Annotated in this window: 54 protein-coding genes and 5 tRNA genes (1 of these 59 running past the window's edge); 23 read left to right on the top strand and 36 right to left on the bottom strand. The window is 37.3% G+C overall.

Going from position 1 to position 57,671, the window contains the following annotated elements:
- The 16 genes from rpoB to rpsU form a co-directional block, all read right to left on the bottom strand.
- Nucleotides 1-3,673 carry the 5' portion of a DNA-directed RNA polymerase subunit beta gene (gene rpoB, locus BLR60_RS18085; protein WP_090502369.1) on the bottom strand. 131 nt of this gene lie to the left of the window's left edge, so the window shows 3,673 of its 3,804 coding nt (coding positions 1-3,673); its start codon is at nucleotides 3,671-3,673; its stop codon lies beyond the left edge, outside the window.
- Nucleotides 3,674-3,830: 157 nt separating this feature from the next.
- Nucleotides 3,831-4,208 (bottom strand): 50S ribosomal protein L7/L12, encoded by a 378-nt coding sequence (rplL, locus tag BLR60_RS18080; protein ID WP_010601097.1) that lies wholly within the window; start codon nucleotides 4,206-4,208, stop codon nucleotides 3,831-3,833.
- A 66-nt stretch (nucleotides 4,209-4,274) separates the two neighbouring features.
- Nucleotides 4,275-4,796, bottom strand: a complete 522-nt coding sequence (gene rplJ, locus BLR60_RS18075; protein ID WP_090502367.1) for a 50S ribosomal protein L10 — start codon at nucleotides 4,794-4,796, stop codon at nucleotides 4,275-4,277.
- A gap of 2 nt (nucleotides 4,797-4,798) precedes the next feature.
- A complete protein-coding gene (gene rplA / locus BLR60_RS18070; protein WP_025143259.1) occupies nucleotides 4,799-5,497 on the bottom strand; it encodes a 50S ribosomal protein L1 in 699 nt (232 codons plus the stop codon).
- 20 nt (nucleotides 5,498-5,517) lie between these two features.
- Nucleotides 5,518-5,961, bottom strand: coding sequence for a 50S ribosomal protein L11 (gene rplK / locus BLR60_RS18065; RefSeq protein WP_010601094.1), 444 nt, complete (start codon nucleotides 5,959-5,961; stop codon nucleotides 5,518-5,520).
- Nucleotides 5,962-6,266: 305 nt separating this feature from the next.
- On the bottom strand, nucleotides 6,267-6,806 hold the full coding sequence (gene nusG, locus BLR60_RS18060; protein WP_025143263.1) for a transcription termination/antitermination protein NusG: 540 nt from the start codon (nucleotides 6,804-6,806) through the stop codon (nucleotides 6,267-6,269).
- Nucleotides 6,807-6,815: 9 nt separating this feature from the next.
- Nucleotides 6,816-7,013, bottom strand: a complete 198-nt coding sequence (gene secE, locus BLR60_RS18055; protein ID WP_090502364.1) for a preprotein translocase subunit SecE — start codon at nucleotides 7,011-7,013, stop codon at nucleotides 6,816-6,818.
- Nucleotides 7,014-7,119: 106 nt separating this feature from the next.
- A tRNA-Trp gene (locus BLR60_RS18050) sits at nucleotides 7,120-7,190 on the bottom strand.
- 57 nt (nucleotides 7,191-7,247) lie between these two features.
- Nucleotides 7,248-8,435, bottom strand: a complete 1,188-nt coding sequence (tuf, locus tag BLR60_RS18045; RefSeq protein ID WP_010601091.1) for an elongation factor Tu — start codon at nucleotides 8,433-8,435, stop codon at nucleotides 7,248-7,250.
- A gap of 122 nt (nucleotides 8,436-8,557) precedes the next feature.
- Nucleotides 8,558-8,629: transfer RNA gene (locus BLR60_RS18040), tRNA-Thr, on the bottom strand.
- Between the two features lie 78 nt (nucleotides 8,630-8,707).
- Nucleotides 8,708-8,783 (bottom strand) — tRNA-Gly (locus BLR60_RS18035).
- 81 nt (nucleotides 8,784-8,864) lie between these two features.
- Nucleotides 8,865-8,947, bottom strand: a tRNA-Tyr gene (locus tag BLR60_RS18030).
- Nucleotides 8,948-8,986: 39 nt separating this feature from the next.
- A tRNA-Thr gene (locus BLR60_RS18025) sits at nucleotides 8,987-9,059 on the bottom strand.
- A gap of 848 nt (nucleotides 9,060-9,907) precedes the next feature.
- Nucleotides 9,908-10,255 (bottom strand): ribosome hibernation-promoting factor, HPF/YfiA family, encoded by a 348-nt coding sequence (gene hpf, locus BLR60_RS18020; protein WP_090502362.1) that lies wholly within the window; start codon nucleotides 10,253-10,255, stop codon nucleotides 9,908-9,910.
- A 14-nt stretch (nucleotides 10,256-10,269) separates the two neighbouring features.
- On the bottom strand, nucleotides 10,270-11,151 hold the full coding sequence (locus BLR60_RS18015; protein ID WP_090502360.1) for a tyrosine-type recombinase/integrase: 882 nt from the start codon (nucleotides 11,149-11,151) through the stop codon (nucleotides 10,270-10,272).
- Between the two features lie 158 nt (nucleotides 11,152-11,309).
- Nucleotides 11,310-11,504: a 30S ribosomal protein S21 gene (gene rpsU, locus BLR60_RS18010; RefSeq protein ID WP_086549247.1), complete on the bottom strand. Its 195-nt coding sequence runs from the start codon at nucleotides 11,502-11,504 to the stop codon at nucleotides 11,310-11,312.
- A gap of 166 nt (nucleotides 11,505-11,670) precedes the next feature.
- Between rpsU and BLR60_RS18005 the strand changes: the two genes are divergently transcribed.
- Nucleotides 11,671-12,057, top strand: coding sequence for a hypothetical protein (locus BLR60_RS18005; RefSeq protein ID WP_090502358.1), 387 nt, complete (start codon nucleotides 11,671-11,673; stop codon nucleotides 12,055-12,057).
- A gap of 126 nt (nucleotides 12,058-12,183) precedes the next feature.
- Here the strand turns inward: BLR60_RS18005 and BLR60_RS18000 are convergent, their stop codons facing one another.
- The 3 genes from BLR60_RS18000 to BLR60_RS17990 all read right to left on the bottom strand — a co-directional run bounded on the left by BLR60_RS18000 (nucleotide 12,184) and on the right by BLR60_RS17990 (nucleotide 15,802).
- The gene (locus BLR60_RS18000) at nucleotides 12,184-12,357 is read right to left on the bottom strand and encodes a DUF6496 domain-containing protein (RefSeq protein WP_208600671.1); all 174 of its coding nucleotides are present in this window, start codon (nucleotides 12,355-12,357) and stop codon (nucleotides 12,184-12,186) included.
- Between the two features lie 255 nt (nucleotides 12,358-12,612).
- Entirely contained in the window at nucleotides 12,613-13,767 is a 1,155-nt protein-coding gene (locus tag BLR60_RS17995) for an acyl-CoA dehydrogenase (protein ID WP_090502354.1), read from the bottom strand.
- A 1,135-nt stretch (nucleotides 13,768-14,902) separates the two neighbouring features.
- Entirely contained in the window at nucleotides 14,903-15,802 is a 900-nt protein-coding gene (locus BLR60_RS17990; RefSeq protein ID WP_090502352.1) for a ComEA family DNA-binding protein, read from the bottom strand.
- A gap of 94 nt (nucleotides 15,803-15,896) precedes the next feature.
- Here BLR60_RS17990 and BLR60_RS17985 point away from each other — a divergent pair, with 94 nt between their 5' ends.
- From BLR60_RS17985 to BLR60_RS17970, 4 genes are all read left to right on the top strand, one after another.
- Nucleotides 15,897-17,648: a lysophospholipid acyltransferase family protein gene (locus BLR60_RS17985; protein WP_090502350.1), complete on the top strand. Its 1,752-nt coding sequence runs from the start codon at nucleotides 15,897-15,899 to the stop codon at nucleotides 17,646-17,648.
- A gap of 327 nt (nucleotides 17,649-17,975) precedes the next feature.
- Complete coding sequence (locus BLR60_RS17980; RefSeq protein ID WP_317039663.1) at nucleotides 17,976-19,184, top strand: hypothetical protein; 1,209 nt, start codon at nucleotides 17,976-17,978, stop codon at nucleotides 19,182-19,184.
- Between the two features lie 117 nt (nucleotides 19,185-19,301).
- Nucleotides 19,302-19,577, top strand: coding sequence for a hypothetical protein (locus BLR60_RS17975; protein WP_090502346.1), 276 nt, complete (start codon nucleotides 19,302-19,304; stop codon nucleotides 19,575-19,577).
- Between the two features lie 269 nt (nucleotides 19,578-19,846).
- The gene (locus BLR60_RS17970) at nucleotides 19,847-20,155 is read left to right on the top strand and encodes a hypothetical protein (RefSeq protein ID WP_090502344.1); all 309 of its coding nucleotides are present in this window, start codon (nucleotides 19,847-19,849) and stop codon (nucleotides 20,153-20,155) included.
- A 59-nt stretch (nucleotides 20,156-20,214) separates the two neighbouring features.
- Here the strand turns inward: BLR60_RS17970 and BLR60_RS25340 are convergent, their stop codons facing one another.
- From BLR60_RS25340 to rpsT, 16 genes are all read right to left on the bottom strand, one after another.
- Nucleotides 20,215-20,337 (bottom strand): hypothetical protein, encoded by a 123-nt coding sequence (locus tag BLR60_RS25340; protein WP_262502323.1) that lies wholly within the window; start codon nucleotides 20,335-20,337, stop codon nucleotides 20,215-20,217.
- 112 nt (nucleotides 20,338-20,449) lie between these two features.
- A complete protein-coding gene (locus BLR60_RS17965; protein ID WP_090502342.1) occupies nucleotides 20,450-21,667 on the bottom strand; it encodes a M57 family metalloprotease in 1,218 nt (405 codons plus the stop codon).
- Between the two features lie 160 nt (nucleotides 21,668-21,827).
- The gene (locus BLR60_RS17960; RefSeq protein WP_090502340.1) at nucleotides 21,828-23,186 is read right to left on the bottom strand and encodes a hypothetical protein; all 1,359 of its coding nucleotides are present in this window, start codon (nucleotides 23,184-23,186) and stop codon (nucleotides 21,828-21,830) included.
- A gap of 68 nt (nucleotides 23,187-23,254) precedes the next feature.
- Complete coding sequence (locus tag BLR60_RS17955; RefSeq protein WP_167354773.1) at nucleotides 23,255-26,062, bottom strand: TonB-dependent receptor; 2,808 nt, start codon at nucleotides 26,060-26,062, stop codon at nucleotides 23,255-23,257.
- A gap of 112 nt (nucleotides 26,063-26,174) precedes the next feature.
- A complete protein-coding gene (locus BLR60_RS17950; RefSeq protein WP_090502336.1) occupies nucleotides 26,175-26,690 on the bottom strand; it encodes an Mpo1 family 2-hydroxy fatty acid dioxygenase in 516 nt (171 codons plus the stop codon).
- Nucleotides 26,691-26,778: 88 nt separating this feature from the next.
- Complete coding sequence (gene rny / locus BLR60_RS17945) at nucleotides 26,779-28,350, bottom strand: ribonuclease Y (protein WP_090502335.1); 1,572 nt, start codon at nucleotides 28,348-28,350, stop codon at nucleotides 26,779-26,781.
- 263 nt (nucleotides 28,351-28,613) lie between these two features.
- Entirely contained in the window at nucleotides 28,614-28,904 is a 291-nt protein-coding gene (locus BLR60_RS17940; protein WP_029277272.1) for a cell division protein ZapA, read from the bottom strand.
- Nucleotides 28,905-28,936: 32 nt separating this feature from the next.
- Nucleotides 28,937-29,227 carry a hypothetical protein gene (locus BLR60_RS17935; protein ID WP_090502333.1) on the bottom strand — a complete coding sequence of 97 codons (291 nt, stop codon included), beginning with the start codon at nucleotides 29,225-29,227 and terminating at the stop codon, nucleotides 28,937-28,939.
- 31 nt (nucleotides 29,228-29,258) lie between these two features.
- On the bottom strand, nucleotides 29,259-31,658 hold the full coding sequence (pheT, locus tag BLR60_RS17930) for a phenylalanine--tRNA ligase subunit beta (RefSeq protein WP_090502331.1): 2,400 nt from the start codon (nucleotides 31,656-31,658) through the stop codon (nucleotides 29,259-29,261).
- Between the two features lie 214 nt (nucleotides 31,659-31,872).
- A complete protein-coding gene (locus BLR60_RS17925; RefSeq protein WP_090502329.1) occupies nucleotides 31,873-32,067 on the bottom strand; it encodes a hypothetical protein in 195 nt (64 codons plus the stop codon).
- A 16-nt stretch (nucleotides 32,068-32,083) separates the two neighbouring features.
- Nucleotides 32,084-32,272, bottom strand: a complete 189-nt coding sequence (locus BLR60_RS17920) for a hypothetical protein (protein WP_090502327.1) — start codon at nucleotides 32,270-32,272, stop codon at nucleotides 32,084-32,086.
- 1 nt (nucleotide 32,273) lies between these two features.
- Nucleotides 32,274-33,668: a radical SAM protein gene (locus BLR60_RS17915; protein ID WP_090502325.1), complete on the bottom strand. Its 1,395-nt coding sequence runs from the start codon at nucleotides 33,666-33,668 to the stop codon at nucleotides 32,274-32,276.
- Between the two features lie 5 nt (nucleotides 33,669-33,673).
- Nucleotides 33,674-34,438 carry a prolipoprotein diacylglyceryl transferase gene (locus BLR60_RS17910; protein WP_090502323.1) on the bottom strand — a complete coding sequence of 255 codons (765 nt, stop codon included), beginning with the start codon at nucleotides 34,436-34,438 and terminating at the stop codon, nucleotides 33,674-33,676.
- A 3-nt stretch (nucleotides 34,439-34,441) separates the two neighbouring features.
- A complete protein-coding gene (locus BLR60_RS17905; protein ID WP_090502321.1) occupies nucleotides 34,442-35,278 on the bottom strand; it encodes an endonuclease/exonuclease/phosphatase family protein in 837 nt (278 codons plus the stop codon).
- 104 nt (nucleotides 35,279-35,382) lie between these two features.
- Complete coding sequence (gene radC, locus BLR60_RS17900; protein WP_090502319.1) at nucleotides 35,383-36,081, bottom strand: RadC family protein; 699 nt, start codon at nucleotides 36,079-36,081, stop codon at nucleotides 35,383-35,385.
- Nucleotides 36,082-36,149: 68 nt separating this feature from the next.
- Nucleotides 36,150-36,404, bottom strand: a complete 255-nt coding sequence (gene rpsT, locus BLR60_RS17895) for a 30S ribosomal protein S20 (protein WP_029277289.1) — start codon at nucleotides 36,402-36,404, stop codon at nucleotides 36,150-36,152.
- Between the two features lie 241 nt (nucleotides 36,405-36,645).
- Here rpsT and purN point away from each other — a divergent pair, with 241 nt between their 5' ends.
- The 14 genes from purN (at nucleotide 36,646) to BLR60_RS17825 (ending at nucleotide 52,645) form a co-directional block, all read left to right on the top strand.
- Nucleotides 36,646-37,224 (top strand): phosphoribosylglycinamide formyltransferase, encoded by a 579-nt coding sequence (purN, locus tag BLR60_RS17890; RefSeq protein WP_090502317.1) that lies wholly within the window; start codon nucleotides 36,646-36,648, stop codon nucleotides 37,222-37,224.
- Between the two features lie 577 nt (nucleotides 37,225-37,801).
- Nucleotides 37,802-38,005, top strand: coding sequence for a hypothetical protein (locus BLR60_RS17885; RefSeq protein ID WP_090502315.1), 204 nt, complete (start codon nucleotides 37,802-37,804; stop codon nucleotides 38,003-38,005).
- 366 nt (nucleotides 38,006-38,371) lie between these two features.
- A complete protein-coding gene (locus tag BLR60_RS17880; protein WP_090502313.1) occupies nucleotides 38,372-38,569 on the top strand; it encodes a hypothetical protein in 198 nt (65 codons plus the stop codon).
- A 148-nt stretch (nucleotides 38,570-38,717) separates the two neighbouring features.
- Nucleotides 38,718-39,650, top strand: coding sequence for a grasp-with-spasm system ATP-grasp peptide maturase (gene gwsG / locus BLR60_RS17875; RefSeq protein WP_090502311.1), 933 nt, complete (start codon nucleotides 38,718-38,720; stop codon nucleotides 39,648-39,650).
- 234 nt (nucleotides 39,651-39,884) lie between these two features.
- Nucleotides 39,885-40,967 (top strand): hypothetical protein, encoded by a 1,083-nt coding sequence (locus tag BLR60_RS17870; RefSeq protein WP_090502309.1) that lies wholly within the window; start codon nucleotides 39,885-39,887, stop codon nucleotides 40,965-40,967.
- Nucleotide 40,968: 1 nt separating this feature from the next.
- Nucleotides 40,969-43,161, top strand: a complete 2,193-nt coding sequence (locus tag BLR60_RS17865) for a peptidase domain-containing ABC transporter (protein WP_090502307.1) — start codon at nucleotides 40,969-40,971, stop codon at nucleotides 43,159-43,161.
- On the top strand, nucleotides 43,151-44,455 hold the full coding sequence (locus BLR60_RS17860) for an HlyD family secretion protein (protein WP_090502305.1): 1,305 nt from the start codon (nucleotides 43,151-43,153) through the stop codon (nucleotides 44,453-44,455). The genes BLR60_RS17865 and BLR60_RS17860 overlap by 11 nt, the downstream gene beginning before the upstream one ends.
- A 198-nt stretch (nucleotides 44,456-44,653) precedes the next feature.
- On the top strand, nucleotides 44,654-46,180 hold the full coding sequence (gene purH, locus BLR60_RS17855) for a bifunctional phosphoribosylaminoimidazolecarboxamide formyltransferase/IMP cyclohydrolase (protein ID WP_090502303.1): 1,527 nt from the start codon (nucleotides 44,654-44,656) through the stop codon (nucleotides 46,178-46,180).
- A 245-nt stretch (nucleotides 46,181-46,425) separates the two neighbouring features.
- A complete protein-coding gene (locus BLR60_RS17850; RefSeq protein ID WP_010601761.1) occupies nucleotides 46,426-47,448 on the top strand; it encodes a rod shape-determining protein in 1,023 nt (340 codons plus the stop codon).
- A gap of 85 nt (nucleotides 47,449-47,533) precedes the next feature.
- A complete protein-coding gene (gene mreC / locus BLR60_RS17845) occupies nucleotides 47,534-48,373 on the top strand; it encodes a rod shape-determining protein MreC (RefSeq protein WP_090502301.1) in 840 nt (279 codons plus the stop codon).
- A complete protein-coding gene (locus tag BLR60_RS17840; RefSeq protein WP_090502299.1) occupies nucleotides 48,366-48,881 on the top strand; it encodes a rod shape-determining protein MreD in 516 nt (171 codons plus the stop codon). Before mreC ends, BLR60_RS17840 begins: the two co-directional genes overlap by 8 nt.
- Nucleotides 48,882-50,891, top strand: coding sequence for a penicillin-binding protein 2 (gene mrdA, locus BLR60_RS17835; RefSeq protein WP_090502297.1), 2,010 nt, complete (start codon nucleotides 48,882-48,884; stop codon nucleotides 50,889-50,891).
- Nucleotides 50,891-52,156: a rod shape-determining protein RodA gene (gene rodA / locus BLR60_RS17830; protein ID WP_090502295.1), complete on the top strand. Its 1,266-nt coding sequence runs from the start codon at nucleotides 50,891-50,893 to the stop codon at nucleotides 52,154-52,156. Before mrdA ends, rodA begins: the two co-directional genes overlap by 1 nt.
- A gap of 309 nt (nucleotides 52,157-52,465) precedes the next feature.
- Nucleotides 52,466-52,645, top strand: coding sequence for a hypothetical protein (locus tag BLR60_RS17825; RefSeq protein ID WP_090502293.1), 180 nt, complete (start codon nucleotides 52,466-52,468; stop codon nucleotides 52,643-52,645).
- A 340-nt stretch (nucleotides 52,646-52,985) separates the two neighbouring features.
- Here the strand turns inward: BLR60_RS17825 and BLR60_RS17820 are convergent, their stop codons facing one another.
- The gene (locus BLR60_RS17820) at nucleotides 52,986-54,215 is read right to left on the bottom strand and encodes a hypothetical protein (RefSeq protein WP_090502291.1); all 1,230 of its coding nucleotides are present in this window, start codon (nucleotides 54,213-54,215) and stop codon (nucleotides 52,986-52,988) included.
- 122 nt (nucleotides 54,216-54,337) lie between these two features.
- On the opposite strand from BLR60_RS17820, the gene BLR60_RS17815 reads away from it, so the two are divergent.
- The 4 genes from BLR60_RS17815 (at nucleotide 54,338) to BLR60_RS17800 (ending at nucleotide 57,491) form a co-directional block, all read left to right on the top strand.
- Nucleotides 54,338-54,919, top strand: a complete 582-nt coding sequence (locus tag BLR60_RS17815) for a thymidine kinase (protein WP_090502289.1) — start codon at nucleotides 54,338-54,340, stop codon at nucleotides 54,917-54,919.
- A gap of 45 nt (nucleotides 54,920-54,964) precedes the next feature.
- Nucleotides 54,965-55,564, top strand: coding sequence for a Crp/Fnr family transcriptional regulator (locus BLR60_RS17810; RefSeq protein ID WP_090502287.1), 600 nt, complete (start codon nucleotides 54,965-54,967; stop codon nucleotides 55,562-55,564).
- Nucleotides 55,565-55,694: 130 nt separating this feature from the next.
- On the top strand, nucleotides 55,695-56,627 hold the full coding sequence (locus tag BLR60_RS17805) for an NAD-dependent epimerase/dehydratase family protein (RefSeq protein ID WP_090502285.1): 933 nt from the start codon (nucleotides 55,695-55,697) through the stop codon (nucleotides 56,625-56,627).
- Between the two features lie 45 nt (nucleotides 56,628-56,672).
- Nucleotides 56,673-57,491 carry an NAD-binding protein gene (locus BLR60_RS17800; protein WP_090502283.1) on the top strand — a complete coding sequence of 273 codons (819 nt, stop codon included), beginning with the start codon at nucleotides 56,673-56,675 and terminating at the stop codon, nucleotides 57,489-57,491.
- Nucleotides 57,492-57,671: the final 180 nt, after the last annotated feature.

Here is a 57,671-nt window from a genome sequence, read left to right as displayed (position 1 = left end):
CATCATCCGATTTAACGGTTAAGATCTCCTGAAGAATATTAGCTGCACCGAATGCCTCCAATGCCCAAACCTCCATCTCACCAAAACGCTGACCACCGAACTGGGCTTTACCACCCAATGGTTGTTGTGTAATTAATGAGTATGGTCCGATTGAACGGGCGTGCATCTTATCATCAACCATGTGACCTAATTTCAACATGTAGATAATACCTACAGTTGTAGTCTGATCGAAACGCTCACCTGTTAAACCATTGTATAAGTAGGTTTTTCCTGAAGCAGGAACTCCTGCTTTAGCGATCCATTCTTCCACCTCATCGTGCGTAGCACCATCAAAAATCGGGGTTGCAAATTTAACGCCCAATTCTTTACCAGCCCATGCCAATACGGTTTCGTAGATCTGACCAAGGTTCATACGTGAAGGTACACCCAGTGGGTTCAACACGATATCAACAGGACTACCATCAGCTAAGAAAGGCATATCTTCATCACGTACAATACGTGCAACAATACCTTTGTTACCATGGCGACCTGCCATTTTATCACCTACTTTTAATTTACGTTTTTTAGCCACATAAACTTTTGCCATCTGTACGATTCCTGAAGGAAGCTCATCACCTACACTGATCGCGAATTTATCACGTTTGTAAGCACCTAGCTCTTCGTTAACACGGATACCGTAGTTGTGAAGCAACATTTTAATCAGCTCGTTTTTATCATCATCAGTAGTCCATTTGTTAGGGCTAATGTGATTATAATCAAGCTCTGCTAAAATTTTCTGCGTAAATTTAGCGCCTTTAGCAACCAATAATTCTTTGTAAATGTTAAATACACCCTGAGATGTTTTTCCATTTACGATAGTGAATAATTTGTCAACTAATTCTGCTTTTAATTTCTCAGTGATATTGTTATATCCTTTGTCTAATTTCTCAATTGCTGATTTTTCCTCCGCTTTTGTAGTTTTCTTAGCACGGCTGAATAATTTAGTATCAATTACCACACCCTGGATTGAAGGAGGAGTTTTTAAAGACGCATCTTTAACATCACCTGCTTTATCACCAAAAATTGCACGTAGTAATTTCTCTTCCGGTGAAGGATCAGATTCTCCTTTAGGAGTGATCTTACCAATTAAAATATCACCTTCTTTTACATCAGCACCGATACGGATAATACCGTTTTCATCAAGGTCTTTAGTAGCCTCTTCAGAAACGTTCGGGATATCTGGTGTTAATTCCTCTTCTCCACGTTTAGTATCACGTACTTCTAATTCAAACTCTTCAATATGCAATGAAGTGAAAACGTCATCACGAACAATACGCTCGTTAATTACAATCGCATCCTCAAAGTTGAAACCTTGCCAAGGCATGAATGCCACTTTCAAGTTTCTACCCAATGCCAATTCACCATTTTCAGTTGCATAACCTTCACAAAGTACTTGTCCTTTAGTAACTTTCTGACCTTTCTTAACGATTGGTTTTAAGTTGATACAAGTATTCTGGTTGGTTTTTTTGAATTTAATTAAACGGTAAGTTTTGCTATCACCTTCAAATGAAACCAAACGATCATCTTCGTTACGCTCATATTTAATGGTGATTTCGTTAGCATCAACATACTCTACAACACCATCACCTTCTGCGTTGATCAAAGTTCTGGAGTCACGTGCAACGCGACCTTCTAAACCTGTACCCACGATTGGTGCTTCAGGACGTAACAATGGTACGGCCTGGCGTTGCATGTTCGATCCCATCAAAGCCCTGTTCGCATCATCATGTTCTAAGAACGGAATTAACGAAGCAGCGATTGAAGTAATCTGGTTAGGCGCAACGTCCATTAAGTCTAATTTCTCAGGCTCAATAATCGGGAAGTCACCCTCGTAACGCGCTTTAACACGTGGTGTAGTAAAGTTACCTTTATCATCATACTCTGCATTGGCCTGAGCAATGGTTTTACCATCTTCATCTTCTGCAGATAAATAAATAACGTCTGAATCTACAACTACTTTACCATCCTCAACACGTTTGTATGGTGTTTCAATGAAACCTAAATTATTGATTTTTGCATGCACGCAAAGTGATGAAATCAAACCAATGTTTGGTCCCTCTGGTGTTTCAATCGTACATAAACGACCATAGTGGGTATAGTGAACGTCACGTACCTCGAAACCGGCACGCTCACGTGATAAACCACCTGGACCTAGGGCCGATAAACGGCGTTTGTGTGTGATCTCTGCCAATGGATTCGTTTGATCCATGAACTGAGATAACTGATTGGTACCAAAAAAAGAGTTGATTACTGACGATAACGTACGGGCGTTAATCAAATCAGTTGGGGTAAACACCTCATTATCGCGAATGTTCATACGCTCACGGATGGTTCTGGCCATACGGGCTAAACCAACGCCAAATTGTGCGTACAATTGCTCACCTACCGTACGTACACGACGGTTAGACAAGTGATCGATATCATCCACCTCTTCTTTTGAGTTGATCAATTTGATCAGGTATTTCACAATTGCAATAATATCTGCTTTTGTCAATACTTTAACCTCATCAGGGGTATTCATTTTTAATTTACGGTTAATGCGGTAACGACCAACATCTCCTAAATCGTAACGTTTATCTGAAAAGAATAAACGGTCAATGATACCACGGGCTGTTTCCTCATCAGGTGGTTCTGCGTTACGCAAAGCACGATAGATGTTTTCTACAGCTTCTTTTTCTGAGTTTGAGGTATCTTTTTGTAATGTATTATATATAATGGTATAATCAGCCTGACTTGCGCCATCTTCTTTTGATAAGATGATGCTTTTTACGCCAGCTTCGATAACCATATCAATGTGTTCGTCTTCTAAAACGGTTTCTCTTTCAAGAATCACTTCATTACGGTCGATAGAAACTACCTCACCAGTATCTTCATCAACAAAATCTTCAACCCATTTTTTCAATACCCTTGCCGCCAGTTTACGACCGATATATTTCTTCAAACCAGATTTACTAACTTTTACTTCGTCAGCAAGATCAAAAAGTTCCAAGATATCTTTATCAGAATCGTAACCGATAGCACGTAATAAAGTGGTAACTGGGAATTTTTTCTTACGATCGATATAAGCATACATCACGTTATTAACGTCTGTAGCAAACTCGATCCATGAACCTTTGAAAGGAATAACACGTGCAGAATACAATTTGGTTCCGTTAGTGTGACGGCTTTGGCCGAAGAACACGCCTGGAGAACGGTGTAACTGCGAAACGATAACACGTTCTGCACCGTTGATAACAAATGTACCTTTTGGTGTCATATACGGGATTGTACCTAAGTACACATCCTGGATAATGGTTTCAAAATCTTCATGTTCTACATCATTACAAGAAAGCTTCAGCTTTGCTTTTAATGGAACATTGTAGGTTAATCCACGCTCAATACACTCATGTATATCATAACGTGGCGGATCAACAAAATAATCAAGAAACTCCAATACGAAGATATTTCTTGAATCTGTTATTGGAAAGTTTTCAGCAAACACTTTAAACAAACCTTCGCTAGAGCGATCGTCTGATGTAGTATCTATCTGGAAAAATTCTCTGAATGATTGCAATTGCACATCCAGAAAATCCGGATAGTCTATAATGTGCTTACTTGTTGCAAAATTTACTCTTTGTTCGACTGTCTTTGCCAATGGACTAAAAGATTTTAGTTTAAGAATAAACTATTTGTTTGGTTCGAATTTCAAACAGGCTCATTAACCAAACAAAATGAGGTGTTTATAAACAGGTAAAGACACCGACATTTTCAGTCGGTGTCTAATACATTTTTAGCTTAGCTAAGTTAAGTGATTACTTAATCTCAACTACTGCTCCAGCTTCTTCTAATTGTTTTTTAAGAGCTTCTGCTTCGTCTTTAGCAACACCAGCTTTTAATTCTTTTGGTGCTCCGTCTACTAAGTCTTTAGCTTCTTTCAAACCTAAACCAGTTAAATCTTTAACAAGTTTTACAACTGCTAATTTCTGACCACCAGCTTCTTTTAAGATTACATCAAAAGATGTTTTTTCTGCAGCAGCAGCAGGTGCATCACCACCAGCAGCAGGACCAGCAACTACAGCAGCAGCTGCAGGCTCAATACCATACTCATCTTTTAAGATTTGAGCTAATTCATTAACTTCTTTTACTGTTAAGTTTACTAATTGCTCAGCAAACGCTTTTAAATCTGCCATTTTATTAAGATTTTAAAAATTTACGTGTGTAATAATTGTGTTTAATTTGCGAACTTAAGGTGTTCGTTAACCTTCTCTTTCCTGAAGAGTTTTAACAATTCCTGCAATTTTGCTACCGCCTGATTGAAGTGCAGATAGAACATTTTTAGCTGGTGACTGTAATAATCCAACGATATCTCCGATAAGCTCTTCTCTTGATTTCAAGCTTACTAAGTTATTCAACTGGTCATCGCCAACATATACTGATGAATCTATGAACGCTGCTTTAAGCACCGGTTTATCAGATGTTTTTCTCAAAGCTTTAATCAACTTAGCCGGAGCATTAGCTGTTTTTGAGAATAATAATGATGATGAACCTTTAAGCGCTTCGTATATCTCAGAAGCATCGCCGTCTAAACCTTCAATCGCTTTGCGGATTAAAGAGTTTTTAGCAACCTTCATTACGATATCACCTTCGAAACATTTGCGACGGATGTTATTGATCTGCTCAACAGAAAGGCTGGAAGTATCAGCAATATAAAAATTGCCAAATTCCTGCATTTGTCCTTGTAGTTCTAAAACTACTTCGTTTTTTTCTTCTCTGTTCATGATTAGATCCCCGCTACTGATTTTGTTTCAATTGCAATCCCAGGACTCATTGTAGAAGACACGTGAATGCTCTTAAAATAAGTTCCTTTTGCAGCAGATGGTTTTAATTTAGAAATTACTTGAATAATCTCAAGTGCATTCTCATAAATTTTGTCTGCTGGGAATGATACTTTTCCTATCGAGGCGTGTATGATACCCGTTTTGTCTACTTTAAAATCAATTTTACCTGCTTTAACCTCTGTTACAGCTTTACCAACTTCGTTAGTTACTGTTCCAGATTTTGGGTTAGGCATTAAGTTCCTTGGACCTAAAACACGGCCCAATTTACCTACCTTAGCCATACAAGCTGGTGTAGTGATAATAATGTCTACATCGGTCCAACCACCTTCAATTTTAGCTACATACTCGTCTAAACCTACGAAGTCTGCGCCAGCTGCTTTTGCTTCTTCTTCCTTATCAGGAGTTACCAAAGCTAAAACACGTACAGTTTTACCTGTTCCGTGCGGTAAAGTAGCAATACCACGCACCATTTGATTGGCTTTACGCGGATCTACACCTAAAGATACATCAATATCAACTGAAGCATCGAATTTAGTAGTAGTGATTTCTTTTACCAAAGCAGCAGCATCCTTCAAAGTATAAGCTTTACCAGCTTCTATTTTAGCATGTGCCTTTTTTTGATTTTTAGTTAATTTCGCCACTGTTGTAAACTGTTTTTTAATTAATTGTTCCAGGGTGCGTCACCAGAAACGGTGATTCCCATACTGCGTGCTGTTCCAGCAACCATACTCATTGCTGATTCGATTGTAAATGCATTTAAATCAGGCATTTTGTCCTCAGCAATAACTTTAATCTGGTCCCAGGTCACCGACCCAACTTTCTTACGGTTAGGCTCAGCAGAACCACTCTGTAATTTAGTAGCATCTTTTAACTGGATAGCTACCGGAGGGGTTTTGATGATGAAATCGAATGACTTATCAGCATAAACAGTAATTACAACTGGCAATACTTTACCTGCTTTATCTTGGGTACGAGCGTTGTACTGTTTGCAAAACTCCATAATGTTCACCCCTTTAGCACCTAATGCAGGTCCTACTGGTGGCGATGGATTTGCCGCTCCGCCTTTGATCTGTAATTTGATCATTGCACTGACTTCTTTTGCCATTTTGTGTTTTTTGTTTATTTAAAACTCAATGTTAAATATTGGAAGCATGTAACATTTATTTCCTTACCGCTCCTATAAAGCTTAAAGGACTGCAAAGATATGGATTAACTTACAGTAAAACAATAGTATTGATAAAATTAATTTTATGTTGCTTCTTATGTAGGATGAAGCCCCGAAATTAAACTGCTATTTATTTAACGAACAGATGTTAAGATTTATTACTTACTACATCATAATCACAACAAATTCACGGTCATAAAAAAAGCCCCGAATATTCGGAGCTTTTTAATATTTTAATAGTGCAGTTACTCTTTTTCTACCTGCATGTAGTTAAGTTCCAATGGGGTTTTACGACCGAAGATTTTAACCATCACTTTCAGTTTTTTCTTCTCTTCGTTTACCTCTTCGATAATACCAGAGAAACCATTGAAAGGTCCGTCCATTACTTTGATGCCTTCGCCAACATAGTAAGGAACATTCATCGTTTCACCTTGCTCGCTCATTTCATCAACCACACCTAAAATACGGTTAACTTCAGCCTGGCGCATTGGGATTGGGTTACCGGCTTTATCACCTAAGAAACCGATTACACTGTTGATTCCTTTAATGATATGCTCTAATTCTCCATCTAATGTAGCTTCGATTAAAACATAACCTGGATAGAAGTTACGTTCTTTGGCAATTTTTTTACCATCTTTCATTTGGTAATATTTTTCCATAGGAATTAATACCTGTGGAACCAAATGAGAGAAACCTAAACGGCTGATCTCTGCATCAATGTACTGTTTTACTTTCTTTTCCTTACCGCTAACAGCCCTTACAACGTACCACTTTAGATCGCTCATTAGTAAATATTAATTAGAAAGTGATTTATAAAAAGTATCTAACACAAATGTTGATCCTTTATCCATTGCAAAAATAACCAATGCAATAATTAAAGAAGCTATCAATACAAGGATTGCAGAACTTTGCAGTTCGCCCCAAGTAGGCCAGGTAACCTTATTGGTCATCTCATCGTACGATTCTTTTATAAACTCAACTACTTTAGCCATATCAAATTATTGAATGAATGAATGAGAATGAGTGAATGATATTGTTTGAAAAACTGGCTTTCAATTCAATCATTCACTCATCCTTGCACGCTATCACTATGTTTAGCACGGGAACAAGGATTCGAACCCTGATCAAAGGTTTTGGAGACCTCTATTCTACCGTTGAACTATTCCCGTGTATTTAAAAAAGAGCTAGCCTAAACCAGCTCTTTTTTATATTGTGTAGCTTAAAAATTAAGCTAAGATTTCAGTTACCTGACCAGCACCTACTGTTCTACCACCTTCACGGATAGCGAAACGTAGACCTTTTTCCATTGCAATCGCGTTAATTAATTTAACAGTGATTGTAACGTTATCACCTGGCATTACCATTTCTGTTCCTTCAGCTAGTGAGATCTCACCAGTTACGTCTGTGGTACGGAAATAGAATTGAGGACGATATTTGTTGAAGAATGGAGTGTGACGACCACCTTCTGCTTTTGATAATACATAGATCTCAGCTTTGAAATCAGTGTGAGGAGTTACTGAACCTGGTTTACAGATTACCATACCACGACGGATATCAGTTTTCTCAATACCACGTAACAATAAACCTACGTTATCACCAGCTTCACCGTAATCTAAGATTTTACGGAACATCTCAACACCAGTTACTGTAGATTTTAAGTTCTCAGCACCCATACCTAAGATCTCAACTGGATCTCCAGAGTTGATTACACCACGCTCAATACGACCAGTAGCAACAGTACCACGACCAGTAATTGAGAATACGTCTTCAACAGGCATTAAGAAAGGAAGATCAGTTAAACGTGGAGGAATTGGAATGTAGCTATCTACAGCATCCATTAATTCCATGATTTTACCAACCCATTTAGCATCACCGTTTAATCCACCTAGTGCAGAACCTTGGATTACAGGAATATCATCACCTGGGAATTCGTAGAATGATAATAATTCACGAACTTCCATTTCTACTAATTCTAATAATTCAGGATCATCAACCATATCCACTTTATTCATGAATACAACTAATGAAGGTACACCAACCTGACGAGCTAATAGGATGTGCTCGCGAGTTTGTGGCATTGGACCATCAGTAGCAGCAACAACGATAATTGCACCGTCCATCTGAGCAGCACCAGTAACCATGTTTTTCACGTAATCCGCGTGACCTGGACAGTCAACGTGTGCATAGTGACGGTTAGCTGTTGAATACTCAACGTGAGCTGTATTGATTGTAATACCTCTTTCTTTTTCCTCTGGAGCAGAGTCAATTGAATCGAATGAACGTGCCTCAGTTAAACCAGCATCAGCCAAAACTTTTGTAATAGCTGCTGTTAAAGTTGTTTTACCGTGATCGACGTGACCGATTGTACCGATGTTTAAGTGCGGTTTACTGCGGTCAAATTTTTCTTTTGCCATTTTATTTATAACTAATTAGTAGGTTAACTTTTTATTATTTTTTTTATTTATTGTTATTTCAACACAAAAAACCTTGCCTACTCTGCTTATTAAACAGATTTAACAAAGCTTTATTATACCTGAGCCAACTATGGGAATTGAACCCACGACCTCTTCCTTACCAAGGAAGTGCTCTACCGCTGAGCTAAGTCGGCTTTTTAGTTTCCAGTTCCAGCTTTTCGTTTTAATTACATTAAAACTGTTACCAACAACTGCCCACTTTCTAATTCTATTGGAGCGGAAGACGAGGTTCGAACTCGCGACCTATAGCTTGGAAGGCTATCGCTCTACCAACTGAGCTACTTCCGCTTTTAAAAACCAGTGATTGATTGAATGAAAGAATGAGAGAATTGTTCTATCATTAAAACATTTGGTCATTCATTTAAAGTGTGGGGAGAGAAGGATTCGAACCTTCGAAATCTTGCGATAACAGAGTTACAGTCTGTCCCATTTGGCCGCTCTGGAATCTCCCCATCTTTTACTTTAAAATGCTAACACTTTAAAATAAAAAGAGCCTCCTATCGGAATCGAACCAATGACCTACTGATTACAAGTCAGTTGCTCTACCAGCTGAGCTAAGGAGGCTTTAAATTTTCTGCAATGATACGAAAAATCTTCATTTTTCATACTATTAACGTGTTTTTTTAAAACTTTTATCTTTTCACAGAACTAACCTTTTCTTCCCGGCCTAACGCCGTTTCCGAAAGGGAATGCAAATATACACACTTATATTTCACTTCAAAATAAATTTGAAAAAAAATAATGAAGTTATTTTGGTTAATGTGCCTCATATCACTCAAGGAGCTTAATAATCAATCTCTTAAAATGGAATATTTTTTTCATTTTTTTGCATCCATTTTCCTTCTAAATGGGATTACGATCTATAATCCCAATAATTAACAGAAAATAAAAAATAGATTAAATTCATTAAAAGTTAAATTTCATGTACGACGGGCAATTTTTTCATGGAATTGCTAAAGAAAAATAAAATTGGTTTATAGAAATTTGTACGAATAGCTCCCGGTTTCTTTAAATTATCATTACTCTAATCTGATAGCTATCAACCTGAATTCGATTAATAATGCTTTAACTGGGTTATTAGGCGCATTGCATGAATGGTCGTCACCCTGAACTTGTTTCAGGGGCTTTATAGCAAGGTGGTTTAACAAGAAAGATGAAGAAATAAATTGGATAGGTATCGGATCAGCATGACGATCTCGTTAATATAAACATTCAAAAATAACCATGTATGTTTAGCGAATAAACGACTTAGGTATCAGATTTATTTCAGAATCTATCTAGCAGGAAAGACGCTGAAGCACCCGTCCGACCGGCCTGACGGAAGTTCAGCATGACGAAAATCATAAAAAACTAAACAAAAAGAGCGGTGCATTAAAATGCACCGCTCCTTTACATTTATGATTGAGTGATTATTAATAGTCAGTGGCTTCGATCTCACTTAAAATTGCCTTATGCTCACTTAATTTTGCTCTTGTTTTATCTTTATGTTTCGTAATCTGTTTCCTTAACGATTCGATGGCCAGATCTGTGGCTTCTTCAAATGATTTACATTGTTCTTTAGCGAAGAGGGTACCTCCTGGTACGATGAGTTTTATCTCACTGATTTTATTCGCCTCATCATCTACGTTCTCTAACTTTAAATACACTTCTCCGCTAATGATCTGGTCAAAAAACTGATCAAGCTTATTTGCTTTTTTTTGTATAAAATCTAACAACTTACTATCTGCATTGAAGTGGATTGATTGAACTCCGATTTTCATTTTTCCTCCTTTTTTTACGCCTTTGGATGGGCTTGTTTATAAATTGTTTTTAATCTTTCGATCGAATTATGCGTATAAACCTGGGTGGTTGCTAAACTGGCATGCCCCAGAAGTTCTTTGATTGCATTTAGATCTGCACCTGCATTTAACAGGCTGGTGGCATAGCTATGCCGCAACACGTGGGGGCTTTTCTTTTCATTGGTTGATACATGGTTTAGGTATGAGGTTACAATACGGTATATTAATTTCGGATATGCCGCTGCACCTGTATTGGTAACGATTAATATTGGCAAATTGTTATTAAAGTTTTGCAACTTTTTTAAATCGATATAGGTATTGATCTGATTGATAAGCTGTTTATTTATCGGTACGATTCTTTCTTTGTTCCTTTTTCCCAATACCCTAATCGTTCCCGAATAAAGATCAATATCGGTATCTTTTAATTGCAATAGTTCAGTTAAACGTATACCTGTCCCAAAAAGCAGTTCGATAACCAAATGATCGCGAACAGAAGGGAAACTTTCATCAAAATAGTGCTGCGAATCCAGTAAATGATCCATTTTCTGCGCATCTACAAATACCGGCAGCCTTTTGGGTATTTTTGGCGCTTTAATTAAAACCGCAGGGTTTTGATCAATTTCTCCTAACCGGTGTAAAAATTTGTAAAAGCTCCGTAAAGCAGAGATTTTTCTATTAATGGTATTTTCTGAATGTCCGTCATCCATCAATTCAATCAGGTAATCGCGAAGTTGTTGATGTTTAACTTCGGCAAAATCCATTTCCAATGCCTGAATAAATACTTCAAATTGATCTAAATCCTTTTGATAAGCGATAATGGTGTGCTGAGAATAGCGCTTCTCGTGAGTTAAATAGGTGATAAAACTTTTTTGCAACATTCAATAACATTTTATGGGCATTGATATGAAGTTACAAATAGTTTTGATATAAAGAAATCATTAACGAATTGTTTATTATAAGTTTTTGATTTCCCTTAAAACAAAAAATCCTCCTGATTTACATCAGAAGGATTTTAACGTATTTATATCTTAAACAACTATGCAGTTGTATCTTGATTCATATTCTGAATGTAAACAGCATGTTTAATTTCAGTACGACGAGCAACGGATTTTTTCTCGTATGCTTGGCGACTACGTAGTTCTCTCAATACACCAGTTTTTTCAAACTTTTTCTTGAAACGTTTAAGGGCTTTATCTAATGATTCGCCGTCTTTAATGTTGATAATGATCATAACGCTGAAATACCTCCTCTCGTGGTTTTTAAATTTCCCGTGTTATCGGGGCTGCAAATGTAAGCAAAATATTGAAAATGAGAAAGATTTTAAAAAAAGAAATATTATTTAAATCATTGATTGAACTAAACTGTTGTTTACCTACATTTATATATACAATATACTTATGACAACAGGCAAAAAAGTAGGCTCCATTATCGCAATTGTAGTCGTCATTATACTGGTAATCATTTGCTACTATCGGTATTTCTTTGTTTTTGGCGAAGGCGTTAAAGCAGGTGAATTAAATTATGTAGTAAAGAAAGGCTATGTATTTAAAACCTATGAAGGCAAATTAATTCAGAGCGGCATAAAATCGCGACAAACGGGTACGCTACAGAACAACGAATTCGAATTTTCTATTGCCAATCAGGAAATTGCTGAAAAAATGATGGCCAATAGCGGCAAATTTTTCGAATTACATTACAAAGAATATAAACACGCCTTGCCATGGCGCGGATTTAGTGTTTACGTAGTAGATAGCATTTTAACTTCGAAAGATTTACCTCAATAGGGTTTAGGGTTTAGGGTTTAGGGTTTAGGGTTTAGGGTTTAGGGTTTAGGGTTTAGGGTTTAGGGTTTAGGTTAAATTATTATTCTGACGTTTAGTTTTAACCTCACGCCATAAACCTTCCACCTCCTAACCTTTTTTAGGCACCTTTGCTCCTGCTTTTTTGGCTTCCGATAATCCGATGGCAATTGCCTGCTTTTTGGAAGTCACTTTTTTACCTGATCCGCTTTTAAGCTTACCTTCTTTCATTTCGTGCATGGTTTTTTCTACTTTCTCACCAGCTTTTTCTGAATACTTTGCCATTTTATAGTTCATTAGTTTAGTAGCCATTTGTTCATCGGTAACTGCCAATTGCCAACTGAAAATTCTTAATTTCTTTATTCTTTAGTTAAACATTACATCTGAATGGGAGGTTTTAAAATTTTCAGCAAAAAAAAATCCGGAGGTAGTTAAACCATCCGGATTACTCATAATATATTTGGTTTTTAATAAGGTTTAAGGCTTAGGGTGTAAGGTTTAGGGGGCGAACATTTGCCTTAACCATAAACTTTTTACCCGCTACCTCGATAATATTTCGCGGGCAATTACAATCTTTTGTATTTCTGATGTGCCCTCGCCTATTGTACATAATTTACTATCACGATAAAATTTCTCTACGGGAAAATCTTTGGTATAACCATAGCCACCAAATATCTGAACGGCATCTGTAGCTACCTTTACCGAAACCTCTGAAGCAAAATATTTCGCCATAGCCGATTCTTTTGTCATAGGTAAATGCCTGTTCTTTAAATCAGCGGCCTGGCGGATCAATAGTTCCGCAGCTTCAATCTCTGTTGCCATATCTGCAAGTTTGAAACTAATAGCCTGGAAACTGGAGATGGGTTGGCCAAATTGCTGCCGTTGTTTTGAATAAGCCACTGCAGCATCAAAAGCCCCCTTTGCAATTCCTAAAGCCAATGCAGCTATGGAAATCCTTCCGCCATCCAAAACCTTCATGGCCTGTTTAAAACCTTCGCCAACGTTGCCCAACAGATTGGCCTTTGGTACCCGGCAATTATCAAAAATCATCTCTGTGGTTTCCGATGCCCGCATTCCCAGTTTATTTTCTTTTTTTCCAGCGGTAAAACCCGGCGTACCACGTTCTACCACAATGGCTGAAATTCCTTTAGCGCTCCCCTGTTCGCCAGTTCTTACCATCACTACTGCAATATCGCCGCTTTTGCCGTGGGTAATCCAGTTTTTTGCACCGTTTATGATGTAATCATCGCCATCTTCAACCGCCGTGGTCATCATTCTGAGGGCATCCGAGCCGGTATTGGCCTCAGTTAATCCCCAGGCACCGATCCACTCAGCCGTAGCCAGTTTAGGTAGCCATTTTTGCTTTTGTTCTTCGTTGGCAAATGCCAGAATATGGCCGGTACATAAAGAGTTGTGTGCGGCTAATGATAAACCGATTGAACCACAAACCCGGGCTACTTCTACAATGACATCAACATATTCCTGATAGCCTAAACCTGAGCCGCCATATTCTTCTGGAACCAAAACGCCCATCAAGCCCAATTCCCCGAGTTGTTTAAACAACTCTACAGGAAAATGCTGTGCTTCATCCCAATCCATTAAATGTGGACGGATGTTTTTCTCTGCAAAATCGCGGACCATAGCCTTTACACTTTGCTGAGTTTCTGTTTCTGAAAAATCGAAGCTTACGCTCATTAAATATTATATTTATAGTTAGTTAGGGGCAATTATAAACAATTATTTGATAGTTAGTTACCATTAAAGATTTGTGCCGTTACAGAATGAAATGGTATTCGGTTCAATTAGTTTATCGGTTAATTTTAAACCTCGAAATAAACAGCGAAAGTTTTTGTTATTTATTTTACAACTTCAACTGAATATTTTGGAAAATAGGTTTCAATTGAATAAGGATAAAACATTAACAGCTCAAAATCTTTAATATGGTTTGTTTTTAGGAAAGCAAGTTTGAAGCGTTTAGGATGATGCGGTCCCACTGTCCGCTTTAATCGTGCCCGCTTCCATTGCGTTTAAGTGGCGCAGCCAGTAATCAGATTTGAGGTTGCGGGGTGCAGAAAATAATATGCATTTAAGATTATCATCTAGGAGTTTACAGCACTATCCTGCGTACTTAAACCTGATCGCAGCGAACACGGAGTGCAACGGAGTAAAGCGAAGAGCAGGGAGAAACTTTACTATTTACACAGGTTTTGCTTTCCAAAAGCTAAGGACTATTTAAGTACTTTTTTAAGAAAGCCGATCTGGAAGCATTTAGGATTATGCAATCACACTCTCCGATTAATCGTGCCCGCTTCCATTAGGTTTAGGTGGCACGGCCGGTAAGCAGATTTGGGGTTGCACAATGCAGAAATAGCATATGAATTAAGATTGTTCTCCAGGAGTCTAAGCACTATCGTGTGTGCTTAAACCTGATCGCAGCGAACACGGAGTGCAACGGAGTAAAGCGAAGAGCAGGGAGAAACTTTGCTATGTACTACAGGCTTTGCTTTCCAAAAAAAAGCAATTTTTAAATGTGGTTCGTTTTTTAGGAAAGCAGGTTTGGAAGGGTTTAGGATAATGTAGTCCCACTGTACGCTTTACTGCGTGCCCGCTTCCATTAGGTTTAGGTGGCACGGCCGGTAAGCAGATTTGGGGTTGCACAATGCAGAAATAGCATATGAATTAAGATTGTTCTCCAGGAGTCTAAGCACTATCGTGTGTGCTTAAACCTGATCGCAGCGAACACGGAGTGCAACGGAGTAAAGCGAAGAGCAGGGAGAAACTTTGCTATGTAATACAGGCTTTGCTTTCCAAAACTAAAAATGAATACTTTTTAAAAAGAAATATAAGGTGTTATTTTATCGATCACCTGCTGGTTTAGAAGAATAATCTTTTTTAGATCAGATACCCCAGTATAACTGCCATGCTGCCTTCGGTATTGAATAATGGCATTAATCTGTTTAAAAGTAAGATATGGATTGCGCCTTAAATCGTTAAAAGTTGCGGTATTGATATTGATTGTTTTTAAAGGGGCATTACCAATTTTAATCTGGTCTTTAATCTCCGCATACTTATTAGAGTCTAAACCATAAACTTCAAGAAGTTGTTCTTTTTTGTAAAAACCACCTAAACGTTCGCGGTATTTAATAATCCTAAGCGCAAAAGTCCCGCCGATACCTTTAATCTCATCTAACTGCGTAGAGTCTGCCGTATTGATATCAACAATTACCAAAGCTTTCTTAACATATTCCTTTTTTTCAGAAAGCGCATCATTTTTTGAGATTTTAAGGGGCTGATCGGGTATGTTAACATATGTCAGCATCTTTTTATACATTTCTGGCGAAATGGTATACATTTTCTGAAGATCTTCAGCTTTATAGAATCTGCCGCCCTTTGCGGTATAATTCACAATTGATTGCGCCTGTTTTGCCGATAGGCCTAATGTTTCCCAACCTTTCTTATCTAATGTATTGGGATTAAATTTAAACAGCTTGCCTATTTTTTTGTAGCTGGAACCTTCAATCCGATCTCGAACCGCATGATCATATGCCTGATCTTTTATACTGATCTGCTGAATTTGCGCTAAGAGATTCGGATCATCTTTCTGAACCGGCTGATAATAGCCATATATAACTGGAACGGCCTTAATGACAAGAATAATAGCCACCAGAAAAAGTAACCCGTTGAATTCACTTTTGCTAACACCAAAATTTTTGTTGAACCAAATTCTCATTGATGCGATATGACATGTGTATTATAAATATAAATCTTATTTTTGGGATTGCAAAACCGAATAGGTTTTGTCTATCAACAATCTAAGAATTTATATGAAGATCATAACTACATCTGAGTTTGCGAAAGCAACAAAGATAGATAAGCTAGGTGTACCAGGTTTAGCAGGTTTGATGATGGAGATCATGAAACTGAACGACATTAATGACGTATTTGCTCAAAATCAACATTTTAAAGGCTTAGAATTTGTTGACAAAATATTAGAAACCATTGGCGTTTCTATAGAATTTGATAATGATGATTTAAATAGCATTCCGAAAACAGGCCCTTTTATTGCCATTGCAAATCACCCTTATGGTGGTGTAGAAGGTTTGGCCCTGGTTAAACTATTGTGTACGGTGAGACCGGATGCCAAGGTAATGGTTAACTTTATTTTGAAAAAAATACCAAACCTGGATGAGTTTTTTGTGGCGGTGAATCCTTTCGAAAATGTGCAGCATTCTTCCAGTATCAGTGGGTTAAAAACAACTTTTGATCTGCTTAGAAACGGAACACCAATTGGTATTTTCCCTGCAGGAGAGGTTTCTACCTTTAAATTAGATGCGCAGCAGGTAACCGACAGGATGTGGCATCCTGTGGTTGGAAAACTGATTGCTAAAGCTAAAGTACCCGTTGTACCGATATATTTCCATGGCAATAATGGGGTTTTCTTTAATATTTTGAGTTTTATACACCCTACCCTGCGTACAGCAAAACTACCTTCAGAATTTTTGAATAAACATGGTCGCACCATTAAAGTCCGTATTGGTAAGCCAATAGCTGTATCTGAAATTTCGCATATGAACAGCAGCAATAAGCTGATGGACTTTTTAAGGGCCCGTACCTATGCACTTGGTATTGGTTTAGATATAGAGAAAAAACTCTTTAACCCATTAAACTTATTTAAGATTAAAAAGAAACCTGCCGAGGTAATTGAAGAAACTTCGAGGCTCTTAATTAAAGATGAGGTTGCGCTATTGGAAGATTTCAGGGTTTGGACAGAGAAAAATTATGAGGTATATATTGTCCCAACTTTAAAAATCCCGAATATTTTAAGAGAAATTGGCCGTCTGCGGGAAATTACTTTCCGCGAGGTTGGTGAGGGTACCAATAAAAAAATTGACCTCGACAATTATGATATCTACTATAACCACTTATTTATATGGGATAAAGATTTAGAAAATATTGTAGGTGCCTACCGTATTGGTAAGGGTGATGAGATTTTAGAAAGCATGGGTCGCCGTGGTTTTTACCTTTCTGAACTCTTTAAAATGAAAGATCAGTTCTACCCGATGTTAAGACAGGGCATCGAATTGGGCAGATCCTGGATCAGAAAAGAATACCAGGGCAAGCCACTGCCCCTGTTCTTATTGTGGAAAGGCATTTTAAAATATCTGATCGATAACCCACAGTACCGTTATATGTTCGGCCCGGTAAGTATCAGCAATAATTTTTCGAAATTTAGCAAGGCTTTAATTGTTGATTACATTACCAAAAACCACTTCGATTACGAGATGGCCAAATATGTAAAGCCAAGAAACAAATTTAAAGCCGATTTACTGCCTATCTCTACCGATACCCTGGTTGACAGCAGCGAATCTTTTAAAGATCTGGATAGCATTATAGGAGACATTGAAAACACGCATATTAAGATTCCGGTATTGTTAAGGCAGTACATGAACCTGAATGCAAAAATCATCTCGTTCAATATCGATCCTAAGTTTTCTGATTGTTTAGACGGTTTCTTAGTGGTTGATACACATAGTATTCCACCAGAAATTTTGGAAAAACTAGGCAAGAACCTATAATTTATAGCAATAAAAAAACCCAGACATCCATCTGGGTTTTTTATTATCAACTAACCTAAACTTTATAAATACTAACCAAATATTTATGCCACAAAAGTAGGCTGACCATGTTAAATTGGTATTAATGAAATGTTATTTATAGAATTTATTAATATATAGGGCAGAATTGCTGACACCCGTAATTTCTAATGCAAAAAAACTCCAGTAGAGCCGTATACAGAATTCGTGTTAACAACATGTTAAGTAGCAGCAATATTATTCACATAAAGAAATTGTTGCTTTTATATTAATAATAAGTAAATTTAATATAACCAAATATCATGTGGTTTGAAAAGAAGAGTTTACATCTACATTTTGAGGACTATTGTGTTCACTGGCCTGATGATGAATACCATCAACTTAAAGGGACAGCAATATGCTTTCGAGTTTTATGATGGGACCTTTAATTTTAGTGTCGATTCTTCAGTGGTTTTTCCCATACCTCAAACGGCAACAACTTCAGCTGTTTCAAACTTTTACCATCAAATCTCTTCTGCCCGATACGCATCGGTTATTTCATCTTTAGAAAAATACCAGAAAAAATACAATTTAAACGATTGGATTTATTACCAACTGATCCGTAAAACAGCCGAACAGATTAGTCCAAAAGCAGATAACTATTTTGGCTATACTTTATACAAATGGTTTTTATTGAGTAAATGCGGCTACGATGCAAGATTAGCAGTAGGCAATGATCAGGTCATCTTTTATGTGAGAAATGAAGAGGACATTAGCGATATTCCATTTTTTATGATTGAAGGGCAAAAGTTCATGTGCTTAAATTACCATGATTATGGCAAACTATTTAAACAAGCCGATGCTTACAAGCCTGTTAAAATTTCAATTCCGGAGGCTAAAAATCCTTTCTCTTATAAGGTAACCAGGATGCCCGATTTTAAGCCCGAAAGTTATCAGGAAAGAGACATTGAGTTTAGCTACCGTCAGAAAATACATCATTTCAAACTAAAAGTAAATCAGGATGTACAAACCATTTTCAAAAACTACCCGATAGTAGATTTTGAGAGCTATTTTAATATTCCGCTAAGCAGAGAAACCTATGGTTCTCTTATTCCCACACTGAAAGAAAATCTTAAACATATGGATCAGAAAACAGGTGTTGACTACCTGATGAGATTTACCCGTTATGGGTTCCTATACGAAGATGATGGTGAAAACTTTGGTCAAGAAAAACGTTTCTCTCCAGAACAAACATTACTGAGTACATATAGCGATTGTGATGACCGGGCTGCATTATTTTTTTACCTGGTAAAGGAAATATATAACCTGCCGATGATTGCTTTGTTATACCCTAAACATTTAACCATTGCCGTACAGTTCGACAAGCCAATTGGTGAAGCAGTTACTTATAAAGGCAAGAAATATTCTTACTGCGAACCCACACCACAGGCACAAAACTTAAAAATAGGCCAGATAGCCACCAACCTTAAAAACCTTAAATATCAGGTGGTATATGCTTATGAACCTGGTAATAAATAAAAAACCTCTTCATGTTAAATTAAAGTTAACCAAGAATTAAAACAATATTATCTTATCGATAACAAGTATATTAATACCTTATTTGACGTACTTTTATGCACTAAGCATAATAAACAAATGGCCGCTATCATATATACCGTTATTAAAGAATTCTTTGTCGAAATTCATGGTCATCCGGTAAAGGCCAGGATCTTGTCGCCGATTAATGATGATAAAAATTTCAGTTTTCAAGTGAACTCGTACTTTAAAAATTCCAGTGAACAGGAAGCCAATGTACCGGCTTCCACATTTACTTCTTATGCCAATGCCGAACGCCATTTGTTGGGCTACCTGGAAGCATTTCAAAACACCATGGATTTAGGTGGTGATGTGGCACCAGGCGTTAATTTTTAAGTGTTAAGAATTATATTTGCAGAGCAGTTCTGTGCTGATGCCCCGTCATCAAACTTCTTTTCATCCTATGATCTGCCTAGCAGTTAAAGCACAGCAATCATAAACATAACGCTTGTCACTATAGATTAGTAACGATTTTATTGGTAAAATTTATCCGATCTCTTAAACCACAGGAAATTTTAATGTTAACGAAGTGACTTTCCGTTAACATAATCATAATATTAACTTAACTTTCTGTTTTTTTATCTTTGTGGAAACCCATAAGTTAGATGAAAAAGAATAAATCCAAGTCGAAAAGTCATTCGGCAAATAAAAAGCTACGTAAAGAATTAGAATCGAAATTAGCTCTTGCATTTAACGAATTGGTTAATCAATACGGCAAATCAAAAAAAACGGAAAAAGTAATCGAGAAATTCGCAAAGCAACTGGTTAAAAAAGTTGTTTTCGCTACTCAAGATGATTCTATTACGCCATATATTAAGGAGGAAGAAGTACTAGTTGCTGCCCCAAAAGCAAAAACGATTAAGCCTATTGCTGTAAAAAAAGCTAAAGTTGAGGTTGAAAAAGAAAATATTTAAAAAAGGAAGCCTTCTCATAACGTTATGAGAAGGCTTTCTTCTAATCTTTATTTGATATTTTAGTATACGTTCGTTTGAGGCGTAAAGTTAGCCCAGCCTGATGTCCAGTCTGAAGTACCAAATGCACCACGATAGGCCACTACATCAAAACCGGTTAAGCCTGTAAAACTAGCGCCCGCCAATAAAATTGACCCCGTATTTAATGTGAATTTAGGAGTAGCACCTAGATCAAAAATAGTTTCATCAATTCCTAAATCCTGCCATTTTTAATTTGTTAAGAATAATTAAAATTAATTAATCCCAGAAAAAATTAAATGCTTTCGTCATATCACTTATCGAAGGATTACTATCAGAAATTATTTTTAACTGAACATAGAAATAATCATGATTAGACTGTTGTAATTTATACCTATAATTATCACTACCAGTAAAAGAACCATTATTCGGAATATTTGAAGCTATAATGCCTTTACTTATCCCATATTGATAAATTTCAATTGAAACAGTTGACGACGAGACTAAATTACTATTCCATGTGATTTCCGGGTGTAAATCAGAATCACCATAACCAGCAAATGGACTAACGTCATTTATCCAATTATCATATATACCATAAGGATAAAGCGTTTGAGCCGCAATAATATCATAAGAAGAAAATGAACTCCAATTTGGAACAGTTTGAAAACTTGCGCCATTATTCATGATAGAAGCTGGATCAGTTGTGGGTGTTCCTGCTATTTGGATAGCACCTTGTGGAGCATTATATTCTCTCCAGTCTGATTGCCAATTTGTATGTCTAAAACCTAAACAATGTCCTAATTCATGACTCAATATAAATATTTTCTGACCTTCGGACAAATTAATACTAGTATTTATGTGTATACTATAGCCTGCATTATCTGAATTTGGGAACTCTGCATAAGCATAAGAACTAGGGTCTAACGGAACCCCCTCAATAATTGTTATTGCATTATTTGTATATTGATTGGTCCATTTATTATTAAAATCATTATAAAAATTTATTTTACAATTAGGGATATTCTGCCAGTTTTCAGTAGCTGCTTTCCAAGCAGAACTCCACGGAACACCATTCGGATTAGGATATGAATCGTAGTAAACTTTTATATTTTCAACATTTTGAGATGAAATTATACTATTAGTACGCCATTGAGATATTTTATTAGGTGTACCTCCCGGCGAATTCATCTGGATTGTTTGTTTTAAATTTCTAGAAAAATCAGCACCCCCTTTCAAATATTGACTAACCCTTTGCAAATCAGATTTGTTTTTCTTAAACAACATATCTCCCTCTACTAGATAGTACTCCCCAACATCCTTTATGTTTTCTGATTTAACACCACTACTAATTATTAAATTATAAAGTTGTTCATCTGTATTAACAATAGGTTCCTTTTTTATTGATAAGTTTTCTTTTCTACAGCTTGTTACTGTAATAAGCCCAATAATCATAACTATTACGATTTTAAGAGCATTTTCATTTAGTATTTTCATAATTAAAAATACTCTACCAATATTAATTGCAAATTAACTATCAATCAAGTTATAGACTTAATATTATTAAAATATAATTTTTAAAATACTTAAAGTTTCTAATAAAAAAGCCAGATATCTCTATCTGGCTTTCTAAATACAACTAATTATTTAAATACTACTAGTACACATTTGTCTTAGGTGTCCAGCTAGCCCAACCAGTAGTCCAGTTGGTAGTTCCGAAAGCACCTTTATATGTCACTTTTTCAAAGAATGAATCATTTTGATCACCTGCAAAAACAGCACCAGTTAATGCGATAGAACCAGTAGCTGGCAACAAGTTAGGAGCAGCTAAATTGAATGCATCTGTTAAGCCAGCAGCAGCTGAAGAAGCTATACTCACTGTTCCAGAAGCTAAAGCTTTTGCCTCAATAGCGGCAGCAGAAGCGCCAGTTACAGTAACATCACTACCTAATTTGAAAGGGGCTGTAAGAGCAAAAATAATATTGTTATTAAATTGAGAAGTACCATCGATGAACGCGTTATAAGTACCATTCGACTCTAATGATAAACCACCTTTAGGGTGACCTAACATAATTGAGTTATTTAACACAAATGCAGTATTTCTTCTCCATCTGTTGGCAAAGTTATGGTTAGCAGCAGTATTAGCAGCTCCATTTGGGCCTAAAATTGTGAAATTTGAAAGGTTAGGTTTTGTTCTTGGGGTGGCATCTGAACCTGTTGCGTTATTATCGCATTCAATACCGTTACCAGCATCACCACCATCAACAAAATTCGGATCTCTTAAAGACATTGCAAATTGAATTTTACCTTTATATCCATTATCAAAATCGAAATCATCATCAGCAGTAGCATATGCAATTAAGTACTTCGCATTTACTGTCCCACCAAAAAACTCAAAGGCATCATCGTTACCATAAGCAACCATAATATGATCAAGCGTTGTACCTGAACCAACACCGCCTAATGTTAAACCATTAATTTCAGAGTTTGGTTCAGCAGCAATACCAGCAAATTCGATACGTACATACTTGATGATTCCTGAGTTATCATTATCAACCGTTCCACCATACTGTTTACCAACACCACCTTCTATAGTTGGATTGTTTGCATTAACGGTTGCTCTACCTAGTACAATAATTCCACCCCAATCTCCGGGAGCTCTTTCAGCAGCAGCTTTTCCTGATGTAAATACAATTGGAGCATTAGCTGTTCCTTCTGCCATAATTTTAGCTCCTCTTTCAATAATTAAAGCTCCTTTATTAGCAACACTCGATTTAATAATGGTTCCTGGTTCGATTGTCAATGTTGCACCTTCTTCAAAGTAGGTATAGCCCGAAAGTGTTACTGTTCCTTTACGAACAACTACATTCTGACCAGCTTTATAGGTTCCAGAAATAGTTCCGCCGTTTGTGATTTCTACATTCCCTGTAGCTCCTGTTTCTTCGTTGTTCTTTTTACAAGCTGTAAAACAAACTGTAGCCATTGCAAGCGCTACCAATGAGATTTTCATTTTCATATTAATTGTTTTTTAAAATTAGGTTACCCGTGTTACTAGACTGCTGTTTTTATATTATAATTTGATTGTTATTTAGCAAATGATAAGTTGTAGCTAAAACTAATGGTGAAATTGGTTCCGAATTTTGATGTTACATATTGTTTATCTACCTTACTGTCAAAATTGGTTTTATCATCCATATTTAAGTAAAAGATGCTTTTTTGATTAAAGATATCTCCGGCATTAAGTTTCAACTCTGCTTTATTCTTCAATAGCTTTTTACTAACCTGGAAATCTACTACATCTCTTGAATTTTCCCAGATATTAGGGATTAAGGTATTTCCAACGAATGCAATTCGCTGTCCTACTCTGTTGTAAAGTCCCGTAAAAGTAAGACCAGTCGGTTCATTAGCATATTGTAAACCTGCGTTAATTAAGTATGGCGACTGACCTTGTAATGGCCTGGCATTCAACCCAATGGTATTTAGTTTAACTTCTGATTTAATATAGCTCAGGTTGGCAAAGAAAGTAAGGTCATTGAAAAATCCTGTCTCACTGATAAAATCAAATCTCTTTCTAATATCTACCTCTGCGCCGAATGAATAAGCTTTACCTATATTTAAATAATTAACCTGACGACGTTCAGGAGTTCCACCTTCATCTAAAGTTTGCTCTATTGCATTATTAAAATCTTTATAGAATAGAGAGAAAGTGATTGCTTCTCCTGCTTTAGGATATAGTTCATAGCGTAAATCAGCATTATTGATCGTTCCCCTTTTCAACATTGGGTTACCTAAAGTAGACGTCTGGCTTACGAAATCGTAAAATGTAAAAGGAGCAAGTTCCCTTAATTCTGGACGCGAAACAGTTCTTGATCCTGAAACCCTGAAATTACTTTTTTCATTGATTGAATAAGTATAATTCACCGAAGGCAATACATCAAAAAAGGTCTGATCAAAACTTCTTGCAGTTCCACTTAAATCAATATAATCGATATTCTGGTGATAATGTTCGACCCTGGCTCCCCAAGTTAACCTCGAATTTTCACCAAAATGATTATCAAGCATTAAGTAACCAGCGTTTAAGAGTGTTTGTGCCTGATAAGAATCGGTATTACTTGTAAAGTCATTTAAATAGAAACCACCTGAAGTTGCCATGTTCGAAGGATTAAAAATGATATCCTTTGGCTGGCTCAGTATTTGCTCATCATAACTTGCAGATCCTGAAGTATTGTATAGATAATTAAAGATTCTGGCCTTAAAATCTCTGGTTTTGTACATACACAAAAACCCGGTTTTAAAGATGCTTTTTTTGCTAAACGATGAGAACGGCAAAGAATAATTAGCTAATGCTGAAAAATTATCCTCTTTCATTTCTGCAAAAAATCGACGGCTGTTACGATCAACAAGCGAGTAAACATTTGAAGTACTTCCCCCAACCTGGCGATAATAAATAGACCTTAAATCAGGCTGATCTCTGTTAATATTAGAATAACTTAAGTTCCAGTTAATTTTTTGGTCAGCTTTGCCAAACTGATGTTCGCCTTCCAGCTGTGTATTATATATTGTTTTGCGGGTTTGATCAGAGTTGTTAAAACGCAGATTAGCGTCAATATTGGTATTGAATCCACTTCTCTGTGTATATATATCTTCTAAAACATTATTTAGCAGGTTTTTAAAACCAAATTTATTCTTACCTTTTTTGTAAGTAATGTTTGCCAATACCCCAATACTTGTATTGAAAACATTCTGTGTATCATTATAATCATAGTAAATATCCTTGAAATTATTCTGATAATCATTTCTTTGAACTGGATTAATATTTTGTGAATTTCTATATGACAATGAAAGAACACTTCCTAGAGATCCGCCATTCTCGAAATCTTTCCGGTTACCCCAAGTAATCTGGTGATTTTGAGAAGGAAGTGCTTTATAGCTGTTTTCAGCATAAGCATTTGGTAAAAGTTTAGAGAAATTTACCTTATCCTGTGCAGGAAGTGGATTATACGTTTGAAAAGATTTCGGAAAAGACGAAGGAAATTTTCTTCCCTGATCAATAAGTCCAAGATATTCACTACCACTTCTCTCATTAGAAGTAAAATCCTTAAAAGTAGATTGTGTATTATAACCCCAGCTAGTGGAAAAATTTAAATAGCTCTGATCTGGAACATCCTTAGTAATTACTTGTATAATACCACCAGCAAAATCACCTGGTAAATCAGGAGATGCCGTTTTATATACTATTAAGTTATCAATTAAATTTGCAGGTATAATATCAAAAGAGAAAGCTTTTTTATCTGGCTCAGTTGAGGGCAATAAAGAGTTGTTAAGCATAGAAGTATTATACCTGTCTGCAAGCCCTCTGATAACTACAAATTTATTATTTTGAATACTGGCGCCACTTACCCTTTTTAATACTTCAGAAGTGTTTCTATCAGGAGATTTTTGAATAATTTCCGCAGAAATACCACTTGAAATACTAATGCTGTTTTTTTGTTGAGCATACAAAGCATTAATACTTTCTTTTTTGAAAGAGCCTTGAATAACAACCTCAGATAAATTCTGAGAGTTGGCTTCCTCAAGTATCACATTTAGTGTAGTAATTTTGCTATCCGAGACGTCGATATCACTGATTTCTTTGGTTGTATAACCAACATATTGATATACTAAAGTATATTTTTGTGATGTTAAGCCTGATATAGTGTATTTGCCATCCACATCAGTAGCCATACCCTTAGTTGTACCTTTAATCTTAACCGTTACCCCAATTAAGGTTTCTCCCGTTTTTTTATCGGTAACCGTTCCAGAAATTTTTCCGGTCTGTGCATACGAAAGTATGCTGATCGTTAAAGCGAACACAGTAAGTGCCGCTCTTTTAAAAGAGTTTAGTAATTCCAATTTGCCTTTATTTGATAAGGGCAAAATTATTACCACAGTGTTAACTGTAAGTTAGATGTTAATTAAGATTGCTTTACTTTAAAGTTAACTAAATATTAACAAGCATTTTTGATCAGTAACGAATACCCACTTTCTTGCAAATGAAGTGCAATAACCAGATCGGGCCAATTAACAAGAATTTAACATCATCTAAAAAAGAAGGTTTTTTCCCTTCTATTTTGTGTCCGATAAACTGCCCCACCCAGGCGGCTACAAATATTGCGGCATAAATGGCGTAAGCGGTTCCGCTGCCTAAACCTACTACCTGTTCAATTTTAACAATGATGTAACTCATTAGTCCCACCACCCAGATCATCATGAAGAATAAAACCGGCGATAAAGTGAAATAATAATACAAGCTAAAGGCCAACAGAAACGAAGCCCAGTTAAAAAAACCATTATAATTACCTAGAAAACCGAGATGCGGAAAAGGAATTTGCCACACTAAACCCAATAAGCTAAATACAATTAACGGAACACAGATCCAGTGTACCAGTTTATTGGTTGGGTTTTGGTGACTTTCTGCGTACTTGTCAAAAAGTACATCAACGGGTCTCTTTGGTTCAATTTTAATGGTTTGCTTGCTCATTATGTAAAAATAAAAAAAGCGATGGAATATCCATCGCTTTATATAATAGACCTGATAGGTTTTTGAAACCTATCAGGTCTTAAAAGTATTATTTCGCAAATGCAACAGAACGGGTTTCCCTGATTACGGTAACCTTAATCTGCCCCGGATAGGTCATTTCCGTTTGGATGCGGGTAGAAATATCAGCAGCTAAAAGTTCTGCCTGTGCATCGGTAATACGCTCACTTTCTACGATTACGCGTAATTCTCTACCGGCCTGAATGGCAAAAGTTTTTTCTACGCCTGGGTAAGATAAAGCCAGTTCTTCTAAATCTTTCAAACGTTTAATATAACTTTCCACCACCTCACGACGTGCACCCGGGCGGGCGCCAGAAATGGCATCACAAGCCTGTACAATTGGAGAAATCATTGAGGTCATCTCAATTTCATCGTGGTGGGCACCAATGGCATTGCAAATTTCTGGATGTTCTTTGTATTTTTCAGCCAGCTGCATACCTAAAATAGCGTGTGGCAATTCTGGATTATCATCAGGCACTTTACCAATATCGTGTAATAAACCTGCACGTTTAGCCAATTTAGCATTTAAGCCTAATTCTGCAGCCATAGTAGCACAGAAATTAGCTACCTCACGAGAGTGATGTAATAGGTTTTGACCATATGAGGAACGATAACGCATACGGCCAACCATACGAATTAACTCAGGGTGCAGGCCATGAATACCTAAATCGATTACCGTACGCTCTCCAATTTCTACGATCTCATCTTCGATCTGTTTTTTGGTTTTGGCTACAATTTCTTCAATACGTGCCGGGTGGATCCGACCGTCTGTTACCAAACGGTGTAAAGCCAAACGGGCAATTTCTCTTCTTACCGGGTCGAAACCTGACAAAATAATGGCTTCCGGTGTATCATCTACAATAATCTCAATACCGGTTGCAGCCTCTAAAGCGCGGATATTTCTACCTTCTCTACCAATAACGCGACCTTTAATTTCGTCGCTTTCGATATGAAAAATAGATACAGAGTTTTCGATTGCAGCCTCTGTAGCAGTACGCTGAATGGTTTGGATCACTACTTTTTTAGCTTCTTTGCTAGCCGTTAATTTGGCTTCATCTACAATATCCTTCACCTGCATCATAGCCTGTGTACGGGCTTCCTGTTTCAAATTTTCTACCAATTGTTCTTTAGCTTCTTCAGCAGAAAGGCCAGCAATGGTTTCCAATTGTTTTAAATGCTGATTTTTAAGCACTTCTACCTCTTCTTGCTTTTTAATAGCAAGCTCAGTTTGTTTTTCGAGGTTACTTTTTTGCTTATCGAGTTCCTGTTCTTTTTTATTAAAATTTTCCATACGCTGATTTACCGATTGCTCTTTCTGCTTCATGGTATTTTCGCGCTGGTTAATGGTATTGTTTCTGGAACTAACTTCTTGTTCGTGCTCGGCTTTTAACTGTAAAAATTTCTCTTTTGCTTCTAAAAGTTTATTCTTTTTTAAAATCTCTGCATTGTTTTCTGCATCTTTTAAAATCTTTTTCACTTTGTTCTGTGCAGCAATTTCCTGCTGCTTAAGCAAGTTACGCAGGAGAAATCTTCCTATTACTACTCCAATAGCTATACCCGCTATTACGGCAAATACATATCCTAATATTTCAACTATTTCCATTTTGTTTTTTATGTAAAAAAAAACCGCAACTAATTTTTAAAGTCTCATACATTTTAAACCTCAACTAAGCATAATTAGGGTTTAAGCCATTTTCAGGTGCCAAAGCAGATGAAATACGCCCTCTTAACCCTATAGATATTGAAGTGTTAAGTTTTATAAAATTTGAAACTCAAAAACTAGCTACGGCTATGTTTTTATGCTAAATATGGGCATTGCCTAAACGCTGAAATAATCCAACGTTACGAATGCCGAAAGAACGAACCTTATTTTGAAAAGAAATTACTGAGTAAAACATCCAATTCTTCAACTTTATCGGCAACAGCAGTATCCTGGTTTTGTACTTTATTTTCTGTTCTTAATACAGCCGTTGCATAGTGCAATACAGCCATAGAAAGAAGATCTTGCTTATCTCTAACCGCATAATTATCCTGATAATCCTTTATGCGCTCGTTGATCATTTTCGCTGCCCGTCTCACAATTTCTTCCTCTTCCATATTTACCTTTAGTGGATAAATACGGTCGGAAATGGTTATTTTAATCGAGATTTCTCCCATTTGTTAGCTTAGTTTCTGATTTCCCTGCATCACTATTTTTTTAATAATGCAATACTCTTATCAATCTCCCGCACAAAATCGTTAATTTTTTGTTTAATGTCAAGCGATTTTTCACTTGCCCCCTCTATACTCTTGGCCAATTTTGTAACCCTTAATTTTTCATCAAGTTCTACATTCTTACCTTTCGCCGTATCGAGTGCTACCTTTAACGATTGATTTTCAAGCTTTAATAAATCATTTTCTTCCTGTAGCGTATTACATAAGGCCAGTACCTGGGCCGTTTTTTGTAATACTTTATCTAATTGATCTGCAACAGAAGCCATGAATTTATTTCTAAAAATACGAATTTATATTTTATTTCCTAATTTCTGCGCCAGCTTGTGCCGTTAAATTCGCGATTAATTTCTGCATGGTATGCTCAATCTGCTTATCGGTCAAGGTTTGTTCCTCGTCCTGCAAAATAAAATTCAATGCATAAGATTTTTTCCCCTCAGGCAATTTATCACCAACGTATACATCGAACACACCAACTTCTTTGATCAGTTTTTTATCAGTTTTAAAAGCAATTCCTTTCAACGTATCGAAAGTTACATGCTGATCAATCAATAAGGAAAGATCGCGACGTACCTGCGGATATTTAGCAACATCTTTGTGTACGATTTTATTTTTCCTCACAATATCCAGCAAAACAGCCCAATCAAAATCGGCATAAAATACTTCAGCATTTACATCAGCCACTTTACGGTCGGCTTTTGAAACAGCACCGAAACTTACCAAAGTTTTGTCTCCACGAAAATATTTAATGCCATAAGCAAAGTTTTCGTCGTTCAACGCTTCAGATTGATAACTTGTAATACCTAAGCGGGATATAATGGCATCAACTGCTGATTTTAAATTATAAAAAGTTGCCGGTTTGGCATTGTGGTTCCATTGCTCACTTTGTTTAGCACCAGAAATTAACAACAATAACCTTGGGCGCTCCACATACTTCTCGTTAATTAAATGATAGGTTTTACCAAATTCGTAAAACTTCACATCCGCATTTTTACGGTTCTGGTTGTAAGCTACACTTTCTAAAGCCGGCATCAATAAATTCTGGCGCATTACATTTAAATCACTGCTTAACGGATTTAAAATAAATACGGCTTCGTCTAAATTTTTCGAATAAGCCGATTTGGTTAACGAATTGCACATAATTTCGGCATAACCGTTAGCGGCAAGCATATCTGCAATTACGTTATGTGTATTTTCTTTTTCAGGCTTAATGCTGTAAGAAAGCGAGGCATTTACCTTCGAAGGGATTTCGATATTGTTATAACCGTAAATGCGCAATACCTCTTCTGTAATATCGCATTCGCGGGTTACATCCACTTTAAATGACGGTACCCTTAAAGCTAAAGTATCATCAGAAGTATTGGTTGCCGAGATGCCTAAAGCGGTAATAATGTGTTTAATTTCTGCAGAAGGAATATTTGCGCCGATTAATTTATTGATATTGGTATAACTTACTTCAAACTCAAACGGCTTGATGTGGTTTGGATAAATATCAGCAACTGGAGAAGAAATTTCGCCACCAGCCAGTTCTTTGATCAACAAGGCCGCATATTTTAATGCCGTTACCGTAATCTCCGGATCGGTACCACGCTCGTAACGGAAAGAGGCATCGGTTTTTAAACCATGTCTTTTCGAAGTTTTACGAACAGAAACAGAATTGAAATAAGCACTTTCCAGGAAAACATTTTGCGTATTGGTATCAACACCCGAAGATTTCCCACCGAAAACCCCCGCTATACACATTGGTGCTTCAGCATTGCAGATCATTAAATCATCCGCTCTTAACTTACGCTCCACATCATCAAGGGTTATAAACGGTGTTCCCTCGGCAACTTTTTTCACGATTACTTTTCCACCGGTAATTTTATTGGCGTCGAACGCATGTAAAGGTTGACCTAAACCATGAAGCACATAATTGGTAATATCAACAACGTTATTGATCGGACGTAAACCGATTACCTTCAATTTATCTTTTAACCATTCAGGCGATTCTTTTACGGTAACGCCCGAGATGGTAACGCTGCTATAACGCGGGCAAGCTTCCAAATCTTCAACTTCAACCGGGATAACCAAATTTTCATTATCCGTTTTGAATGCAGAAATATCAGGCATTTCGTATTCACTCCTGAAATAAGCAGCTAAATCTCTAGCTACACCTAAATGCGAAGCTGCATCGGCACGGTTCGGGGTTAACCCAATTTCGAAAACAAAATCATCTTCCATTTTGAAGTGATCTTTTGCACGGATCCCAACTTCGGTATCTTCAGCAAGAATCATAATCCCATCATGCGATTTGCCTAAACCAATTTCATCTTCGGCACAGATCATCCCCTGTGAAAGTTCGCCCCTGATTTTTGATTCTTTTATCTTAAAAGGTTCTCCCTCTAAAGGATATACCGTAGTACCGACAGTAGCCACTACAACTTTTTGACCAGAACCTACATTTGGCGCACCGCAAACAATCTGAAGGTTTTCTTTACCGCCAACATTTACCGTAGTAATGCGCAAACGATCGGCATTGGGATGTTGAACACAGGTTAATACTTCGCCGATAACCAAGCCCTCTAATCCGCCCACAACAGGCTGCACTTTTTCTACACTTTCTACCTCTAAACCAACGTTGGTAAGAATTAAAGAAAGCTCCTGAGGTGTTTTATCAATTTGTACGAATTGTTTTAACCAGTTATATGATATTTTCATTTATTGAAATTTGAGATTCGAGACCTTAGATTTGAGACTCACGAGCGCTAAAATCCTGGTTCAAGAATTATAAAATGCAAAGATATTATTTAAAGGGCAAAGGAGGAAGTTAATTATTGAGATTTGAGACTGTAAATATGAGAAGTCGGATATAAGGTGTGAGATATGAGACGTAATAAAACCTAAAAAATGGTTCAAACAAACCAATAATTAACTAATGGCCAATATTTAAATTGGAAAGAATTACCGCACATGCTCCTGCCCCAATTACCAGCATAATAACTGAAGCAATAACCAACTTAAGCCCGGGTTTAACAGGCTGATCTTTAGTCGCCTTTACGATTATCTGAATGATGCCAATGAAAAACAATAAGACAACAATTATCCAATATACGATAAAAATCCCCATACTTTTTATTTTTAAATTAACTATTGAAAAGCAATACGGCACAAGCACCAAAACCGATTACCGCCATAATTACCGATATAATAAGCAATTTTAGTCCTGGCTTCACCGGTTCGTTCCTGGATGATTTAATAATAATCTGAATAATTCCGACCACAAAAAGTACAATTGCAGTAAGAACATAAATCACAACTAAGCCGAATACCATATTAGTTCATATTTAATTTTTCCCTGATCAGATCTATTTTATTGTCGCGGTAAAAAATATTCATGGTTTCGAAAGGAACCATTTTATATTTATCGCTTACAATGTGTACACATGATTTTTTAACGGCCCGCACATCAAAATCCAGCGGATCCATAAAATTCATGATAATGATCCGAAATAAATTATCGTAACTCAAACTATCAGATTTTACTCTTGGCAGGCAGCACATCAATTCGCCAAAAGTATCTTCTGCACAATCTACCGAAACACCTGTGCTAAACAAGTTGAGCATGTGCTCTTTCAATTTTTCATCGTGTTCGAAAACAATGGTATTTTTTGAGTTATTGAGCAAATCTTCGGGATTGATCAAGTGTGTCATCGGGATGACCTCATCACCAATTTTTAAAGCATAGGCCATACACAATGCATCGGGATTACATGGCACAGGAATTAAATCTTGTGGTGTAAAAGTTGGGTATTGTTCATAAATCTTTCTGCGCACCTCGGTTAAGGTAATTCTTCCCTGCTGATCGTTATAATCATCATTTCTTCCAGCAACCTGGGTAGGCTGAAAAGTAACGCCACGAACACATTTCTGCTTAAGCGCATAATCTAAAATATCGCCAATTTCATGATCATTCAACCCGTTTTGCAAGGTGACCACCAAAGTAGTAGATACGTTAAACTGATTTAAATGATCGATAGCTTTTTTTCTTACTTCGGTAAGGTCTTCACCCCTTAACTTTGTTAATACTTCGGGACTGAAACTATCAAACTGGAGATAAATTTCAAAATCTGGCATATAACTCGCCAGTTTCTCTACAAAATTAATATCCTTTGCAATCCTGATGCCATTGGTGTTTACCATTAAATGTTTAATGGGTTTGGTTTTGGCAAGGTCTAGAATTTTAAAAAATTCAGGATGTACCGTCGGTTCCCCGCCAGAGAGCTGAACCACATCAGGCTCACCTTCGTTGGCCACTACAACATCCATCATGCGCTCTATTTCGGTCAACGTTCTATGTCTGCCATAATTAGGCGATGACATAGCATAACAGGTTGGACAGGCCAGGTTGCAACGATCGGTAACCTCTATTACCGTTAAACATGAATGTTGTTCGTGATCGGTACACAAGCCACAATCGTAAGGACAACCGTAATGCACTTTGGTATTAAACTTAAGTGGCATTTCAGATTGTTTATTGTAATTACGGATCTGTTTATAGTATTCTACATCGTCTGCAATCATGACTTTGCTATCGCCATGCGTTCTGCAATTTTTCAGCATAAATACCTTCGCATCCTGAAAAACAATCTTCGCATCGCAAAGCTGCAAACATTCGGGACAAAGACTTTTGGTGTAATCGTAGTATATATAATCTCTGGTATTGGCCATAATGTTTACTTTCCAGGTAAAATCTGTGTAGAAATTCTGATAATGAATTTATAATAATAAATAAAAATAAACAATGCAGACCAATGAATGCTGCTTAAATTTAAAAATAATGAATGATAAGGCTTTATAAACTCTATCAAAAACCTAAATAAGAAATAAAGCACCATAAATAATTTAAAGCGGTCGCCATTAATCATTTCCTGATGTTTCAGGCTGTTAAAAAGAAAGATTAAAAGTACCAGGTAAATCATTTCATAGAGCATAATAGGGTGCCTGAGTATACCGTCACCTAGATCCATTCCCATAAAAAATCGGGTTGGGATGCCATAAGTAGGTTCATCGATTCCCATGGAGAAGCAGCCGACGCGGCCTATAATTAACGCAACCAAAATCGGCACGACATAAACATCTCCGGAGGCAATATTTACGCCTATTATCTTTTTAATCAATTCTACCCCGAACAAGCCACCAAGCAAACCGCCAACAATGGTTTTACTTTGATATAAAATTGAAAACGTCAGGTGATTGATTACTTCCGGAGTTTCCAGTACTGCTACCACTCGAGAGCCAATCAGCGCGCCCAACATCGCACCCAACATAATCCACAGCCTGTTTTCGTCGGATATCGGATCTTCAATTCCCCTCTTATAATAGTAGTATAACCTTACACCGGTTAAAAATGCCAGGGTTTCGAAAATATAATGATAATGGTATTGGTCACCAAAAAGTTCGAATTGAAAAGGAAATGGCGATTCGGATTTTAACAGCATTGACTAAAAGAATAACCGGCAAAAAACAGGTAAATGATCAGAATAATACCTTTTATCTTTACTATCAGTTAATATGGCAAACTTTTGCACTTTAAAACCTTTGTTTACAAAAATATAATCAATCCGATCTTTCAGGTCGCTGTCGAAGTGAAAACCATTAAAAGTACCAGTTGGCCCGTATGGAGGTTCTATAGAAATATCTTTCGCATCAATCAAAAAAGATTTGATGGTCGCAATGGCCTCTGTTTCTGGCGTAACATTTAAATCACCGGTAAAAACAACCGGTAAATCAGGCGCAATCTGTTGTATCTTTTGTTTTAACAATTTAGCTGATTCAATTCGCGCTTTTACCCCAACATGATCGTAATGAGTATTAAAAACAATAAATTCTTTTTTATTTAATTTATCGTAAAGCTTTACCCAGCTACATACGCGGTTAAGTGCCGCATCCCATCCTTTTGAAGGTACATCAGGCGTTTCTGATAACCAGAACGTACCGCCATCTTTTTTTGTAAAGCGGTCTTTATCGTAATAAACAGCTGAAAATTCTCCTTTTCTTTTACCATCATCACGTCCAACGCCTACTACATCAAAATTAGAATTTTCGAGCAAGGCGTCAAATTGTTCAGGCAAGGCTTCCTGCACGCAAAGAATATCGGCATCGTGAAATTTAACCAAAGCTTTTACATTGTCTTTTCGGTTTGGCCAGGCATTAACTCCATCTGATGCTACATTCAAGCGGATGTTATAGGTGATGAGATTAATGGGAACAGCCTTTTTCTGAGCGAAAGCTGCAATGGTTAACAAAAGAAAAATAGGGATGATTTTTAAAGTACTCATAAATATAATTTCACTATTAATTAATACGTGTTGGACAGCAACACCAACTTAAGCCGCTATTATACTAATTTAATGCTAATTGTACTTTAACATCCGAATATCTTTTAAATTAAATCTTCATCTCTGTAACTATAATAGCGGTTGTTGGCAAAAATCACATGATCAACAACATAAAGACTGAGCAAATTACCTGAAGCCACCATATCCCGGGTCAATTTATCGTCACTCTCGCTAGGCTTTAAAGTTCCGGAAGGGTGATTATGCGCCAATACAATATTTGCCGCATTGTTTTCTAAAGCCGTTTTAAAAATAATTTTCGGATCGGCTACCGTACCTGCCTGCCCGCCTTTACTGATCAAAAATTTCCCTATTACCCGGTTAGACCTGTTTAGCAGTAATATCCAGAATTCTTCGTGATTGAGATTAGCAAAGGTTTGATGTAAATATTTATGCACATCTTTAGAAGTATTTACATGCGTAATCACCTCTTCTGTAGTTTCCTTTCGCCGTAAGCCGAGCTCTAAAGCAGCAATAATGGTTAATGCTTTGGCCTCTCCGATCCCTTTAAACCTCGAAAGTTCCAGAATAGAAGCCTTTCCAAGTTTTGTTAAATTATTATCGTAAAAAGATAAAATCCTTTTGCTTAAATCTACAGCAGTTTCATTTTTGTTGCCCGAGCCAATTAAAATGGCAATCAGCTCGGCATCCGTTAAATGTCTTCTGCCGTGTAATAAAAGTTTTTCACGCGGGCGATCTTCTTCAGCCCATAACTTTATGCCTAACTTCTGTTCGTAATTTTCCATTTTTTAAGATAAAAAAAGGCATCCTAACTTATCGTTGGGATGCCTTCCTAATATCGTAAAAAAATGGCTTATTTTAAACCGTTAACGAATTTCGTTAATTTTGATTTATTGTTTGCCGCTTTATTTTTGTGGATGATGTTCTTTTTAGCTAAACGATCTAACATAGAGATTACTTTAGGCAATAAATCTGACGCAGATTTTTTATCTTCTGCAGCACGTAATCTTTTAATAAAGGTACGGGTAGTTTTTGCCTGATATCTGTTACGTAAACGTTTTGTTGCGTTTGCTCTAATTCTTTTTAATGAAGATTTATGATTTGCCATTTCTATTTAGCCTTTTATTTTTCTTATTCGTTTCCTATAATTCGGGTTGCAAATATAGGATTAATGTTTTTAAATTACAAAACACTTTTAACTTTTTTTTCATTAAAACTTAACCCTATTTTCGAACAGTAAAAATAAGTTAAAATTATTCATTAATAATACTTTAACATAATTGAATAAAAATTCCTTTCCATAGAGAAAACAGGCTTAAAAATACTATTTTTGGGCAAAACGATTTCGAGTGAAAAAAAGAATAGCCATCTTTGCATCAGGTTCTGGCTCTAATGCCCAAAAGCTGATGGAGCATTTTAAGCGGAGTAATGAGATAGAAATATCTTTGGTATTGACCAACAATGCCGATGCATATGTATTACAGAGAGCCGATAATTTCGAAATTCCCACTCATATTTTCGATCGAAATGAGTTCTATCAGACAGATGAGGTAGTGGATTTGCTTAAAAATCTTGAAATCGATTTTATTGTACTGGCCGGCTTCCTTTGGCTGATTCCTAAAAACCTGATTCACGCTTACCCAGGCAGAATGGTAAATATCCACCCGGCAATCCTTCCGAAATTTGGCGGAAAGGGCATGTATGGCGACCATGTACACCAGGCCGTGATGGCTGCAGGCGAAGCAGAAGGGGGAATAACCATTCATTATGTAGACGAAAATTATGATGAAGGTGAATACATTTACCAGGCCCGCTACAGGATAGACAAAAACGATAACCTGGAAATGGTAAAGTTTAAGGGCCAGCAGCTTGAACACCAGCATTATCCACGTGTGGTAGAAAGCCTTGTCAAAAAAATCACTAAATAGTAATTGAGGCTAAGGCAGTTTTTTATTAACCTTAACCGAAACTTCTAACTTATAAATAAAGGCAACCGGCAACGGTTGCTTTTTTTGTTTGCTACCTTAAATCCGATTAACCACCACTTGCATTTAAAGCAAATCAAGCCTTTCTAAAATTAATCCCATAGCATCTTTTTAGCAGAATAGCTGAGCATATGATCTTGCTTTTTTAAGCAGGTAAAAACATATCGCTAATACCCAAATAATTTATAAGTGAGATTTTAATAACGGAATCAAATATGTAGTTATTCAAAATCCACTTAAAATTGAAACCTACCTATTTTAAGGTTTAGCGCTTTTATACAAAACATTAACGAATGTAGACTCAATCTTCCCATATATCAATTCTCCCTTGTAACGGTATTCTTTTTTAGGGAAGTTTAAATATGGTTAGGCAATAACGCGTGCTTGCTTTTCCGAATTACAAAAAATAGGCTGCTATAATATATTCTTTTGTAGACGTACAAATAATAGTTATAAAGCCAATTAGTAAAAGCCCAAACGCCAGGGTAAGGTGGCGAGTTTAACTAGTCAAATTTTCATTATGAAAACAAAAAAAAGCTTATTCGAAAAAAAAATTGAGTTAAAAGATTGCCAAATCAATGGTGGCAAACTTGGATTCAGCAATCAAACTTCTGTAGCAGAAACAGGAACAAGAGAAAACCCTGATACTTGCACAGACATTGGCTTTGACCAACCTGGATCTGGTACACCAATTGGTTACGACCCTATTTTTACAGGCAAATAATACCGTGTTATCTTAACCTTTAGAAATTTTCACGCTTAAATGTTGATGAGTTAAGTGAGGATAATAAAATATGCCAAAGCTTTCACAATTACATTTGAGGTTTCATTTTTTAAAGTTGTTGAACGAAGTATAAAATTTAATCAGAAAAATATGAAAAACAGCAACAAATTGTTCGAGAAACAAATCGTACTAAAGAATAGTCAAATCAGCGGCGGCCGTACTAGTGAGACCTATAAAAACACAAGCTCCACACATACAGAAAATGGCTGTACGTTTGTACATTCAGAAGTACGTAATGACCGAAATCAACGGGTTGACGAATGCACTTTCATGAATTGTCCAAAACTATTTAATTAATTCACAAACATGAAAAACTGCGAAAAATTATTAGAAAAAAAAATAGCGCTAAACAATTGCCGGGTTAACGGTGGCCGCGTTATGGTAACTTCAGCTATGTGTACTAAATATACCTACGGCGATCATTGTGCAGATAAAACAACAACTTTCTACGACGATCAGGGCCAAACAGTTGGCACTCCTAGCTATTCTGCATGGCAAACTTAATTAATTAGCGCAATCAACCATCGGGCCATTGTAGGCTCGGTGGTTTGTTAAACCTAGCTTCAACTCTGAAAAACAGCATATTGCCCAGCTAAAATAAAAAGTAGATAAGTGACATAAGAAGCCGACTTTAAAATTATAATAAGATAACGTGATATTAATATTTTCCATTAACAACGATTATTCTACCAGTGCTGTAATTAGCTGGCTTATCAAGCTTAATAAGCCCTTTATCCGTATCAATGAAGATACCTTAGTGGAACTGCTATGGCTTAACGCTGTAGATTTTGCAATCGTGGTGAACGGGATAACAGTTTTAGGCAGCCAGATTACCAAAATGTGGTACCGCAGGGGTGGATTGGATCTCTTTGCTAAATTTAAGAACGATTTAATTAAGGACTACCTGCGCACTGAACATACCGCGCTCGTTACATATTTTTATCACAGGCTGGATAAAATCCCTTCGGTAAACAAATTCAAAAACAGCGATATCAACAAACTATATTTAATGGACCTTTGTCAGCAATATGATGTTTTAGCACCGAAATATCTGGTTACAGGTTGCAAAAGCGAAGTTGCCAATTTTTTTAAGCAAGAAACGCATATTATTTCCAAGCCCATAAGTACGCCATTTTCGTTACAGGATGAAGAAGATTTCTCGCATATGGCCTATACATCCATGGTTACCCCTGCAGATATTGATGCACTCCCAGAGCAATTTGTGCCCACTTTTTTTCAGCGCGCCATTACAAAAGCTTATGAGATTAGGGCTTTTTACCTAAATGGTAAATTTTATGCCATGGCCATCTTCTCTCAGAACAATAGCAATACGACTATAGATTTCAGGAATTATGACAGGGATAAACCAAATAGGGTTACACCTTACTCTTTCGAAAAAACGTATGAACAAAAGCTAAAAAAAATGCTTGATGCCTATGGACTAAATTGTGCTTCTTTTGATGTGATTTATGCCAGCGAAGACGCCAAATATTATTTTTTAGACTTAAATCCTGTTGGCCAGTTTGGTATGGTATCAAGTCCTTGTAATTACAACCTGGAGAAAGAGATTGCGTTGGCACTTTAATTTTTCATCTCATTTAGCCGGAATTTGATACAGATCAAACACATCAACTTAAGTTAACTTCTATTGATAAAAACCAATGAAAAAAATAAAAGACCTGATAAATACCGGTCAAGCACCCTTGCATATCAAATCACTGGTAAAAAAACCCAGACCTACATATTTGGTTAAAACAAGGGTTTCTAAAATTTACCACACCAATAGCCTACAGCTTGACTTATTCTTTAAATCGCCTCTATGAGCAAATTATATCTTCGAAACCAATTGTGTATTCCGGTAATGGGATTTAACAGGGCTATCGTTTACGATTTGGGGCGCAAAGACTATCATTTTATTTCAAAAACGCATTATCATATTTTAAATGCCGATGGCTTTCTCAATTTTGACGGGATTTCTGATCCATCTGAGCGCAGCGAACTTATAAATTTTCTTTTAGATCTGGAGATCATTTTTGAGGTCGCATCTGCTCAGGAAGAGAAACGATTTCCGAAACTCTCAAAAGCGTTACATCAGGTTAACGAGCTCACGCATGCTGTAGTGCATGTAAATAGCGCTATTAATTTCATAGATTTGATAGGTCACACCCAACTTCAAAACTTAAGCATCATTTCGCCCCGGCTAGATGATAACCTTATCAAAATAATGAAGGCATTCGCCCACTTGGAGATTGATAGTATCTACCTTTATATCGAAATGTTTGATGCGGAAAGCTTTGACCAATATAAGCGGGAATTCGCCAGCCAGACAGCCCTATTTTCAGTTAATTTTTTTGGTCTTGACAGAATCCAGACCAAACTGAAAGATAACATATATTATAATTTTTTCACCCAAAATTTTGATGATTACCAGCAGCTGTTAACCATAGATAAGTTATTTGTTAACCAGGAATTTTTCCTGGAGGCTTATAACAAACATACATACTACAACGGCAAAATATATATTGACCAGCATGGCAATATTAAAAACGGACTTAATAACATCAAAAGCTTTGGCAACATTAATTTAATGGGTTATGACGAATTTCATCAAACCATCAATAGTAAACTATTTCTGGAGCTTGGCAATATCAGGAAGCAAGAAACCCTGGTTTGCCAACACTGCGAATTTAGATACATGTGTACTGATGTGCGTGTACCTCAAAAGGAAGCAGCATATTGGTTTCATCGGGTTGAATGCGCTTATAATCCTTACATCTCCAAATGGAACAACGAAGAAAGTTATCTTACGTTAAAAGAATCGGGCATAACTGTTGCTGAATCCGGCTGCATAATAGATAAGTATAAATTATCCGAAACCTTTAATAAAATCTGGACAGAATAAAATGAAAAAATTTCCCTTTTATAAACAACCAGATGCAAAAGACTGTGGTCCTACCTGCTTGCGTATTATAGCTAAACACTATAATAAAAGTATTCCGCTTCAGCATTTAAGATCACTTACAGAAACAACCCGAGAAGGTAGTGGCTTGCAGGGGCTTAGCAATGCGGCAGAAAGTTTAGGTTTCAGAACATTAGGGGTTAAAATAGATTTTAAAACCCTGGTTGCAGATGCGCCTTTACCTTGCCTGATACACTGGAATAAAAACCACTATGTGGTAGTTTATAAAATTGATAAAGCTGAAAAAGTCTACATCTCAGATCCTAGTTATGGCTTAATCACTTATACAAAAGAAGAGTTCGTTAAACATTGGATCGGAGAAAACGCGAATGAAGAAACGGAAGAAGGTATTGCGCTAATTTTTGAAACCAGTCCGTCCTTCTACCACGAAGACTTTGATGAGGAAGAAAAAAAAACGAGTTTCGCTTTTCTATCCCGCTATTTACTAAAATACAAATCGCTCGTCATTCAGCTTGCCCTTGGCTTACTCGCCGGGAGTTTGCTATCGCTAATTTTCCCGTTTCTTACTCAAAGTGTGGTAGATGTAGGAATACAAAATCAGGATATTAATTTTATTTACCTGGTTTTACTGGCACAGGTAATGCTTTTTATTGGTAAAATGGGCATTGATATTATTCGGAGCTGGATCTTGCTGCATCTTTCTACCAGAATAAACATCTCTATCGTTTCTGATTTTTTTATCAAATTAATGAAACTTCCAATTAGTTTCTTTGATACCAGAATGACCGGAGACATTATGCAGCGCATTAATGATCACCACAGAATAGAACAATTGCTGACAAGCTCTTCGTTAAATACCCTGTTCTCTATGGTTAACCTGATCATTTTTAGCATTGTATTGCTCATGTATGATTACCGCCTGTTTGCGGTTTATTTAATTGGCGCCATACTTTACATGGGGTGGATTACCTTCTTCCTCAAAAAAAGAAAAGAACTAGACTATAAAATGTTCTCTCAGGTTTCGCAAGAGCAAAGCACGGTAATTGAGCTTATTAATGGCATGCAGGAAATAAAAATGCACAATGCGGAGAAACAAAAGAGATGGGGATGGGAATTTTTACAGGTAAAGTTATTTAAAATCAGAATAAAGGCACTATCCTTAGAGCAGTGGCAATCTGTTGGTGGTGGTTTTATCAACCAGATTAAGGATATTTTAGTAAGTTTTCTTTCCGCAAAACTGGTGCTTGATGGGAATCTTACATTAGGGATGATGCTTTCCGTGCAGTATATTATCGGTCAGTTAAATAGTCCATTGTTACAATTGATAGATTTTATCAAACAGACTCAGGATGCCAAAATATCTTTGGAAAGACTTGGTGAAATTCATGATAAAAAGGATGAAGAAAGTATTAATGAACATTATATAACAGAAATTCCACAAAAAGATATTGTGCTAAACAATGTATCATTTAGATATGTTGGCTCAGACAATTTCGTTTTTCAAGATTTGAACCTCGTTATACCCTATCAAAAAACCACTGCAATTGTTGGTGCCAGCGGCAGTGGAAAAACCACCTTATTAAAATTGCTTACCAAATTTTACGAACCCGACAAAGGTGATGTTCAGATTGGCGGTACTGATCTTAAAAGCATATCACCCAGCCATTGGCGAAAACATTGCGGCGTAGTGATGCAGGAAAGCTATGTATTTAATGATACCATTGCGAACAATATTGCTATTGGCGAAGATATTGTAGATAAACAAAAGCTGAGAAAAGCAGTGGAAATCGCCAACGTTAAAGATTTTATTGAAGACCTACCCTTGAGCTACAATACTAAAATAGGCAACGAAGGCATTGGTATGAGCGGCGGACAAAAACAAAGATTGTTTATTGCCCGTGCAGTTTACAAAACCCCGGATTATATCTTCTTTGATGAAGCTACAAGTGCCTTAGATGCCAACAATGAAAAAGTCATTATCGAAAATTTAGCGCAGTTTTTTAAAGGGAAAACGGCAGTTGTTATTGCGCATCGGTTATCAACTGTGAAACATGCCGATAAGATTATCGTACTGGATAAAGGAACTGTGGTTGAGGAAGGTAACCATAACCAATTGGTAGCAAAAAAAGGCGAATACTATAGGTTAATTAAAAATCAGCTCGAACTTGGAAACTAAAAGAGACAATTTAGATGAGATACAGCTTCGTTCTGAAGCTGTTCAGGATGTATTATCAAATCCCCCACATTGGATGTTCCGCTGGGGCAATGCCGTTATTTTGGGTATTCTGATGATGATTTTGTTAATGAGTTACTTTATCAAATATCCGGAATTTGTACCGGCTACCATTGTAGTAACCTCACAAAACCCACCAGAAAAGCTAGAAGCAAGAATAGATTCTAAACTGGAAAAAATCCTGATAAAAGATCACCAGCGGGTTCATAAAAACCAGGTTTTGATGATATTACAATCGACAGCGAATTACGAGGATGTTTTGCAACTCATCAACATCATTGATTCAACAACTCCGGCCGAGATCGCTTCTTTTCCAGTAAATAAGGTATCAACATTTAAGTTGGGTGAGCTGCAGAGCGATTACAATAATTTCGCAAAGGCATTTCAGGACGAGAAATTATTTGCATCACTTAAGCCCTACGCACCAGAAAATAAAGCCACTGAACAAAACATCACAGCCAATAGAAGCAGGGAACTTGCGCTAAAGAACCAAAAAAAACTGGAGTTGGCCAAATTTGAGCTGATAAAGAAAAATTATCAGCGAACGGTGCAGCTGGTTAATCAAAAAGTAATCTCTACAGCCGAATTTGAAAATGAAAAAATTAAATTTATACAAGCCGAACAAAGCATACAAAACATAGAAATTTCCCTGTCGCAAACCCAGGAGGCCATTGCAAACCTGAATAAAACAAGAAGCGGGATAAATATTAATCATGAGAAAGATAAGAGTAATTTTGCTTTGCAAACCTTGCAGTTGTTTGAACAATTAAAAAAATCGTTAAGGCAATGGCAGCAAAATTATTTAATCCTGTCATCAACAGACGGTATAGCCAGTTTCCAGCAATTTTGGGGCGAAAATCAATTTTTAAAACGGGGTGATGCCATATTAACCATCCTTCCGGATAACAAAAAGGCGCTTATCGGCAGGTTACTCGTTCCAGCAACCAACTCAGGAAAAATAGCACGGGGCGAAAAGGTGCTGATCAAACTGGACAATTATCGTTTTCAGGAATATGGGATTTTAGAGGGCCGTGTGCAAAATATTTCTTTCACCCCAGATGAAAAGGGAAACTACTATGTAGATGTTAATTTACCAAAAGGATTAACCACTTCGTATCACAAAACCCTCACTTTTGATAAAGAATTAAAGGGTAACGCAGAAATTGTAACGCAGGATTTAAGATTGATAGAACGGTTTTTATACCAAATCAGAAAGTTATTAGGATACCAAAGCTAGCTACAAAATTGTGATCAGATTAAAAGGAAAGGCACCAAATGGCCAATTCGAATCTAAACTACGGTATAAAGCAACGGCTTTAATAACTTCAAACAAAAGCGAAATAGCTGTTCCAAACCTTATTGTTTTTTTACAGACGTAACATAATAAAAAAACCATACGCTTTTACTACCTTTGCGGCTCAAAATTTTCAGTAGAATGAGTCAATCCATTAAAATCAAAAACGCTTTAATCTCAGTATATTATAAAGATGGTTTGGAGCCATTGGTAAAATTGTTGGCCGCACAAGGGGTACAGTTATTTTCTACCGGTGGAACAGAACAATTCATCAAAGATTTAAACCTTCCAGTTACGGCGGTTGAAGATTTAACCGGTTATCCATCTATTTTAGGCGGACGTGTTAAAACTTTACATCCAAAAGTATTTGGCGGAATTTTAAACCGTAGGGCATTGGCTGGCGACCAGGAGCAGATTGCTGAATACGAAATTCCTGAAATTGACCTGGTTATTGTTGACTTATATCCATTTGAAGAAACCGTCAAAGCTGGCGGAACACCAGAAGAAATTATCGAAAAAATAGACATCGGTGGTATTTCCTTGATCCGTGCTGCTGCGAAAAATTTCAATGATGTGGTCATTATCGCATCAAAAAACGACTACCCTACTTTAGAAGCCCAATTGGCCGAACAAAATGGCGAAACTACTTTAGCACAACGTAAGGCCTATGCTAAAAAAGCTTTCCATACTTCTTCTCATTACGATACCGCCATTTTCAATTATTTCAATACTGAAGAGCCACTTGATGTTTTTAAACAAAGTGTAACGGAGGCTAAAACCTTACGTTATGGAGAAAATCCTCACCAAGGTGGTGTATTTTATGGCGATTTAGATGCCATGTTCACCAAACTTAACGGCAAAGAGCTTTCTTACAACAATTTAGTTGATGTAGATGCAGCTGTGGCCTTAATCGACGAATTCGAAGACCCAACTTTTGCGATTTTAAAACACACCAATGCCTGTGGTATTGCTTCACGCCCAACGGTTAAACAAGCATGGATTGATGCATTAGCTTGCGATCCGGTTTCGGCTTTTGGTGGTGTACTAATTACCAATGTAGAAGTTAACCTTGAAACGGCAGAAGAAATTAACAACCTGTTTTTTGAAGTGTTGATTGCACCTTCTTATCAGGCAGAAGCAGTAGAGCTGTTCAGCAAAAAGAAAAACCGCGTTATTTTACAGCGCAATGAGGTTGAATTGAGCAAAAAACAATTTAAAACATTATTAAACGGTGTAATTGAGCAGGATAAAGATTTAATTATCGAAGGTCCTGAGCAAATGACAACGGTTACAGATAAAGCACCTACCGAACAAGAACTAAAAGATTTGTTCTTTGCCAACAAAATTGTAAAACATACTAAATCAAACACCATTGTTTTGGTTAAAGATGATGTGTTAATTGCAAGCGGTGTTGGTCAAACCTCACGTGTTGATGCCTTGAGGCAAGCCATTGAAAAAGCGGCTTCTTTCGGTTTCAGCGTTAAAGGTGCTGCAATGGCTTCTGATGCTTTCTTCCCTTTCCCAGACTGTGTGGAGATTGCTGCCGATGCCGGAATTACGGCTGTACTACAACCAGGTGGATCAATTAAAGATGCCGATTCTGTTGCAAAAGCAAACGAAAAAGGTATTGCCATGGTAACCACCGGGGTAAGACACTTTAAACACTAGTTTAAGCTGAAAGCTTAAAGCGAAGATAAGCTGAAAGACCAAAGCTTAAAGCACATTGCAAATCACTTTAGTCTTTCTGCTTTGGACTTTTACCTTTGGTCTTTCGCCTTTTTATTTTCCAAATATTTTAATTGCCTTAAAAACAATCTAATAACTGAAGAAAATAAAACTTAAAACAATAAAAAAGCTATTTTTACATTAGGAATAGTATAGATTTGATCAAATAAAGAAAACATACCTTATACATGGGATTATTTAACTGGTTTACGCAAGAAGTTGCCATTGATTTAGGCACCGCGAATACCCTGATTATACATAACGACAAAGTAGTGGTAGATGAGCCATCTATTGTTGCTTTTGATCGTACTACAAATAAAGTTATTGCCATTGGCCGCCAAGCCATGCAGATGGAGGGTAAAACCCACGATAATATTAAAACCGTTCGCCCATTAAAAGATGGTGTAATTGCCGATTTCAACGCTGCTGAAGCGATGATTAAAGGGATGATCCGGATGCTTAACGGTGGTAAAGGCTGGATGTTCCCTTCTTTACGTATGGTCATCTGTATTCCATCTGGTATTACTGAAGTAGAAAAACGTGCCGTGCGAGATTCTGCCGAAATTGCCGGGGCAAAAGAAGTTTACCTGATCCACGAACCAATGGCTGCCGCTGTAGGTATCGGGATTGATGTGGAAGAACCAATGGGTAACATGATTATCGATATAGGTGGTGGTACTACCGAAATTGCAGTTATTGCTTTATCAGGTATTGTTTGCGACCAGTCTATCCGTGTTGCGGGAGATAACTTCGACTCTGATATCGTAAATTATATCCGCCGTCAACACAATATTATGATTGGTGACCGTACTGCTGAAAAAATTAAAATTGAAGTTGGTGCTGCTTTACCTGAATTACAAGATGCTCCTGCTGATTTTGCAGTTCAAGGTCGCGATTTAATGACCGGCGTACCTAAACAGATCACGGTTTCCTATACCGAAATTGCACATTGTTTGGATAAGTCGATCTCTAAAATTGAAGAAGCGATTTTAAAAGCTTTAGAGATTACCCCTCCGGAACTTTCTGCAGATATTTATCAAACTGGTATTTACTTAACCGGTGGCGGCGCATTGTTAAGAGGTTTGGATAAGCGTGTTGCAGCCAAAACGAAATTACCTGTTCACGTTGCAGAAGATCCACTTCGCGCAGTAGTTCGTGGAACTGGCATCGCCCTTAAAAACATTGGCGGATATAAATTTTTAATGCAATAACCTGGATTTGAGATGTGAGATATGAGATTTGAGACTAATTATCCAAACTCATATCTCACATCTTATATCTCATATCTCATGAGCAATGCGTAACCTTTGGATCTTCATCAGCAGATATAACGCATTTTTCTTGTTTATCATTTTTTTCGTGGTTGGCATTTACTTAACGGTTAAAAACAATTCCTATCAGCGAAGTGTAACCTTGAACTCCAGCAATGAGGTTGTAGGCACTGCATATGAAAGGTTAAACGTTTTTAAGCGGTATTTAAACCTGGGCATGGTTAATGATAGTCTGGCAGCAGAAAATGCTAAACTTAAAAGCCAATTACTGGGGTTAACTACTGTAGATACAGCGAAAGATGTTAAAGTAGTAGATACGGTTACCAATCAACAATATACTTATCTGGCAGCCAAAGTGGTTAAAAATTCGGTTACTTTGCGCAATAACATCATGACCATTAATAAAGGTACTGTTGACGGTATTAAAAGTGGTATGGCTGTTATTGCCCCACAACGCGGAGTAGTTGGTTTTATCCGCGATGTTTCTGCACATCTGGCTACCATCCAGTCGTTATTACATAAAGACACAAAGATCAGTGTAACCTTGAAAAAAAACCACGCACTTGGCTCGTTGGTTTGGGGCGATGGAAATTTTGATATTAAAAAAGCATTTGTAAAAGAGGTACCTAACCACATTAAAATGTACGTTGGCGATACGGTTGTCACTTCAGGTTATGGATCCTTTCCGGCCGGGGTTCTGGTTGGAAAAATCAGCAAGGCAAATGTGGCCACGAATGATAATTTTTTATCAGCAGAATTAAATTTGTTTACTGACTTTAGCACATTGCAATATGTATATGTAGTTAAAGATAAAAAAGCTGATGAGCAAAAAGCTTTAGAAAGCATGGCTAAACCGAATGAATAGTAGAATCATAATTGTAAATGTGATCAGGTGGTTTTTACTACTTTTTGTGCAGATATTTCTGCTCAAGAATATGGGTTTTTACGACCTTTCCACACCTTTTATTTACGTGTTGTTTTTACTTCTGCTTCCCTTTGGCATCCCAAATATTTTATTGTACTTACTGGCCTTTGCAACCGGACTAACACTAGATGCTTTTTACGATACCATGGGCGTACATGCCACAGCTTGTGTTGTGCTGGCTTTTGTAAGAATTTCTTTTATATCTATAAGTTTAAACCGCGACGCCATTGATGATCCCGAACCCTCGTTAAGTTATATGGGTTTCCAATGGTTTTCACTTTATACTTTTCTTTGTGTTGCGGCGCACCACCTGGTGCTGTTCTTTTTAGAAACATTCAGGTTAACCGAAGTTGGTTATACTTTAATGAGATGCGGCTTAAGTTGTATCTTTACACTGCTTATTATTTTTTTGGTAGAGTTTATATTCTATAGAAGAACACCACGCTAAATGGACCAGTTATTTAACCGAAAATATATCGTTCAAGGATTATTTATAGTAGTCGCCCTGATTTTATTGGGAAAGTTATTCTATATCCAGATTATTAGCGATAAAGCCTTTAGCTCTGCGGAAAGTAATGTACTCCGTAAAATTTATAAATACCCTGCCCGCGGTGCCATCCTGGATCGGAATATGAAGGTAATTGTGCAGAACGAACCGGTTTACGATTTAATGGTTACCCCAAATGAAGTTAAACCATTCGATACCATTGGATTAGCGAATGCTTTAGAAATTACCGTTGAAGATGTACGTAAAAAACTAAAAAAAGCAAGGGCACAATCGTCTTACCAGTCTACTTTTTTTGAAAGGCAGATTTCGGTACAGAGTTATGCACGTTTACAGGAAATCATGTACCGCTTTCCGGGTTTCAGAACGCAGGACAGGACGATCAGGCATTATCCGGATAGTATTGCAGGTCAGCTTTTTGGTTATGTTAAGGAAGTAAGTCCTGATGATATTGAAAAATCGGAAGGTTATTATAAACCAGGCGACTTTATTGGAAAAAGTGGTCTGGAGCGTTCTTATGAAGACTTTTTAAGAGGAGAAAAAGGCGTAATCAATACGTTGTACGATGCCAGAAACATTGCCCAGGGTAGTTATGCCAATGGAAAATATGATATCAATGCCGTATCGGGAGACCGTTTAATTTCTTCTTTAGACATCAGGATTCAACGCCTGGGCGAAGAATTAATGAAAAATAAAGTAGGTGCAATTGTGGCCATTGAGCCTTCTACGGGAGAAATTCTTGCATTTGTAAGTAGCCCGGGTTACGATCCTAACCAATTGGTGGGTAAAGATTGGGGAAAAAACTACATGAGTTTAATTGCCAACCCCTACCGTCCACAGATTGTAAGACCAATTGCTGGTCAGTATTCGCCAGGCTCATCATTTAAACCTGTTGATGCGCTTGTTGCCCTGCAAGATGGTGCCATTGATCCGAATACTACATTTTTCTGTCCGGGTTATTACATGGCTGGAAATCATAAGGTAAAATGCGAACACGTTGATGGTACCATTAACATGCAACGCGGCATTGCCCGTTCCTGCAACACCTATTTCTGCCATGTTTTTCAGAACATCATCACTAAAAACGGCATGAAAAACCAGCGTCAAACCTACACTAAATGGCATGAGCAGATTTCAAAATGGGGTTTTGGACAAAAATTAGGTATTGATATGCCTTTCGAAAAAAAGGGTATATTTTATCAGGCTGATCATTACGATAAAATTTATGGCAAACGCTGGGGATATACGACTGTAATTTCGCAGGCCATTGGCCAGGGTGAGATTACCTCTACCCCATTACAAATGGCCAATGTGATGGCGGCAATTGCCAACCGCGGTTATTATTTAAAGCCCCACTTAATTAAAGGTATTGGTGATAAAAATGTAGTGAAAAAGGAATATGTGGTTAAAAACTATGTAGGTGTAGACGAAAAATATTTCCCTATTGTGATTGATGGAATGCGGGATGCGGTGAACAGCCCTTGGGGAACGGCAAAAGAATCGCAGATACGCGATATCGTAATGTGTGGAAAAACCGGAACCGTACAAAATCCACATGGCAAAAACCACTCGGTTTTTATCGGTTTTGCACCCATGGATAATCCTAAAATTGCTATTGCCGTGATTGTAGAAAATGGTGGCTTTGGAGGATCATATGCTGCACCGATATCAAGTTTTATTGTCGAAAAATATTTAACTGATAGCATCAAACCACGTTCGAATGGCTATACAGTAAAAGCATTCGCCGAAACCAATCTTTTACCTGCTTTAATTGATAAAACCAAAAAGATTAAACCAACCAAATTAGACAGCTTAAAAATAAAAAAAGCCGATTCGCTTAAAAAAGTAAAAGATAGCTTAAAGATAAAATCCGCTGTACTAAAACAAACAGTTGCTACCAAGCTAAAAGTAAATCAACCCGGTACAAACCATAAACCTGTAACCAATAAGTAATGATTCAACAACAGGGAAACCGTTTCTTTTTTAATGTAGATTGGATTACTGTTTTAATCTACATTGCTTTATGCGCTGTTGGTTTTATCAATGTTTATGCTTCTATCTACAATCCGGATAAAGCAACAGGTTTCGATTTTGCAAGCAGTTATGGCAAACAGTTAATTTATGTAATTACCGGTTTAATATTGGGTCTATCGATTTTATTATTCGATGGTAGGTTGTTTAACGTATTTGCACCATTTATTTATGGTGCTACTCTATTTTTGCTCGTTGTAGTACTCTTTGTGGGGCGAAATGTTGGTGGAAACCAGGCTTGGATCCCTATAGGTTCCTTTAGGCTACAGCCTTCAGAGTTTGCCAAATTCGGTACTGCTTTGCTGCTCGCGAGATATGTAAGCACATTTAACCCCAAATTCAGGGATTTTAAATCCATCGCCATTGCAGGTTTAATTGTATTGGCACCGCTTTTATTGATTATGCTGCAACCGGATACAGGTTCTGCATTGGTTTTCCTCGCATTTATGTTCCCTTTATACCGGGAGGGCCTATCTGGTTATTTTCTGTTAATTTTTCTTGGAATGATTGTATTGTTTGTTGCCGATTTCCTGGTACCAACTTACATCCTGGTTCTCATCCTAACCACTATTGGCGGACTCTTCATCTACAACAATAGACGGAAACAGAAGATCATTATTTCTACCGTCCTGGTCACCATTATTGCTATTGCTTATTTATTTGTGGTTAAGATCGCTTATGAAAAGGTTTTGGCACCACACCAGCGCAGTCGCATCGAGCTGATGTTAGGCCTTAAAGCTGATAATAAAGGTGCTGGTTATAATGTCATCCAATCGCAGATTGCCATTGGTTCAGGACAGGCAACAGGGCGTGGTTTTTTACAGGGTACGCAAACTAAATACGGATATGTACCTGCGCAAAGTACTGACTTTATCTTCTCTACCATTGGCGAGGAATGGGGTTTTATGGGCTGTTCAATCGTAATTGGCTTATATATGTTTCTATTGCTCAGGTTGATCAATCTGGCAGAAAGGCAGCGATCTACTTTCTCAAGGGTATACGGCTACAGTGTGGCGTGCATCCTCTTTTTTCACGTATTCATTAATATCGGAATGACCATTGGGATCATTCCCGTAATCGGAATTCCCTTACCCTTTATCAGCTATGGGGGTTCCTCGTTATGGAGTTTTACCATCCTGTTGTTTATATTTTTAAAACTGGATTCTAACCGGATGGGATTTATTTAAAGAGTCTGGAGTCCTCAGTCTTTAGTCTGAAGTAGATATTTCGAAGTTTAAACATTGTAAATTAGGAGATATCGATTAATTTTTTTGGAAAGCAAAACCTACAATCAAATTATGGTATGCTCCCGCTTAAAGAGCTTTACTTCGTGTTCAGTTTTATCTCCAGCCTGCAACGTGCAGGGGTTTAGGTGGGCAATATAGTGCTAATATCCGCATTAAATGAGCCCGACGAAATGAAAATCGTTTTTGGAGTAATAGTACATGCTTGAATACCTCATCCAAATTTAATCGGAATCTAAAAAAAGATCCATAATGAAAGCTTATAAGGCATTACAAATGCCAACTTTATACATCCTCGTTAAAAACGAGGACGATCTTCTTCCGGTAGATTATACTGAAAGAATGGTGCTCATAAGGCAAACAAATGCAAACTTTATGTATCCTGTTACAAAAAAACGAAGCATGACAGATACTGAAACAAGTTCAGTATGACGATAGCTCCAGGTAATACCATTCACCTAATCCGCTAAACGCTTAACTTCGTATTCGCTTTATTGTCCGCATGCAACGGACAGGGGTTTAGGTGGGCAATACTGTGCTACTATCCGCAGTTAATAAACCCGACAAAAATGGAAATCCTTTTTGGAGCGGTAACATTCATATTATACAACAACTTTCACAAAAAGATTGAAATGATGGCGGGACTACAGCACCCATGAAACACTGAACGTTCGTTTCCTAATCAAAAAACTAAAAGTATTTTGGTTTGAGGACAGCGCGAGGTTATATCATTAACCAAACCGCTTAACGCCAGCCGCTAACCGCTCTTCCCTTATTTACTAAACCTTCTGTTTAACAGCTCATAAAACTGATCGACAGTAGCCTGTTTATTGGCCCAGTTATTTTTGGCTGCATAATTATTTTGAAGGAAGCTATCTGCGGCTTCAAAACTGCTCATTTTGTTGATGATATCAATTACTTCTGAATAGGCCAGATTATAGCCATTGAAAAGATCTTTAATGAAAAGCAACTTCTCATTTAAATTAATGGCCTGTTTTAAATCAGCAATTGGTGCTTTAACAGGTTCATTATTTTGACTGTTTGTTTTGGCTAATAAGTCGTTTAAACTTGGTGCAGGCTTAACCACTTCAGGTTGCGGAGTAGGTTTTACAGGAACAGCTTCAGGCCTGAATATGGGACGCTCTTCTTCTACAGGTGGCGAAATAATCGGATCGTCCAATTTAACATCTTTCAGTGCCTCAATTGGTTGGGTAGCAGCTGCAGGTTTAGGTTCCTCTACCCCTAAGGCTACAACAGGCTCTTCTGCCTTAGCTAAAACAGGCTCCTCTTTTGCAATTACTTCGGGCGTTTCTTCTTCGTGTGGAATTAAAAAAGGCTCCGGACCAATTTCATCTTCTTCAACAGCTAAAGGTTCTTTCTGCACAGCTAAAGCATCTTCCTTCTCGTGAATGATCTTTTTACGTGCTAAAATTTCTGCCTCTTCTTTGCTTAAAGGGCGATCAAAAATTTCTTGAACAGATCCGTTGGCTATCGGATTCGCTTCATAATCAAACTGATCGCTTTCATGATGCGTATTCAGTACGAATTCGAAAGTATGGTCATCCTGGTCGGGCTTAAAGAAATCCTTATTTAGAAGTGAAGCTGCTTTTTCTTCTTCGATCATTTCATCATCAAGCACTTCTTGTTCTGGTTTTATATCCACTCGTTCTTCCTCTTCCTGGGCCGTTACCACCTCTTCCAGTTCCTGCGGATCGAAAGACTCCTCATCTTCTCCATAACTTTTTTCAGCCTCTGGCAATATAATGGTATTCTGTTCGGCCAATAAGGTATGGTTTGCGGGTTCAGCCGGCTTATGTTCTATTGTGGCATTTAATTTTTTGACTATGTTGACATGATCAGAAAGGAAATGGGCATTGGCCAGAAAAAGTTCCAGTTCCAATTCGTTTAATTGTTGAGGGTTTTGAGCCAAAAACTGGTATTGCTCATTCAATTCTGTTAAAATACTGCCGATCTTTCTGAAAATATCTTGTTGGTTCATCATAAAATTAAAACGAATTTTTAGCCGATTTATGTTGGTAACTATGTGTTCAAAAATAACACATAATTCTCATATTTGTTCGGTTTAAATTTATAGAGCGGACTAAGGGAAATAAAAAAGCAGGCATGTTATTTAGCGAACAAAATTTTAGGAGAAGGGGCGAATTTTCAGGAAGTATAGAAGTAGTATGTGGCTCTATGTTTTCTGGTAAAACGGAAGAACTCATCAGAAGGCTAAAGAGAGCGCAGATTGCTAAACTGAATGTCGAAATTTTTAAACCCCGTACAGATACGCGCTACCATGAAACTGCTGTGGTTTCTCACGATTTAAATTCTATAAATTCTACCCCTGTAGATAGCGCTTCGGCTATTTTATTATTAGGCACCACTACCCAGGTAGTGGGTATAGATGAAGCCCAGTTTTTCGATAATGAATTACCTGACGTCTGTAACAAACTGGCCCTTAAAGGCATACGCGTTATTGTTGCCGGCTTAGATATGGATTTTACGGGTAAACCTTTCGGCCCAATGCCTGCTTTAATGGCCATTGCCGAACATGTGACCAAAGTAAATGCTGTTTGTGTTTGTTGTGGTAACCCTGCCTTGTACAGTTATCGTACAGTTGCCGATGAAGCTACGGTTTTATTAGGCGAAAAGGAAAGTTACGAGCCGCGTTGCAGGGCCTGTTATAATCTGGACAAAGGATAACCATTATTGATTAATCTGTATCTTTGAAACAGATTAATTATCGATATGGATAAACAAGCTCAACTTGAAGCATTTAGGAAAGGTATTGCCCAATTTGTAACCTTTAACGATGCAGAATGGAAAATCTTTACTCCATACCTTAGTTTTTCCAGCCTAAGCAAAAAAGAACATTTTGCAGTTGAAGGAAAAGTGTGCCACTACATGTGTTTTATTACACGTGGCGCCGTTCGTTACTACCATATTAAAGACGGCCAGGAAATAACCGGATACTTTAGCTTTGAGAATGAGTTGATGAGCGCTTATAAAAGTTTCCTGAAACGTACGCCTAACACCAATTACATTCAGGCACTTGAAGAAACAGAGTTGGTGATGATCTCTCATCAAAATCTTCAGCAAATGCTAAATCATCCGCTACTGGCTTTAAAAATAGAGCGTTTTGGTCGTTTAATTGCTGAATATTACATCTGCTGTTACGAAGACCGCGTTACTGCCTTTGTTACCCAAAGCCCCGAAGAGCGTTATACTGCGCTCGAAAAAACGGCAAAAGATATTTTTCAGCGCATTCCGCAACACTTCATTGCCAACTTTTTAGGCATTACGCCTGTTTCACTCTCCCGGATCCGTAAACGAACACTTTTGCAATAAAAGAGTCAACAACTTTATAGCAGACAGACAATCAATTTTGTCAACGCCGAATAATCTAAAATCCTTATCTTTTGTTAACGTTTTCACTGTAGCATGCGGCATAACTTTGAATCAATCAAAAAACAAAGATATGCACACTATACTTGGCGCCGGCGGACCAATAGCCAACGCACTAACCACAGAGTTAACTAAGGCTAATGAAACCATTAGGTTGGTTAGCCGAAAACCAATAGCCACAAGTAACCCTAATGTAAGCTGGGTTAAGGCCGATTTATTAAATGAAGCTGAACTTTTTGCAGCAGCCGAAGGTTCGAAAGTGATCTACCTGTGCGCGGGTTTGGTTTATGACGCCAAAATATGGCAGGAACAGTGGCCGGTTATTATTCAAAATGTAATTAACTTAACTAAACGTACCGGGGCAAGGTTAATCTTTTTCGATAATGTTTATATGTATGGCCTGGTAAATGGCCCAATGAAAGAGGATACGCCTTACCATCCATGTAGTTTAAAAGGAAAAGTAAGGGCAAAAGTAGCGGAGCAATTAATGAATGAAGCCAAAGCAGGTAAAATAAATGTAACCATTGCCCGTGCTGCAGATTTTTACGGTGCGGATTCGATGAACAGTTTTTTTGATATGATGGTGCTTGATAAGTTTGCCAAAAAAGGAAAAGCGCAATGGATCGGAAACCCAAATACCCTACACAGTTTTACCTATATTGAAGATGCAGCGAAAGCTTTACTCCTCCTGGGACAAACACCCGACTCTGGCAACCAGATCTGGCACCTGCCAACTGCAGCCCCTTTAAAAGGGAAAGCTTTTATTGAAATGGCCGCCAAGATTTATGAAACCAAAGCTCAATACCTAACCATTAACAAACTGATGTTACGTCTGGTAGGTTTATTCAAAAAAGTAGTTGCCGGCACTGTCGAAATGTACTACCAGTATGATCACGATTATCATTTCGATTCTACCAAATTTGAAAAGGCATTTAACTTTAAACCGACCGCTTATGATGATGGGATTTTGAAACTCTCGAAAACGATGTATAAAAAACAGAATTAACGTGAGTAGATGCAATTATAAAGTTAACTGTCTATCTTTAGCGCAATGATTGAAGATATTAAAAAGGATAGCAGTGTTCAAACTGTATCGATTTTAGGCTGCGGTTGGTTCGGCTTGGCTTTTGCCAAAAAACTGATCGAATTAAATTATATCGTTAAAGGTTCCACCACAAGTAAGGAGAAATTAGAAATCCTACAGGCTGAGAACATCCAGCCGTTTTTAGTGAATTTTACAGCGGAATCGATTGTGGCAGATGCTACTTTTTTTGAGGCTGATGCCCTGTTTATCTGTATCCCGCCAAAGCGCAATTCGACTGAACTACTTGATTATCCAAATAAGATAAATTCAATCTTGACCGCAGCGAAAGATAAATCCAAACATGTGGTATTGATCAGTTCGACGAGTGTTTATGCCGATGGAAACAAAATAGTAAATGAAAACAGCGAAACCATTCCAGATACAGATTCGGGAAAGGTCGTTCTAGCTGCAGAAATACTATTTAAGGAACTATTTCCAAAAGACTACACCGTGATCCGCTTTGCAGGCTTAATTGGTCCTGACCGTAACCCTGGCAGATTTTTTGCCGGAAAAACCGATATTCCAAATGGTTTGGCTCCGGTAAACCTGATTCACCAAAAGGATGCTGTAGGCGTTGCGGTAAAGCTCCTGGAAAACCAAGCATTCGGTGAAACATACAATGCCTGCTCACCAAACCATCCTGCAAAAATGGATTTCTATGTTGACGCGGCCAAAGCATCGGGTTTAGCCATTCCCGAATTTATTGCAGAAAAGAAAAACTGGAAAATTGTAGAAAGTTTAAATGTGCCTGAATTTTTGGGGTATGAATTTGAAGTTGGCATTTAGAAATCTTGCCCCACGTTCGTCACCCTGATCCGATAGTTATCGGATTTATTTCAGGGTCTATTTGCAAGAAAGATGCTGAAATAAATTCACTGTTGTCCGGTTAAAATTTACAAAGGAAGAAAATACTTTGTTTTTAGGCTAATTGGGTTAGATTATGTTTTAAAATCAATTTCCAAGGTC

The organism is Pedobacter terrae, from assembly GCF_900100705.1.
Classification (GTDB): domain Bacteria; phylum Bacteroidota; class Bacteroidia; order Sphingobacteriales; family Sphingobacteriaceae; genus Pedobacter; species Pedobacter terrae.
The sequence above is the reverse complement of the archived record's forward strand: the minus strand, read 5'-3'. Positions and strand labels throughout refer to the sequence as shown.

Coding starts and splice junctions, on each gene's coding strand:
- radC (WP_090502319.1), bottom strand. CDS start 36,081: ATGGAAAATTACGAACAGAAGTTAGGCATAAAGTTATGGGCTGAAGAA.
- BLR60_RS17825 (WP_090502293.1), top strand. CDS start 52,466: ATGAAAGCTTATAAGGCATTACAAATGCCAACTTTATACATCCTCGTT.
- rplK (WP_010601094.1), bottom strand. CDS start 5,961: ATGGCAAAAGAAGTCAGTGCAATGATCAAATTACAGATCAAAGGCGGA.
- purH (WP_090502303.1), top strand. CDS start 44,654: ATGAGTCAATCCATTAAAATCAAAAACGCTTTAATCTCAGTATATTAT.
- tuf (WP_010601091.1), bottom strand. CDS start 8,435: ATGGCAAAAGAAAAATTTGACCGCAGTAAACCGCACTTAAACATCGGT.
- rpsT (WP_029277289.1), bottom strand. CDS start 36,404: ATGGCAAATCATAAATCTTCATTAAAAAGAATTAGAGCAAACGCAACA.
- rny (WP_090502335.1), bottom strand. CDS start 28,350: ATGGAAATAGTTGAAATATTAGGATATGTATTTGCCGTAATAGCGGGT.
- BLR60_RS17975 (WP_090502346.1), top strand. CDS start 19,302: ATGGCCGCTATCATATATACCGTTATTAAAGAATTCTTTGTCGAAATT.
- BLR60_RS17910 (WP_090502323.1), bottom strand. CDS start 34,438: ATGCTGTTAAAATCCGAATCGCCATTTCCTTTTCAATTCGAACTTTTT.
- BLR60_RS17970 (WP_090502344.1), top strand. CDS start 19,847: ATGAAAAAGAATAAATCCAAGTCGAAAAGTCATTCGGCAAATAAAAAG.
- BLR60_RS17960 (WP_090502340.1), bottom strand. CDS start 23,186: ATGAAAATGAAAATCTCATTGGTAGCGCTTGCAATGGCTACAGTTTGT.
- BLR60_RS17805 (WP_090502285.1), top strand. CDS start 55,695: ATGCACACTATACTTGGCGCCGGCGGACCAATAGCCAACGCACTAACC.
- hpf (WP_090502362.1), bottom strand. CDS start 10,255: ATGAAAATCGGAGTTCAATCAATCCACTTCAATGCAGATAGTAAGTTG.
- BLR60_RS18000 (WP_208600671.1), bottom strand. CDS start 12,357: ATGGCAAAGTATTCAGAAAAAGCTGGTGAGAAAGTAGAAAAAACCATG.
- mrdA (WP_090502297.1), top strand. CDS start 48,882: ATGGACCAGTTATTTAACCGAAAATATATCGTTCAAGGATTATTTATA.
- BLR60_RS17920 (WP_090502327.1), bottom strand. CDS start 32,272: ATGGTATTCGGCTTAGTTGTGATTTATGTTCTTACTGCAATTGTACTT.
- rplJ (WP_090502367.1), bottom strand. CDS start 4,796: ATGAACAGAGAAGAAAAAAACGAAGTAGTTTTAGAACTACAAGGACAA.
- BLR60_RS18015 (WP_090502360.1), bottom strand. CDS start 11,151: ATGTTGCAAAAAAGTTTTATCACCTATTTAACTCACGAGAAGCGCTAT.
- BLR60_RS17885 (WP_090502315.1), top strand. CDS start 37,802: ATGAAAACAAAAAAAAGCTTATTCGAAAAAAAAATTGAGTTAAAAGAT.
- BLR60_RS17990 (WP_090502352.1), bottom strand. CDS start 15,802: ATGAGAATTTGGTTCAACAAAAATTTTGGTGTTAGCAAAAGTGAATTC.
- rodA (WP_090502295.1), top strand. CDS start 50,891: ATGATTCAACAACAGGGAAACCGTTTCTTTTTTAATGTAGATTGGATT.
- BLR60_RS17985 (WP_090502350.1), top strand. CDS start 15,897: ATGAAGATCATAACTACATCTGAGTTTGCGAAAGCAACAAAGATAGAT.
- BLR60_RS17950 (WP_090502336.1), bottom strand. CDS start 26,690: ATGAGCAAGCAAACCATTAAAATTGAACCAAAGAGACCCGTTGATGTA.
- BLR60_RS17940 (WP_029277272.1), bottom strand. CDS start 28,904: ATGGGAGAAATCTCGATTAAAATAACCATTTCCGACCGTATTTATCCA.
- BLR60_RS17840 (WP_090502299.1), top strand. CDS start 48,366: ATGAATAGTAGAATCATAATTGTAAATGTGATCAGGTGGTTTTTACTA.
- mreC (WP_090502301.1), top strand. CDS start 47,534: ATGCGTAACCTTTGGATCTTCATCAGCAGATATAACGCATTTTTCTTG.
- BLR60_RS17915 (WP_090502325.1), bottom strand. CDS start 33,668: ATGGCCAATACCAGAGATTATATATACTACGATTACACCAAAAGTCTT.
- BLR60_RS17850 (WP_010601761.1), top strand. CDS start 46,426: ATGGGATTATTTAACTGGTTTACGCAAGAAGTTGCCATTGATTTAGGC.
- BLR60_RS17800 (WP_090502283.1), top strand. CDS start 56,673: ATGATTGAAGATATTAAAAAGGATAGCAGTGTTCAAACTGTATCGATT.
- BLR60_RS17810 (WP_090502287.1), top strand. CDS start 54,965: ATGGATAAACAAGCTCAACTTGAAGCATTTAGGAAAGGTATTGCCCAA.
- BLR60_RS17965 (WP_090502342.1), bottom strand. CDS start 21,667: ATGAAAATACTAAATGAAAATGCTCTTAAAATCGTAATAGTTATGATT.
- rplL (WP_010601097.1), bottom strand. CDS start 4,208: ATGGCAGATTTAAAAGCGTTTGCTGAGCAATTAGTAAACTTAACAGTA.
- BLR60_RS17925 (WP_090502329.1), bottom strand. CDS start 32,067: ATGGGGATTTTTATCGTATATTGGATAATTGTTGTCTTATTGTTTTTC.
- nusG (WP_025143263.1), bottom strand. CDS start 6,806: ATGAGCGATCTAAAGTGGTACGTTGTAAGGGCTGTTAGCGGTAAGGAA.
- BLR60_RS17880 (WP_090502313.1), top strand. CDS start 38,372: ATGAAAAACTGCGAAAAATTATTAGAAAAAAAAATAGCGCTAAACAAT.
- BLR60_RS17905 (WP_090502321.1), bottom strand. CDS start 35,278: ATGAGTACTTTAAAAATCATCCCTATTTTTCTTTTGTTAACCATTGCA.
- pheT (WP_090502331.1), bottom strand. CDS start 31,658: ATGAAAATATCATATAACTGGTTAAAACAATTCGTACAAATTGATAAA.
- BLR60_RS17815 (WP_090502289.1), top strand. CDS start 54,338: ATGTTATTTAGCGAACAAAATTTTAGGAGAAGGGGCGAATTTTCAGGA.
- BLR60_RS17870 (WP_090502309.1), top strand. CDS start 39,885: ATGAGCAAATTATATCTTCGAAACCAATTGTGTATTCCGGTAATGGGA.
- BLR60_RS18005 (WP_090502358.1), top strand. CDS start 11,671: ATGACAACAGGCAAAAAAGTAGGCTCCATTATCGCAATTGTAGTCGTC.
- secE (WP_090502364.1), bottom strand. CDS start 7,013: ATGGCTAAAGTAGTTGAGTTTATAAAAGAATCGTACGATGAGATGACC.
- BLR60_RS17820 (WP_090502291.1), bottom strand. CDS start 54,215: ATGATGAACCAACAAGATATTTTCAGAAAGATCGGCAGTATTTTAACA.
- rpsU (WP_086549247.1), bottom strand. CDS start 11,504: ATGATCATTATCAACATTAAAGACGGCGAATCATTAGATAAAGCCCTT.
- BLR60_RS17935 (WP_090502333.1), bottom strand. CDS start 29,227: ATGGCTTCTGTTGCAGATCAATTAGATAAAGTATTACAAAAAACGGCC.
- BLR60_RS17995 (WP_090502354.1), bottom strand. CDS start 13,767: ATGAGCGTAAGCTTCGATTTTTCAGAAACAGAAACTCAGCAAAGTGTA.
- BLR60_RS17865 (WP_090502307.1), top strand. CDS start 40,969: ATGAAAAAATTTCCCTTTTATAAACAACCAGATGCAAAAGACTGTGGT.